The following is a 57,671-nucleotide window of genomic DNA, read 5'->3' as shown; positions in this document are numbered from 1 at the left end:
TTTATGACAGGCTCCCCGAAGGTGAATCAAGAATTAGTTGAGTTTTCTACGAAGGTTGAGAACCGTGCACGGGAGGAAGTCGTATTTCTAGGTGGGAGAGCTATGGTAGAAACGGTTCAAGGACCGTTGGGACCATCTATTGTTGATTATGCCGAGAAGAACCAGATCGACTTGATTGTAATAGGTAGCAGGGGACTAAGTGGACTAAAAGAGTTCGTACTTGGAAGCGTCAGCCATCATGTCGTTCAGAGTGCAAAGTGTCCTGTCCTTGTTATTAAAGAAAAAGAATAAAGAATGAGCCAGTTTCTCCATATGCTTAATGTCTTTAGGTTAGGGCATGCAGCGTGTGTGAGGGACTGGTTCTTTTTTTGCTGGGATCACTGGCCATGAAAATGTAGAGATGACGATATGTAAACTAACATGTTACGTATAAAAAAAGCTAAATGGCGAACATTGAATCTAATTAACTTTTTAATGTTCGTATTATTGGTTGACACATACAAATGGTGATTGATAAACTAAGACTATCCTAAGAGATTGTCGAATAATTCAAAAGTTGCAACAAAAGATTCTCGTATAATTTCGTAAATATGGACGGAAGTTTCTACCTGAGGACCGTAAATCTTCGGACTACGAGAATGGCAGACGTTGTAGGGTGCTTATGCTGTGCGTCCTCTCATGTATGCAGACGAAAGATGGGCATGAGATATGCGAAGGTACGGTTATAGGCTCGCTGTGAGGCAGTTGCTGTCATTTCTTCGATAGGCGAAGGTTCAACGGGAGGATGTCCGTTGGGCTTTTTTGTGTCTTAGTTGAGCTTACTTAAGTCCGTCTTCATGATAAGACACTTCGTAAACTGCGTATTTTGTATTGATATATCAGTACATTCTTATAGCAAGCATCTCAACGAAAGCGGGTTGAATCGATGAGTAACGTGTCACAGCAGGAAGCATTACAGCAGCAACAGAATGGACAACAACAAGGATTAGAACAGGATGTACAACAGAAACAACATCATAGTAATCAAGAGCAGGCTCAAGTTGGTGTCATTATGGGAAGTACAAGTGACTGGAACACGATGAAGAAGGCATGTGACATGTTGGAAGAGCTAAACATTCCTTATGAAGCACGTGTTGTATCTGCTCATCGGACACCTGATGAAATGTTTCGCTATGCAGAGCAAGCAGAAGAGCGCGGCATTCGCGTTATTATTGCGGGAGCAGGAGGAGCTGCGCATCTGCCAGGAATGGTGGCTGCGAAGACGGTAGTTCCCGTAATTGGTGTGCCTGTGAAGTCTTCTACACTTAGCGGATGGGATTCCTTACTGTCCATCGTACAAATGCCAGCGGGTGTTCCTGTTGCGACAGTAGCGATCGGAGAGGCTGGAGCTGCGAATGCAGGTTTACTGGCGGCACAAATACTTGGTATTACAGATAAGCGGATCAGTGAACAATTGAAGCAACTTCGTGAACAGAAACGTGAGCAGGTCGTGGCGTCGGGAGTGCTGGCGTGATGACAATGGGTACACTGGAGATGAATGATAAATTGGAATCGGCCTCACAGGCTAATATTGTGGGTATGAATACGGGTGCACAGAGACAGGATGCAGAAAATGTACTGTTGCCTGGCTCTAAAATAGGTGTTTTGGGCGGCGGGCAGCTTGGTCGAATGCTTGCTTTGGAAGGTTTGCGTATGGGCTATACGTTTGTTACGCTTGATCCGGCTGACTCTCCGCCGTGTGCGGAGGCTGCGCAGCATATTCGAGCCGAATATAACGATCACGAAGCGGCAAAGCAGCTAGCAGCTAAGGCAGATGTCGTGACGTATGAATTCGAAAATGTTTCGCTGGAGATTGCGGAGCAGCTGGAGCGGGATGCGTATTTGCCGCAGGGGAGCCGCTTGCTGCATTTAACGCAGCATCGTCTGCGCGAAAAAGATGCCCTTACGGCGGCAGGTATTCCGGTTGCACCTTATGCTCAGGTGCAATCGTTGGAAGAGCTGAAACACCATCTTGAAGCGTTTGGCGGTCAAGGGGTGTTGAAGACGGCAACAGGCGGATATGATGGCAAAGGCCAACAGATGATTCGTACGGCGGATGCAGCTGAAGGAGCATATGAGGCTTTGGCTTCGCTTGGAACGGAGCTTGTACTGGAAGCGTATATACCATTTGAGAGAGAGTTGTCCGTGATTGCAGCCCGTAATCCGCGAGGAGAAATTGCTATCTTCCCGATTGCTGAAAACATTCACGTTGATCATATTTTACACTTATCTATTGTACCTGCACGTGTACCAGATAAGGTTATAGAAGAAGCGGAACGAATTGCACGGCAAGTTGCATCGTCACTCGAAGTAGTGGGGCTTATCGCTGTTGAATTATTTATGACCGCAGACGGCACGCTGCTTGTGAATGAATTAGCACCGCGTCCGCACAATTCAGGGCATTACACAATGGATGCGTGCCGCACATCGCAATTTGAGCAGCATATTCGTGCAATCTGCAATTTACCGTTAGGTGATCCGTCACTCGTGACACCAGTCGTCATGGTGAATTTGCTCGGAGAGCATGCTCAGGACATGTTACAATGGTTCAAGGTAGAAGATGCAGCAGCGCAATCACTTGGTGTTACGCCGAAATTGCATTGGTATGGCAAGACAGAAGCAATTGCCAAGCGTAAGATGGGACATATCAACGTATTGGCAGATGATATAGATGCAGCGCTGAACTGGGTGCAGCACAACAAGATGTGGAGGAATCAACAAAGATGATCGAACGTTATTCACGTCCCGAAATGCGGGCTATTTGGACAGAAGAGAACAAATTTAAAGCATGGTTGGAAGTAGAATTGTGTGCTTGTGAAGCATGGGCAGAACTAGGTGTAATTCCGAAAGAAGATACAAAAGTACTTCGTGAAAAAGCCAGCTTTGATATGGATCGTATTTATGAGATTGAAGCGGAGACTCGTCATGACGTAATCGCATTCACTCGTGCTGTGTCTGAGACATTGGGGCCTGAACGTAAATGGGTTCATTACGGTTTGACTTCTACAGACGTTGTAGATACAGCGCTTGGCTATTTGTTGAAGCAAGCAAATGAAATACTAGAACGGGACATTGTGAACTTTATTGAGATTTTGAAAAATAAAGCTCTTGAATATAAAGATACACCGATGATGGGGCGTACACATGGTGTTCATGCTGAGCCGACAACTTTTGGCTTGAAAATGGCTCTTTGGTACACAGAGATGCAGCGTAACCTTGAGCGTTTCCGTCATGCGGCAGACAGCGTACAGTTCGGTAAAATGTCTGGTGCGGTAGGTACGTATGCGAACATTGATCCATTCGTAGAGAAGTTTGTATGTGAGAAGTTAGGCACGAAAGCTGCTCCAATCTCCACTCAGACGCTTCAGCGTGACCGCCATGCCGAATATATGGCGACGTTGGCGCTTATTGCGACTTCATTGGATAAGTTTGCAACGGAAATTCGTGCTTTGCAAAAGAGTGAGTTCCGTGAGGTAGAAGAGGCATTTGCTAAAGGTCAAAAAGGCTCTTCCGCTATGCCGCACAAGCGTAATCCAATCGGCTGTGAGAACATTTCTGGCTTGTCCCGTGTTATTCGTGGTCACATGGTGTCTGCTTATGAGAACGTTCCGCTCTGGCATGAGCGCGATATTTCGCACAGTTCAGTTGAGCGTGTTATTTTGCCAGACGCAACGATGCTGCTTAACTATATGTTGAACCGCTTTATGAATATCGTGAAGAACTTAACGGTGTTCCCTGACAACATGAAGCGCAATATGCAGCGTACGTTTGGAGTGCCATTCTCCGGCCGCGTGATGACAAAGCTGATCGATAAAGGTTGGAACCGCGAGCAAGCTTATGATACCGTGCAGCCGCGTGCCATGCAGGCGTGGGAGGAACAGCGCAGCTTCAAAGACATCATCGAACAAACTGCTGAGATTACAGAAGTATTGTCTGCTGAAGAGATCGAAGATGCATTCAATCCAGCTTGGCATTTGAAAAATGTAGATACAATCTTCCGTCAAGTAGGCTTGCTTAACGAATAGTGCTGGGTTAGAAATAGTGAATTGTGAATTTGTGAATTTCGCCTAGTTAAAATAGAACGTACGCTACTAATTGCTTGCTGTAATAGAGCAGAATCATATGGAAGAGATAAAGGTGTCTGCGATTGCAGTCAAGTTCTAACTATTGTTACTGAATGCAAAGTGCTTGACTGCAACAGCAATCAGAAATATGATGTGCTCAGATGACAAATTAGCAATTGCAATGTACAGCATTTTATAACATGCTGTTGTGCATGTAGGCGTAGGTTATTGTAACGGAGCAAGTCTATAGAAGCATACGCTCAGGGAGGATGTGTATTGTGCAAACGACCGCCGTAATATCTACCGCAGTGGATCTAGTGAAAGCCCCGCTTATTTACAAAGGCAAAGTACGTGAACTGTACGATTTGGGGGAGAACTTTCTCATCGTAGTGACAGACCGCATATCTGCATTTGACTATGTATTGGAGCCTGCTGTTCCTGAGAAAGGGAATGTGCTCAACCGGCTAAGTGCATTTTGGTTCGAGAAGACGAAGTCCATCATTGGCAATCATGTTGTTCATAGCGACGTAGATCGTCTAGGCGATATCCTTGTAGATAAGGAGCAATTGCGCGATCGAATCATGGTTACGAAAAAGGCAGATCGAATTGATATTGAGTGTGTCGTACGAGGATACATAACTGGCGGAGGATGGCGGCAGTACGCACAAACACAAGCGGTGAATGGTATCGGGCTTCCAGCTGGATTGCGGAAGAACGAACGTTTTCCGGACCCGATTTTTACACCAGCAGCCAAAAATGACATCGGTCACGATGAAGATATTTCGTATGAGGAAATGCAGCTGCGGGTTGGCGCAGAGCTGGCTGAAATGCTGCGGGACAAGAGTATCGCTCTTTACGAATATGCACGTGATTATTGCGAGGCTCGTGGCATTGTGCTGGTCGATTGCAAGTTTGAATTTGGCATCGTTGATGGTGAAGTCATCTTGATTGATGAAATATTTACACCGGATTGCTCACGCTTCTGGGCGCAAGATAAAGTGGAGCTGGATATTGAAATCGACAGTATGGATAAGGAGCCTGTACGCACGTACTTGGCTAATTCCGGCTGGGATCAAAACAGCCGACCTAATCCGCTGCCAGAAGAAGTTATTGCGGAAACGAGTCTTCGTTACGTAGACATCCGTACGAGATTGATGGGTGACAATAAGTAACGTAAACATCCTTTTAGGCAATCTATTTGTAGCAAATTATAATTTATGTTTATTAACTATAACCTGTAATTACAGATCTCCTTTCTTAGAATCGTATAGGTGAACAAGTTCATTTTTGGCTATGGCTATTCGTTATTTCGTTGGTGAAGACGATATCGAATAACAGCGGAATAGTTAGGTAAATGGACTTATTTATCTGATAGAGAGGAGGTCTGTTTTTTGTGTTTATGATCAAAATAGAGGATTGACAGAAAATAATGGTATCGTTATGCTAGTTATGCAATCGTTTTCATAAAGAGGATAGTCAGAATAGGATGATGTGAACTAGCATGATCATGCACCTATGATGGGGTACTAGTAATGCATTACTATGCATATATGATCATGTACTTTATTTTTGTGGACAGAAAGTATAAGGTCAGGATTCATGTGCTTATCGTATTTTTGTACTGCTTACACAACGGGCTGGATCGTGGATTATGATTCGTAGCAATCAATCACGCTCATTCATGCAAACGTTTGCAAAATTAAAGGGAAGAGGGTCGTGGCATGACGAGGACATGGAAAGCTAACATTTCTCGACTGCTTGTCTGCATGATGCTGTGGAGTACACTTTCAGGTGTATTCGTTACAAATACTCATGCTCAAGCAACTACTCAACAAACATCAACGAAGCCTAACATCAATTGGAGTATGGTTAAACCGCTTGGTCAATCACCCGAGTCAGGCTGGCAAGGTTACCAGCTTGGGCAGTTGAAGCTGACAAATGACGGCGACCATCTTCACTTCCAGTTGGAAGCTGCCAATGCAGAAGAATGGCAGCATATTAATATTGCATTGAATGTGAATGATATTGATTCGAAAGTATCTACGAATCCTTCCAATCATCGATATAACTATGAGGGAACGACAGCTAAGCCAAGCTACCATATCGCGATGGAAGCAAAGGCTGGAGGCAAAGCATCCCTCTATCGCAGCGGCTCTGCAAGCCCGTTGTTGTCCTCATCCGACTTGAAAGGTGCTTCGTTTGAGGTTGCACCAGATCGTAGTCGTTTCACAGGTTCTATTCCTTTGAAGCAGCTAGGCTTGCAAAATGGGGATAAAGTAAAAGCAATTGCTATATTGAGCGGTGATCGTGCGGATGAGCACGGGGTATTTGATGCTGTGCCTGAGACAGCTAAAAATACAGTGGCAAACGATTGGAATATGAAGGCCAATCCAAACCAGATGACCGATTATAGCGAAGCATATGTAATCAAGCATAAGCCGAAGATTGACGGCTCGAAAGATAGCCTATGGGATCAAGTACCCGATTTAGGGATATCGGTAACAAATACGGCGCATGGCATCCCCGGCAAGCTCGGCAGCATCAAGTTGACGAATGACGGCAACCAACTGTATGTATGGGTGGATGCAGAGCTGCCCAACTGGGGCGATCAAGGTCAATTTATTAATATCGCGTTGAATGTAAATGAAGCAGATTCTGCTGTGGAGGGCAATCCATGGAATGCTCAATTTAACTTCAGCGGTGCAGATAAGAAACCGCAGTATCATCTTACGATGCGTTTGAAGCAAGATCAGGGTATTGAGGGAGCAGCTTTGTATGATGCGAAGCGAATGTCCGATCCGATCTTAGCAACGTGGACAGATACGAAAGGCTCTCAATTTGCAGCTGACGGCAAAGCGGGCTTTGAGGCAGCGATTCCCCTACATCATTTGCAACTTAAAAATGGGGATCAAGTTCGTCCGCATGTTGTATTGAGCGGCAATAAGTCGGCCGAACACGGAGCCTTTCAAGTTATCCCGAATGCGGCAGGTAATGAACTTGCTGCTGGTTTGAATCAAGCTGGCACACAAAATGTTCAGCGTGTTTATGGTAACGCTTACGCGATCAATCAGATGAATGACAAATTGGAATTGATCAGCACAGTGCCTGCAGACTTTGCAAAGAAAATCGAAGTCGAGCAGCCGATTACGCTAACGTACAGCGAAGCTCTTACAGTTGTGAATAGCTCCGGTGTTACCCTTACGGATGAAAAGGGCAATGAAGTTGCGGCAGACGTGAAAAGTGACGGGCAGCAGTTGGTTATTAAGCCAGTTAAGCCGTTGGCCTACAAGACGCCCTATCAAGTAAAGATGTCCGCTCATATGCTGGAAGGTATGGATACCAAGACGCGAAATGAAGCCTACTCATTCTCCTTCACGACGAAGGAGCAGCCGGCGTTAGCTGCAGCTATCGCTGATCAGAACAACGTTGTGTCTGTAGCGCTGAAAGATATCGTTCCTGGGATCGACTATGGGGCGTTTGCTCTCTACAACGGAGGCACGAAGCTCAAAGGTACGTCCATGAAAGGCAGCGATGATCAATCGATCATCATTCAATTAAACGATCCTATTACGGATGTATCTCAACCTTACATCGTACGCTATGAGGGCGCACCGCAAGGCATTTATGCTGATCAGCCAGTTACGATGCGCGGCATATTGGATACGTATGTATATTCAGGTGATGATTTAGGGGTTACGTATACGAAAACAGGCAGTACGTTCAAAGTATGGGCACCTACTGCTGCTAACTTGACACTGTCTCTCTATGACACGGCGGATATGCCGAAGGAGACGCCTACGAGAGAGATTCCGATGCAGCGTGATGCAAGTACAGGCGTATGGTCTGGAGCTGCTGAAGGTGATTGGAACAACAAGTACTACATGTACAAAGTAACATTCCCAGATGGAAAAGTACTGTATGCGATCGATCCGTATGCGCGTGCTTCAGCGGTAAATAGTGCAAAGTCTGCGGTTGTCGACTTGGCAGCTACAAATCCAGTAGGCTGGGAAAATGACAGCAAGCCAGAAATGCTGGAATCAACCGATGCGATTATTTATGAGCTGCATACGCGTGATTTCTCCATTGATTCAAATTCTGGAGTTTCCGAGAAAAATCGCGGTAAATTCACTGCGTTTACGGAAGAAGGAACGAAGCTTAAGGGAGATGCAACTGTTAAGACGGGCATCGATCATTTGAAAGAACTCGGTATTACGCATGTACATTTGCTGCCAACATACGATTTCGGCTCAGTTAATGAGAAACAGGTAGACGATCCGAATGCAAAAGATCGCAAGTTCAACTGGGGCTATGATCCGGTAAATTACAATGTACCGGAAGGTTCTTATGCAACGGATTCTGCACAAGAGGACCCTGCGAAGCGGATTCGTGAGTTCAAGCAAATGGTGCAGGCGATGCACCAAAATGATTTGCGACTCGTGCTGGATGTGGTGTACAATCACACATTTGTAACAGGACAAGAATTGGACTTATCCGTGTTTGATAAATTGGTGCCAGGCTATTACTACCGTACAAACAATAAAGGCGAGCTTTCCAACGGTTCTGGGGTCGGCAATGAAGTAGCTACAGATCGACCGATGGTTAGCAAATATGTACGTGATTCCGTGAAATTCTGGGCAGAAGAGTATAAAGTGGACGGCTTCCGCTTTGACTTGATGAAGCTGATTGATTTGAACACAACTCGCGGTATTGTGAACGATTTAAAAGCAATTGATCCTAGTATTATCGTGTATGGGGAACCGTGGGCAGGTGGGAGCACACCATTACCAGCCGACCAACAGATTGAAAAAGGCACGCAGCGTGGTGAAGGTTTTGCTGTGTTCAATGACAACTTCCGTGGCGCGATTAAAGGCGGAAGTGATGATGGTTCGAAAGGGTTTGCTACAGGAGAAGGCTCCCGTGAAGCAGGAATTGTAAACGGTGTAATCGGCTCGACGAATGACTTTACAGCTGCTCCGACAGAGACAATTAACTATGTAACCGCCCATGATAACTTGAACATGTGGGATAAAATGCTGAAAGCTCAAGGCAAGGATAAAGATATTCAACGCGATCCATTCGCAACGCTGACGGAAGCAAATATTCTTGATAATCCAACGGTGAAAAGTTCACTGCTTGCAAACGGGATTGTCTTGACGTCACAAGGTATTCCATTTATCCATGCTGGAGATGAAATGCTGCGCAGCAAGTTTGGCGACCACAACAGCTATCAGAGTCCGGATACGATTAACCAGATGCTGTGGCAGCAGAAGAAAGAGTATAAGCCTGTGTTTGATTATACACAGGGACTTATCGAACTGCGCCGATCGCATCCTGCGTTCCGTATGACATCGAAGGAAGCGGTCGCTTCGAGCTTGGAAGTGTACCGCCAAGACAGCAATGTTGTTGCATTTAAACTCAAAGAGCATGCGAACGGTGATGAGTGGCGCAATATCGTCGTTATTTACAACGGGAATGCAGATACGAGTAATGTAGCGTTGCCGACGAGCGGAAAATGGAATGTTGTTGTTGATCATACGGCAGCTGGTGTGAAGACAATTCGTACCGTTGAAGGCGGCAAAGTCGATGTAGCAGGAACATCGATGATGGTTCTGTACGATGAAGCAAACACATACACAGCGACGCCGACTAAGATCGTAATAAATGAAAAGGATCTTGCGTTGGAACCGACTGCTTCTAAACAGGTTACTGCGAAAGTGATCGATCAGAAAGGCAATTTGATTCGTACGGCAAAACCGACATGGAAATCATCTGACGATTCCATTGTAACGGTTGATAGCAAAGGGAAAGTAATGGCTTTAAAGGAAGGCAAGGCAGTACTGACAGCTTCCTTCGGTTCCTTGCAAGCTCAAGTTAATGTGAACGTTGCGAAGCTAGTACCGACGAAAATGGATTTGAAAGGGAAGTCTACGGTATGGCTGAACAACACGGTTCCATTTACAGCTGAAGTGAAGGATCAATTCGATCAGTTAATACCGAATGCGGTTATAAAATGGACTTCATCCGACCCGGCTGTTGCACAAGTGGACCGTATGGGCAAGGTGACTGGCCTTAAAGAAGGAACGACAACGATTACAGCAACGATTGGCAGTATATCGGCAGATATGAAAGTTACAGTGAAGCCGCTGCTGAAGCGTTACATTGAGCTGAACTATGTGCGGCCAGACAAGAACTATAAGGACTGGAGCTTATGGGTATGGCAAACAGGGGTGAAGGATGACGAGCACCTGTTCAAGAAGTTCGATAATGGCATGGCTACAGCGATGATTGAGATTGGACCGGATACCGAAAAAATCGGATTCATTATTAAAAAAGGTAACTGGGAGCAAAAAGATACAGATTCCGATCGCTTTGTCGTTACGAATGTGAATGATGCGCTCACGAAAGTGTACGTATACAGCGGTAAAACGGAAATGCGCACGATTCCTTCGGTTGCAGGGCCTGTGCTGGAGAATGGAAGCATTAAGTTCTACTATCGGGATCAAGAAACGTTCCAGAGCGGAGAACAGAACCGTATCTCTGATGTGAAAATAAATATTAACGGCACGCTGCATCCGATGAGCTATGATGCTGAAAACGAACGCTATACGTATACGCTTAAAGACGCGGCTAGCGGCAAGTATGTGTACACGTTCCATGTGACGAAGGACGGTAAGACAGCGGAAGTTACAGATCCTTATAACACGGACAATGGTCAGTCTGTAGTGGAATATAAGAAACCGACAATCCAAATTACGAGTAAGGTTAAAGGGGATTCCATTTATGCTGGTCAGCAGCGTTTGCTGCAAGTTGCTTATCAATCCGGTGACAAATTTGCTGTAAGAGAGATTGCAGCAGACTTGTCTGAATTGGGCGGTCTTGCTCATACGAAGATTGATTTGGAGCTAATGGAGCAGTCCATTACGGTAGCTGAGCATGTGAAGCCTGGTAAGAAATCGATTCCGATCACGCTTATTGATGAGTATGGAAATAAACATACGTCAGCAGCTAGTGTAACGGTGAAATCGAAGCCGAAAGCAAACGGCAAGCTGGACTTTGATTGGGATGAAGCACGCATTTACTTTGTGCTGACAGACCGCTTCTCTGACGGCGATAAGAAGAACAATGGCACAGCCGCGGAAGGTTATGACAAGAACCATCTTGAAGCTTACCAAGGCGGTGACTTCCGTGGGTTGATCAATAAGCTGGACTACTTGGAGGATCTAGGTGTGAATACACTGTGGATTACACCAATTGTTGATAATATCGATTTCAACCAAGGAACGAGCTTTAATGGTAAGCAGTATGGATATCATGGCTACTGGGCGAAAGACTTCACGAAGATGGATGAGCATCTAGGCGATGTGGAAACGTTTAAGGAACTGATCAACAAGGCACATGATCGTGGCATCAAAATTATGGTCGATGTCGTGTTGAATCATACGGGCTACGGCTTGAAGCCGGGCGACACGCAGCCGGGTGTTACAGAGCAAGACAAGAAGCGTTTCGATGGAATGCTTCGTACAGACGCTGTAAGCGGTGATCCTGTTCGAGGTGAATTGGCAGGCTTGCCAGATTTCAAGACAGAAGACCCTAAAGTTAGGGAGCAAATTATTGCTTGGCAAACAGACTGGATCGAGCGCACTCGTACCAAACGCGGCGATACGATCGATTACTTCCGTGTTGATACGGTCAAACATGTGGACGATACGACATGGAAGGCGTTCCGTAATGAGCTTACTAAGATTGACCCTGAGTTCAAGTTGATCGGTGAATATTTTGGCGCATCGGTTGATAACACAGGTTCTTATTTGAAAACAGGACAGATGGATTCTTTGTTGGACTTTGACTTCAAGGGCAAAGCGAAGGACTTCGTGAATGGACAGCTGGATGCCGTTGAGAAAGCAATGCAGGAGCGGGAAGCTCGCATGGATGAAACGGCTACGATGGGACAATTTTTGAGCAGCCATGATGAGGACGGATTCCTAACTCATTATGTGAACGGGGACAAGGGCAAGTTAATGGTCGCTGCAGCTCTGCAAATTACAGCCAAAGGCCAGCCTGTTATTTATTACGGGGAAGAGCTTGGACGTTCTGGCGCAAATGCTCGCGATATGTCTAAGGGTGAGCTGAGTGAGAACCGTGGTGCTATGCCTTGGGATCAGCTGAAAAAAGAGAAAAAGCTGCACAACCATTACAGCAAGCTGCTGAACATTCGTGCAGACTACTCCAAAGTATTTTCTAAAGGAGATAGAACGAAGCTGGCGGGAAGTGACGCAGAAGGGTTCATGGTATTTGCGAAGAGCTATCAAGGGGAATCTGTTGTCGTTGGCTTGAACCCGAGCGCACAAGCGAAGAAGCAAGTTAAGATTAAGGTTCCTTATAAGCCTGGTACAAAAGTGAAAGACGTGTACAACAATAAGCAGTACAAGGTAGAGAAAAATAGAACAGTCACTGTAAATATTCCTGGTAAGGATGACGGCGGTACGATTATCCTTGCTAAGAAGTAAGAAGTAAGAAGTAAGAAGTAAGAAGTAAGAAGTAAGAAGTAAGAAGTAAGAAGTAATGGCGAGTAGTAGACGCTATGAGATGATGAAATAAAAATGAAGTAGAAGTAGAATTTGAAGTGGTGAAGTAGAAATAAAGTACAAGTAAAAGTACAAGTGAAGTGGCAGAAGTGCATATGTATAAAGCAGCTAAACGCCCTGCCGTAAAACAAGGGGGAAATGGCGCTAACGGTTGCCACAGAGATTATCCAGCGTAGATTGATGTGTTTTGAAATGTAACGGATGTCAGAGCGCTTATTTACCAGATAGAGTGGTCGAACCCGTCATTTTTACTAAAATAAGCTCGCCTACAACCGTTACATTTCTACGATGGATAATTTCATGGAAATAACGTCAATGGCGCACGTTAGAGGAAGCCAAGGTAGGCTACCTCACGTTGATTCGCAGCGTTAGAGTATATCCGAGAGCCGTTGGTATTCGGTTGGGTAATCAACAACTATGATACCTTGCAATCAACAGTTATGATTCTGCATCGAAGCTGAAAAGCTCCTGGACGGCTTGCGCTGTTCAGGAGCTTTTTTTTGTTATCGTATAAAGCTCCCGAATGGTTGGTGCTGTTCAGGAGGCTTTTTTGTTATATCGTATAAAAGCGTCTAAATGATTTACGCTTTTTAGAGCTTTTTAGCATTTATTTTGCATGAGCGGAATACAATTATCATTTATGCTTTAATGCATTAAAAGCGAACTATATTTTTATTTTATATTGGAATGTTCGTGTTTTGCGATTGACATGGGCGTTTCAAACTTGTTACACTATAGCCAAACTTAAATATGACGTATGATGATAGCTCTCGTATAATTCCGGGGATATGGCCCAAAGTTTCTACCCAAAGACCGTAAATTTTTGGACTACGAGAGAAAGCGTCTAAGTACGGTATGGCCAATTGCGATTACAGGCCATTTTGTACTCGCGTTTTCTTTCTTTTGTCCACTTGGTCTGCGGTTGAGCTTTCATAGCTATCTGCGGACTTTTTTATTTATTACCCAGTCAGTCATTTATCCCACCTATCTATTTGCTATACGTTGAGCTATCGAGCAATCTGCATAAGTCTAAACAAGAAAGATGCACAATCGTTCTGGGGAAACGATTGAAGCAAGATTCATAGTCTCGTTTGATTTTTAATTTCTATAGCAAACCTCTCATCACGACTTACATCAAGAGCACGTCCACGCGGCAATTAGTCGCTAATCAATCAACCATTTCTACACTCATTCTGGGGAGGATACCTACCGATGTTCAAAGCAAAGGTGTATGTCACTACGAAAGCAAATGTACTTGATCCGCAAGGAGCTGCTGTGCAGCAAGCACTTCATACGATGGGCTATGCAGCTGTGGATGATGTACGTATCGGCAAATATATGGAACTTTCTTTTGATACGGCAGACCGTGCACAAGCGGAAGCGGAATTGGAGCAAATGTGCAAGCAGCTGCTCGCGAATCCGGTGGTTGAAGATTATCGTTACGAGCTGGAGGATTGAGCGATGAAGGTAGCGGTACTTGTATTTCCAGGCTCGAACTGTGATTGGGACTGCGTGCATGCAGCAGAACAGACTATTGAGGGAGCCGTTGTCGATCGCGTATGGCATACGACAGATACATTGGAAGGCTATGATCTCATTATGATTCCAGGCGGATTTTCTTACGGAGATTACTTGCGCAGTGGGGCAATCGCTCGCTTTGCTCCTGTTATGCAGGCAGTTGCTAAAGCTGCGGCAGAAGGCGTGTACGTATTAGGCATTTGCAATGGATTCCAAATCCTTACCGAAGCGGGATTGCTGCCTGGGGCGTTGCGCCGCAATACAGGCTTGAAATTCCGTTGTCATTCGTCGCAATTACATGTAGCCAATGCTGATACTGCATTCACGTCAGGCTATGCAACTGGCGAAGTCATTGACATTCCGATTGCGCATGGTGAGGGCAATTACTACTGTGATGATGCTGTGCTGGAACAATTGAAAGCACGCAATCAAATTGTGTTTACGTATACCGATAATCCGAATGGATCGGTTGCAGATATAGCAGGCGTCATCAATGAGCAGGGCAATGTGCTTGGCATGATGCCGCACCCAGAACGAGCGGTGAACAGCTTACTTCGCCATGAAGATGGCATTCGTCTATTTACATCCATTATGAAGGCTTGGAGGGAACGTCATGCAATCGTTGGCTAAGACAAAAGCGGAGCAACAATCGATGGAGATGGCAAAGGCCGTCATAGCAAAAGAGCCAACCCCGGAGCAGATAGCAGAGGAACGCATCTATGCCACGATGGGTGTATCGGACAGTGAGTATGAGATTATTTGCAACTTGCTCGGCGGCCGCAAGCCGAACTATACCGAGATTGGTGTATTCAGCGTTATGTGGTCGGAGCATTGTGCATACAAGAACTCCAAACCTTTGTTAAGACGGTTTCCAACAACAGGTGAGCGCGTATTGGTTGGTCCAGGAGAAGGTGCAGGCATCGTTGATATCGGTGATGGGCAAGCGGTGTGCTTCAAAATAGAAAGCCACAACCATCCATCCGCTATCGAGCCTTTTCAAGGGGCTGCGACTGGTGTAGGCGGTATTTTGCGTGACATCTTCTCGATGGGGGCCCGCCCTGTTGCATTGTTGAACTCTTTGCGTTTCGGTCAGCTTAGCGATGATCGTGTTCGTTACTTGTTTGAGCATGTAGTGGAAGGTATCGCAGGCTATGGCAACTGTATGGGCATTCCAACGGTTGGCGGCGAAGTGATGTTTGATGCAAGTTACGAAGGCAATCCGCTGGTGAACGCAATGTGCGTTGGACTTATCGATCATAAAGACATTCAGAGCGGTGTAGCAAAAGGAATCGGCAACCCTGTTTATTATGTTGGCCCGCCAACAGGACGCGACGGTATTCACGGTGCTACTTTTGCTTCGGAAGAGCTGACAGAGGAGTCTGAGGCAAAGCGCCCTGCAGTTCAGGTTGGAGATCCATTCATGGAAAAGCTCGTGATGGAATCTTGTCTAGAGCTCATTAAGTCAGGAATCGTCATCGGTATTCAAGATATGGGTGCAGCGGGGCTTACTTGCTCCAGTGCGGAGATGGCGAGCAAGGCGGGCAATGGTCTTGAGTTGAACTTAGATGAAGTTCCGCAGCGCGAGCGCGGTATGACTCCATATGAGATGATGCTTTCTGAATCACAAGAACGGATGTTGTTTGTCATCGAAGAGGGAAATGAACCAATTGCGATGGAGATATTCAATCGTTGGGGTGTCATTTGCCGCAAAGTAGGCCGTGTAACGGATGATGGACGTTTGCGTCTTGTATTTGACGGAGAAGTTGTGGCGGATATGCCAGTTAAAGGCTTGGTCGATGATTGTCCTGTTTACGATAAGCCAGCAACAGAACCTGTTTATTATCAGGCTAATGCATTAGTAGATACAACGAGCTATCCAGCTGCTGCTGACTTGAATGATGCATTGCTTCGCGTACTTGGATCGCCAACGGTGGCGAGCAAGGAGTGGGTATACAGCCAGTACGATCATATGGTTGGTACAAATACATCGGTATCACCTGGTTCGGATGCAGCGGTTGTACTCGTTCGCGGCACGCGTAAAGCGCTAGCCATGACAACGGACTGCAACGGACGTTATGTATATCTTGATCCAAATGTAGGCGGAAAGATCGCAGTGGCAGAAGCAGCACGCAACATCGTTTGCTCGGGTGCAGAACCGCTTGCGATTACAGATAACTTGAACTTCGGAAGCCCGGAGAAGCCAGATAACTTCTGGCAAATGCAGCAATCTGTAGATGGTATGGCAGAAGCTTGCAGTCATCTGCAAACACCTGTTATCGGCGGTAATGTCAGCTTGTATAACGAAAATGCTAAAGGTGCTATCTATCCAACTCCTGTAGTTGGCATGGTTGGTCTCGTACATGATGTCGATCATATTACGACACAAGGTTTCAAGCAGGAAGGAGATATCGTCTTGCTGCTAGGCGCAACGAAAGCGGAGCTTGGCGGCAGCGAGTTCCAACTCGTTATGCATGGTGTGACAGAAGGTCGCCCTCCTGCTATCGACCTTGATGTAGAGAGCCGCTTGCAGCGTGCAGTGCTGGAATCTATTCAACAAGGATACATTCAATCGGCGCATGACTTGTCAGAGGGTGGCTTGGCAGCAGCTTATGCAGAATGTTGTATTAGTGGTCGTATTGGTGCTACTGGCGATGCAATGGTAGAAGGTTTACGTGCAGATATTGTCTTATTTAGCGAATCCCAATCGCGTGTATTGCTGTCGCTTCGTCCAGCACATGTTGAAACGGTTAGAGCTGTATGTGCGAAATACGAAGTGCCGGTTCAGCAGCTTGGTGTTGTTGGTGGAGAACGTATTCAATTGAAGGTAAACGGTGTATCTGCAATTGATGTAACGCGTGAAGAAGCGGAGCGTACATGGAAGGATGGAATCCCATGTCTGATGCGATAATTCGCCAGCAGTCAGACGGAAAGGAAGTCCGGATGGATGGGAGTCATATTCACAATCAGAGTCAGGTAAGCGAGCAGCAGCTTTTTGCTGCATCTGAGATAGAAAGCGCATATGGCTTTGCTCAAATGGAAGCGAACGGATCATACTTTAATGAAGGCGGCGGTCAGGATGGTCCATTTGATCGCCTGCGTGAAGAGTGTGGCGTATTCGGTGTATTTGGTTATGAGGATGCTGCTTCGCTTACGTATTACGGACTTCATACGCTGCAGCATCGAGGAGAAGAGAGCGCAGGGATCTGTACGTCTGATGGTCATACGTTCCGCTATCACCGCGGAATGGGGCTCGTAAAAGAAGTGTTCGATAAAGATCGCCTTGCTAGCTTGGAGGGTGATCGTGCTATCGGGCATGTGCGGTACTCCACATCTGGCGATAGCCGACTTGCCAATGCACAGCCACTCGTATTCAAGACACGTGACGGCGATCTGGCTGTGGCGACGAATGGGAATATTGTAAATGCCCCCATGCTTCGCCGTGAATTGGAGCAGAAGGGTTCGATCTTTCAGACGACAAGTGATACAGAGGTTATCGCACATCTTATCGCTCGCTCGGAGTCGGACTTCGTTACAGCGGCCAAAGATGCACTGCGTCAACTGGTAGGCGGATTTGCTTTCTTAATTTTGACGAATGATAAATTGCTCGTTGCTTCAGATACGTATGGGCTTCGCCCGATCGTGATGGGTCGTCTCGGAGATGCATGGGTTTTTTCATCCGAATCTTGCGCTTTGGATACGATCGGAGCGGACTTTGTTCGTGCAGTGGAGCCAGGCGAAATGCTCGTCTTCGATGCTATGGGCTATCGTTCGGAGCGGTTTGCACCTGTAGCGAAGCGGGCATTGTGCTCGATGGAATTCATTTATTTCTCTCGCCCTGACAGCCAGCTGTACGATGTTAACTTGCATACGGCACGGAAGCGTATGGGGATGCGATTGGCAGAGGAGTTTCCTGTCGAGGCTGATCTTGTATCTGGAGTACCGGATTCAAGCATATCTGCGGCTATCGGCTATGCGGAGAAGGCTGGAATTCCTTATGAGATGGGTATGATCAAAAATAAATATAGCGGTCGAACCTTCATTCAACCGAGTCAAGAGCTTCGTGAGCAAGGTGTGAAAATGAAGCTGAGCGCCGTGCGCAGCGTCGTAGAGGGCAAACGAGTCGTATTAATCGACGACTCGATCGTACGAGGGACGACATCTCGCCGCATTGTGAAAATGCTGCGGGATGCAGGCGCCAAAGAAGTTCATTTACGGATCGCATCGCCTCCGTTCAAAAATCCTTGCTTCTACGGTATAGATACACCGACAAGCGACGATCTTATCGCATCTACGCACACGGTGGAGCAAATATGCGAAATGACGGGGGCGGACTCGCTGGCATTTTTGTCCCAGCCGGGCATGATCGAAGCAATCGGTGGTGCATTTACTAAAGAGGCTAGTGGCGGATTGTGCCTTGCTTGCTTCGATAAGGAATATCCAACGCCAATTGGTGTATCAGCAAATATGACTAGTTGCGGGTGCTAACCATTGCGGTTGAGATGATTACGCAGCAAGTGGCGAGGCGCGGTGGGCCTTATTATGAAGTTAAAGCGTGTAAATCGTTAGCTATAAGGAACTGCAATCCAAGTAGATTTGAACGATTTCAAATAATTGAACTTGTAAGTTCAATTGCATAACGAAAAGGGGCAGAATCTTATCCAGAAACGTCAGTGGTCGCCTTTGTAGTCGAGTTCTAACCCTAGAACTTGTCATCGAAAAACTCGACTACAACAGCGCGGAAATAAGATCTGCCCCACAACGATGAGCAAATGAAAGGTTTATATCTTTGTACTTATATTTTTGTACTCATGAAGAGGAGAGAAACCATGTCTGAAGCATACAAGCAAGCAGGGGTTGATATAGCAGCTGGCAATGAAGCAGTTGAACGCATGAAGAAACATGTTCGCCGTACGTTCCGACCAGAAGTATTGACGGACGTGGGTGGTTTTGGTGCATTGTTTCAACTGAATGCGAAGCAATACGAAGAGCCAGTGCTCGTCTCTGGTACCGATGGAGTTGGGACGAAGCTGATGCTGGCATTTGCAGCAGATAAGCACGATACGATTGGAATTGATGCGGTCGCGATGTGTGTAAATGATATCGTCGTGCAGGGGGCAGAGCCGCTTTTCTTCCTTGATTATCTTGCTTGCGGCAAAGTAGAGCCAGCGAAGATCGAGAGTATTGTGAGCGGTATAGCGGAAGGCTGTGCGCAAGCAGGATGCTCGCTGATTGGCGGAGAGACAGCAGAGATGCCCGGGATGTACGGTGCTGAGGAGTATGACATTGCCGGTTTCAGTGTCGGAGTTGTAGACAAGAAAAATGTCATTACAGGCGCTAATATTCAAGCTGGTGATGTCGTGCTTGGACTCTCCTCCAGCGGATTGCACAGCAATGGGTACTCACTCGTGCGTAAACTGCTTTTGGAACAAGCAGGCTACTCGCTGAAGGCCGTTATGCTAGAGCTTGATACAGAGCAGACGTTGGGGGAAGTATTGCTGACACCGACTCGTATCTATGTAAAGCCGCTTTTGAAACTTATGGAGCATGTCAAAGTGAAAGGGTTGGCGCATATTACCGGGGGAGGTTTCTTGGAAAATATCCCGCGTGTACTGCCTGAACATGTTGATGTTGAGATCGAAGCAGGTTCATGGCCTATACATCCGATATTCCAGTTGTTAGAGCGTGAGGGCAGCTTAACAGCGGAAGAATTGTATATGACGTTCAATATGGGTATCGGCATGGTTGTTGTCGTAGCGGAGTCAGACGCTGCACAAGCAATGGAGCTGTTGGAAGCGAGCGGAGAAGCGGTGTATCGGATCGGCACAGTACGGGAAGGTGCACGAAAAGTTCGTATTCCTGAATTAGGACTATGAGTTTACAGGGGTTGCAAGGTGTGAATGGGGCGGATAAGAACGGTACGGGTCAAGTTGGAGTTGTAAACGGAACGGTACAAGATGAGAAACGTGGGGAACCGCGCGATCATCATGTTGAACAAGGGAAGAGCACGGAACGTCGTCCGAGAATTGCAGTGTTTGCATCTGGAACTGGTTCTAACTTTCAAGCTCTTGTTGATGCATTTCAAGCGGGGCCAGCTCAATATGAGGGCGATATTGTGCTGCTCGTATGCGATAAGCCGCAAGCTTATGTTGTGAAGCGTGCCGAGGCTGCGGGGGTACCTGTGGCATGCTTTACACCCAAGTCTTATTTGAGTCGAGAACAGTATGAGGAAGATGTATTACTGAAGCTGCGCGAAGAGCGGATTGATTGGATTGTGCTGGCTGGGTACATGCGTCTTGTAACACCTGTGCTGCTGAGTGCTTACGGCGGCCGAATGCTCAATATTCATCCTTCTCTGCTGCCTGCATTTCCAGGATTGAATGCGGTGAAGCAGGCGCTTGACTATGGGGTATGTGTGACAGGGGTTACCGTACATCTCGTCGATGAAGGGGTGGACACAGGGCAGGTTTTGGCGCAGCGGGTTGTCCTCGTGGAGAAGAATGATACGGAAGAGACGCTAGCTGCTCGCATTCATGCTGCTGAGCATGAACTTTATCCGGCTGCGGTAGCTGACGTAGTGGCGGGGAAATTGAGTCCTAGTAGATTGTAGTCGTTTAGCGGCGATGCAGCTTATAGATTTGGGGAATAGAAACCAGAAACTTAAAAGCTATCGAACTGCCGATTGCTATTTTCAAGAGAGAGATTCATATAGAAATAATTTTAGTTACTAGAAGTAGATATAGCATGTTAAGGGATATGACATGTAAAATGATAGAAAATCTCAATCTATATTTATCATGGAGGAGAGAAAGTAATGTCGATTAAGAGAGCGCTTATAAGTGTATCAGATAAATCTGGTGTGGTAGAGTTTGCGCGTGCGTTGGCAGATGCAGGTGTAGAAATTATTTCGACAGGCGGCACAAAAACGTTGCTGGAGCAGTCTCAAGTACCTGTTATCGGCATTTCAGAAGTGACAGGCTTCCCTGAAATTATGGATGGGCGAGTAAAGACGCTGCATCCTGCGGTACACAGTGGATTGCTTGCGGTGCGCGACAATGCTGAGCATCAGGCGCAAATGCAGGAACTGGGGCTTTCTTATATCGACCTTGTCGTCGTGAATTTGTATCCTTTTCAAGAAACGATTGAGAAACCAGATGTAACGTATGAAGATGCGATCGAGAACATCGATATTGGCGGTCCAACGATGCTTCGCTCTGCGGCAAAGAACCATGCCTTCGTAACGGTCGTGGTGGATGCGGCAGATTATGGCCAAGTCATTAGTGAGCTTCAAGCAGGCGGCGACACAACGCTTGAAACACGCAAGCGCTTGGCGGCGAAGGTATTCCGTCATACAGCTTCGTATGACGCGCTCATCGCGGGCTATTTAACAGAACAAGTAGGCGAGACATTCCCGGAACGTCTAACGGTAACTTATGAGAAATCTCAATCACTTCGCTATGGAGAGAACCCGCATCAGCAGGCAGCTTTTTATCGTGCCCCATTAGCAGAGCGTGGTACGCTGCCAACAGCTGAACAGCTTCATGGTAAAGAATTGTCCTACAATAATATTCAAGATGCGAACGCGGCGATTGCAATTGTGGGTGAATTTGAAGGCCCAGCTGTTGCGGCTGTTAAGCATATGAATCCGTGCGGAGTCGGCATCGGCACTAGCATTTATGAGGCTTATCGCAAAGCGTATGAGTCCGATTCTACTTCGATCTTCGGTGGCATTGTGGCAGCGAATCGCCCTATCGATAGTGATACGGCACAGATGCTTAATGAAATATTCCTTGAGATCGTAATTGCCCCTGATTTTACAACAGAGGCACTTGATATATTGAAGCAGAAAAAAAATCTACGCTTACTTCGTACGGGTGTACAACCATCGCCAGAGACGCGTCGTGCAGCTTGGCAGTATACTTCCATTGCAGGTGGGTTGCTTGTTCAAGAAACAGATGTTCATACGCTGCAAGCTGACAAGCTGCAAACCGTTTCGGGTCGTGAAGCAACAGAGTCTGAGCTGGAGCAGTTGCAATTTGGCTGGAATGTAGTTAAGCACGTGAAATCTAATGCAATTGTAATCGTGAAGGATGGTATGACGGTTGGAATTGGTGCAGGTCAAATGAACCGTGTTGGCGCTGCAAAAATTGCGATTGAACAGGCGGGAGAGAAGGCCCGCGGCGCAATCCTTGCTTCTGATGCCTTTTTCCCGATGGGAGACACACTTGAGTTGGCTGCGAAAGCAGGCATTACAGCGGTAATTCAACCTGGCGGCTCTATTCGTGATGAAGAGTCCATCCAAGTGGCGAATGACTACGGAGTGGCAATGGTATTTACGGGCGTACGTCATTTCAAACATTAATGGATCGAATAACGGTTCAATTAAAGGCTTAATTAAAGTCGGAGGTGTCGACGTGAGAGTATTGGTTATCGGCAGCGGGGGACGTGAACATACATTAGTATGGTCTTTGCTGCAAAGCGATCAAGTTAGAGAAGTTATCTGTGCGCCTGGCAATGCAGGCATCGCAGAGATGGCTGAGTGCGTGGACATTGCAGTGAGCGACTTTGATGGAATAGCGGAATATGCACTGGAAACCGGAGTCGAGCTAGTCGTTGTTGGGCCAGATGATCCGTTAGCTGCAGGAATAACGGACGTATTGGAAAGTCATGGCCTGCGCGTGTTCGGGCCGAATAAAGCAGCAGCAGAAATCGAGGGCAGCAAAGTGTTTATGAAGCATTTGCTTCGCAAATATGAGATCCCGACAGCCGCTTATGAAACGTTTGACGATGTAGATACCGCATTGGCTTATGTACGGCAACAAGCATTGCCGATTGTCATCAAAGCAGATGGGCTAGCTGCTGGTAAAGGGGTCATCATCGCACAAACGATGTCAGAGGCAGAGCAAACTTTGCAAGATATGATGATCGACGGAAAATTCGGTGCATCTGGCAGTCGAATCGTTATCGAGGAATTCATGCAGGGACAGGAAATGTCGATTTTGGCATTCGTTGATGGCGAAACGGTACGCGCTTGCGTGCCTGCGCAGGATCATAAACCGATATTCGATGGTGATCGTGGACCTAATACAGGTGGTATGGGGACGTACAGCCCTTTGCCACATATTTCAGACAGCATTGTAGAAGAAGCGATTCGTACGATTATTGAGCCAACCGCTAAGGCGATGGTTGCGGAAGGTCGTCCTTTCAAAGGAATATTATTCGCAGGTCTTATGATTACGCCGCAAGGCAAGCCGAAGGTTGTGGAGTTCAACGCTCGCTTCGGAGATCCAGAGACACAGGTTGTGCTGCCGCGCTTGAAAACGGACTTGTTGAGCGTGTTTAATGCGGTTGTCGATGGAACGTTAGAGCAAGTCGAGTTGGAATGGGATCAAGAAGCTGCTGTATGTGTAATTATAGCTGCAGAGGGCTATCCAAATACACCGCGCAAGGGCGACGTCATTACTGGATTAGAGGCAGCGGCTCAACATGCACTTGTCTTTCATGCTGGTACGAAACGTAATGGGGAAGGCCAAGTTGTGACGAATGGCGGCCGTGTACTTGGTATTGTAGGACGCGGTGGAGATGTCCGTGCAGCACAGCAAGCTGCTTATAAGGCAGTCCAAGCAGTATCATTCCAAGGTATGCAGTATCGGAAAGATATTGCCGAAAAATCGCTAAACGGTGTTGTTATTGGGTAAATTAAACGAGAAGTTGTTTCTCTCTATTGCCATTTTGGCATGAGGGAGACAGCTTCTTTTGCTTTGTGGCTTGTGGCGATTTTGTGTCAGTGCGCGAAAAACTTCTCCATTTCTTGAGCATAAAGACGAATAGCTGCAGCATAACCATCTCATACTAAGCCTAATCTAACGACGGGCACACGCATAACTTGGTTTAACATCATATCCTTGAACCATGTGATGTATTCGTGCAAAAGTGTAAAAATGGAGGGAACTTCGTATGATGAATGATGGACATGACAACTACGATCAAGATGGCTGGGCGTTAACTCAGCAATTTTTATCAGAAGAAAACTTGCGAGGTTCCGATGAGGCAGTTCATTATAAGTCCTTCTTGCAAAATGAACCTGGTCAGGCGTTGAGCATTGATACGGAAGGGGCAGCAGGATCTTCCATGCATGCTGCATCAACGGCCTCCAGTGGAGCGGCTGCGATAAGCTACGGTACAGGACTTAGCGGTTCGGAACAAGCTGGAGTCAGTCTTAACAGTAGTGCAGGTCAACAAGCTGCTTTATCCACTTCTGGTGAGCATGCGCCCCAGTTCGGTGCAGCTGAACCCGTATCATCTAACGTATCTTCGGAAGATGGCTGGCAGGCAGGGGCAAAGGAAACCCAGCATATGCTGAACTGGTTTTATGGGATGCATGACTAATAGGACAATAGGACATTCCAATTTATATTTTATATTCCTAGGTTGATACAATGAGATGCAAATTGGAATAGCATTGGAATGACAGATGTAGAGGAAGTTTGAAATAGTAATATAGAGAAGTCGTACTTTCTTTAAAAGAAAGTGCGGCTTTTTTAGTGACCTTTTGGGTGCTTAAATTCATGAAGTGGACGAGTTTCTTTGTTGTAGTAAAGGAGTTAACTTATGGAAATATGCTTGTTGACACCGTTCATTCGAAATGATAAGATGCTAATAACTTAAATACAAGTAAATTAATCGGAATTATATGATATAAGCGGAGGCTGGTGTGACGTATGGAGCGGGTAGTTGATTTGAAATGGAATCAGGAACGGATCGTCGCATCGATCCATTATCCAGAGAAGCGCGGACCTTATGAGGAGCGATCAGATGAAAGTTCAAGTCGTCGGATACCTTTGACAGTCATATGCCACGGCTTTATTGGCAGTCGGATCGGTGTCGATCGGTTGTTCGTGAATGCTGCGCGACGTTTGGCTAGTGAAGGGCATATTGTCGTACGCTTTGACTATGCAGGATGCGGAGAGAGTACAGGATCATACGGTGATCTCGGTATCGATGCGATGATCGAGCAGACTCAGGCCGTGCTTGATTATGCACTAAGCTGCGGCGATGTGGACCCACAGCGTGTGACGCTGCTCGGACATAGTCTGGGCGGAGCAGTTGCCCTGCTTACAGCGGTGCGCGACCAACGTGTAAAGCGCCTTGTCCTCTGGTCTCCTGTTGCCTACCCGTTCAATGATATTGTCAACATTATTGGTCGTGCACGGTACGATGAATCGATTAAACGCGGCGAGACCGATTATGCGGGCTATTCGTTTACACCTAGATATTTTGATACACTTGGCAAGCACCAGCCGTTTCAAGAAGCAGCTAGGTTTGCAGGTGATGTACTGTTAATTCACGGGACATCAGATGATGTCATTCCTGCGGACTACAGTTTCTTGTACCAGAAAATTTTCTGGATGCGCACGGATGGACAATGCGATAAGGAGATTGTGTTCCAAGCCGATCACACGTATTCGTCGGGAGAGCATCGGAGTGTGGTGTTTGAGCGTACGGTGGAATGGTTGAATCAATGGGAACAACGCCAGAAGCATTGGGCGCATTGGAGTATTTAAAGATGAGCGGTGCAAAGTGGTTCGACATGCAGTTCGCTAAGCTAATTAATGAAGATGAGCATATGTTGAGTACCTTGCATCCGAATTAACGGTACTACAGTGAGCAATTCTCTGACGAGGATTGCTCTTTTTGCTGTTCGTAGACAACGCCTTGTTTTTCCCCCATAATTAGGCGTGAATAGGCTGGAAATGTTCGACAGTATAAACATGGAGGTGTCACATTTGGCTGCACCATTGTCTTATTTGTCTCATTTTATGCAGCATAGAAAAGGGTTATTGTTCGTGTTGTTAGGTGTGTCTATCTTACTGACAGCGTGCAACAGCAAACCACAATCTCAGGAAACAACACCTGTCATTCCGCCGCAAGTTGTGGAACCTATACCAACACCAGACGAACCGCAAGATGAGGCGGTGCTTGCACCTTTAACTGGCTTGGCTTGGGAAGCGGGTGAGCCTACCAAGCGCCCTATCGCAGTGATGATAAACAACCAGAAGCGAGCACGTCCGCAATCTGGCCTGCAGCAGGCTGATCTATTAGTTGAGGTGCTGGCGGAAGGCGGCATAACAAGGCTGGTAGCTATTTATCACAGTAATAACTCTTATACAGGAGAGATTGGTCCGATTCGCAGTATTAGACCTTATTTGATCGATATTGGAGAGAGCTTCGGTGCTGCGCTCGTTCATGCAGGGGGAAGTCCAGATGGCTACCGTATTTTGCAGCGGGAAAATAAAGATTATTTAGACGAGATCAGCAACGCAGGACCTTATTTCTGGCGAGACAAGCAGCGTCGGGCTCCTCACAACTTATATACAAATGCTGAAAAGATCGCCCAAGGCATGACGAAGAAAAAGTATGAGATGACCGCGGACGTTCCTGCGTTCTCTTTCATGAAGAGTGAACATGCTGATAATTATACAACCGTGAATAGCGAGCCTGCAAAGCATTTGCGTGTCGCTTTTTCCAATCACTCTGAATTGGTTGAGTATCAATACGAGGAACATAGTGGACACTATATTCGATATATGGCAGGAGCCCCGCATACGGATAAAATTAGCGGCGAAGCAATAAGGACAGCAAACCTTGTTCTTATGTATGCGAAGCATCGAGTTCTAGATGATGTCGGACGGCTTGAGGTTGATGTGCGTGCAGGCGGTCGAGCTGTTATTATTCGTGATGGACAAGCGGTAAATGGTGAGTGGCTGCGATCAAATGGGGCTTTTGAATTCAAAGCTGATGGACAAGAAGCATTGCTCAAACCTGGTACGACTCATATGTTGATTATTCCTGATGATAAAACGAGTAAAGAACGTGCTGTGTGGAAAGCGCATTAAGAGGCGATTTAACACGATTTTCAGCCATTTTTCGTAATAATGTCGATAGAGTTGGCACTTAATTCGGGGCATTATCCGTTAATCTATAGAAAATCGTCAAATTTTGCAGAATTATGCGCATATAATTCTTTACAAAGAGGCTATAGTTTGTGATAAGATAACCTATGGTTTGACCAACAAAAACAACACATGCAATTTGATTGCAAAGGAGATTTCAGAAATGTTCAAGAAAAAGGACGTGTTTTTTGAAACGCTGCAAAATATGGCGGATACACTCGTACAGGCATCTGAGATGTTTGTAAAAGGTGTAGAAACGATGGACAATGTGTCTGAGTTTGCAAAAAACATGAAAGAACTTGAAAGCAAATGCGATGTATTTACTCATACGATTTTGAAAGAGTTGAACAAAACGTTCATTACTCCTATCGAACGTGACGACATTATGGCTTTAACTACTGCGCTTGATGATGTACTAGACGGAATGGAAGCTTGTGTTTCCCGTTTTGATATGTACCAGGTAACAGAGCGTGATGAAATCTTCATCCTTTTTGCAGATGTGTTGAAACGCAGCACATATGAAATCCAAAAGGCGATTCGTTTGATGTCTCAGAAGAAGCTATTGGCTATTCGTGAGCACAGCATCAAACTGAACGATTTGGAAAATGAAGGGGACGAGCTTCTTCGTCGCAGCATTAAGCAATTGTTCGCTACAATTACAGATCCTATTACTTTGATTAAGTATAAAGAAATCTACGAGCGTCTTGAAGAAACAACAGACAGCTGTGAAGACGTTGCACATATTCTTGAATCGATCGTAATGCGTAATTCCTAAGCAGCCCTTAGCAGGTATTTTAAGGATTGAAGGAGGTCCTGGGATTGCGCGGGCAGCAGCTCATTAGGGCGTTGCTAAGCAATCGTTTAATATGACAATAGATATGGGTTTAATCGTGATTTCGTTCGTCATCTTCTTGGCTTTGGCGTTCGACTTCATCAACGGTTTCCACGATACAGCTAATGCAATCGCAACTTCTGTATCGACACGAGCGTTGACACCGCGTCGAGCAATTATTTTGGCTTCGGTGATGAACTTTGTTGGTGCACTTGCGTTTACAGGTGTTGCGAAGACGATCGGCGGTAGTATCGCTGACCCTGCTAAGCTTGAGTTTGGGGTAGAAATCGTAGCTGCTGCACTTATTGCAGCGATTATTTGGAACTTGGTTACATGGTGGTTCGGTATTCCATCATCCTCTTCCCACGCACTTATCGGTGCATTGGCAGGTGGCGTATATGCCGGAGCAGGTATGGATGCACTAAATATGGCCGGGTTCAAAAACATCGTAATTGCGCTAATTGTTTCTCCAATTCTTGCATTTGCCATCGGATACACTGTTATGACGATTTTGAAATGGATCTTTGGCAGACGTAGTCCACACTCTGTGAATAAAGGTTTCCGTTCGATGCAAATCATTACAGCTGGATTCCAGGCGTTCACGCATGGTACGAATGATGCGCAGAAAGCGATGGGTATCATTACATTTGCACTTATCGCTGGCGGATTCCAATCTAGTGGTGATATGGAAATCCAAACGTGGGTTAAACTTTCTGCGGCGACTGCGATGGCATTAGGTACAGCTGTCGGTGGTTGGAAGATTATCAAGACGATGGGTACGAAGATCTTTAAAATTGAACCGATTAACGGCTTTGCGGCTGACTTCTCCGCTGCGTCCGTCATTATGGGTGCAACGTTTATAGGACTTCCAGTAAGTACAACGCATGCGATCACATCTTCCATTCTCGGTGTAGGTTCTGCAAAGCGCTTCTCTGCTGTTAAATGGGGCGTGGCAGGACGAATCATCATTACATGGTTCATTACGATTCCGATCTGTGCGGGACTAGCGATAGTTACCTTTAAATTGATTGATCTTATATTCCTACGCTAATCTCATTAGAGTGCGGTAGGTATTGAAATAGATTGTAAAAAGAACCTTCGAACCACTATTTGTGGAGCAGAAGGTTCTTTTTGTACGTATAGATGAGATGATAGGCCCTGCGAATGAATTGGAATTGTGTATCTTCTATTAGAAGATTTGAGGTTGCCCCGGTGCGGACTTTGGCCGGCTGGATGCTTTAGCAGTCCCTTTTCTTGGTCGCTGCGTATTCGGACTGGATGCGGGCTTTTTATTCGGACGACGCTTGTTTGCTGGAGGCCTTTTTTTCGGACGTTTCTTGGTCGGTGTGTAGAACATTTCCTCGTTGTCTTCATCCTTGTTCTTAGATTTGCCTGATGCAAATGACCCAACCAGTAGTTTGGCTACAGGGGCAATTTGTTGGAAGCCCTGCACGACTTTCTGGACTTTTTGCATTGTGCTGACGAGACCATCAATACCACCCATTCGATCGATAAAGCCTTTAATATCCCCAATATTGAAATTACTTGATTTCTTAGACGGTGTGGTTGTCTCGGCAGTTGCTGCAGGCGTTACCGCTGTTTCCGGTTCTTGATACGGGACGACCTCGGTTGTAGGTGGTGTGATGGGGGCTGGATTGTTGTTCGGATGTGGTGTAAAGCTTCTCGCTGATTGAACAGGTGCTGCAGGAGGGTAATTGTATGTCGACGGAGCAGGTTGGTTCCGTATGTTAGTTGGCGCCGGCGAGTAGTTAAATGAAGGGATCGTGTAGGCTGGCTGCGGCACTGCGGTAGGATGGGAAGACTGCATCGTCGGAATATGGGGAATACCCGGGATAGATGGCGATGCATACGGGGGCCGCGACTGATTCATTGTATCACCCTTTTCAATTAGAATTAGGGGTTGGCAAATGCCCCTGTTTGCTATACTGTATGTCGTAGGCGAACAACTCGTGTGGACGTTCGCCCGTGGGTGAACGCCCAACGTAATTAGTACGGTCAAAACTGGCCTGAATGGGTACGGTAGTTCACTAACGCATAAAAACTTTACCGCTTGAAAAGGAATTCTAAAGGACGTACAATATTGGTAATGAAGTACATATTTTGTACACTAGGAGTGAACGATGTGCAACTGAAAAAGTTGAATGATAAATCGATTGAACAATTATTTGAAGCGGTGCTTACACTTAAATCTGTAGAAGAATGCTATATTTTCTTTGATGATCTGTGCACGGTGAACGAGATTCAATCTCTTTCGCAGCGTCTTGAAGTTGCACGTATGCTCGGTAAAGGCAGCACGTATAACCAGATCGAAGCAGAGACAGGTGCGAGTACAGCGACGATTTCTCGCGTGAAACGCTGCCTGAACTATGGCAATGATGGATATAAGATGGCATTAGATCGTTTGGGTAGATAAGGGATGCGAATCGGCTTATTAATTGTCAGCCACGGTTCGAAAGACAGTTCATGGGTTACACTGGTTGATGAAGCGATTGCAGGGGCACGATGGCCGGAAGGCTTGCCAGTCGCTTCTTCTTTTTTGGAGGGCGTTCCTGATCGGAGCATTCAAGATGGCATTGATCAGTTGGAGGCTCAAGGTGTGGATCACATTGGAGTCGTCCCTTTATTTGTTTCATCTGGCAGCACACATGTAGATGAGATCGCATATGCCCTTGGCGCTAAGTCCGAGCCTTTGTGTGAGACAGACTTGGAGCCGTTTCATACAAAGGCGCATATCATATATGGTCAACCTATTGACGATGATGACACGATGATCGCTATGGTGAGTGACCGATTACAGAGTTTAGGTGTAGTGGCAAAGCGTGATACGGTGCTGCTGGTAGCGCACGGGAGTCCTCATATGCCATTTCAGAATTGGTGGCGACAGGGCTTGGATAGCATTGCAGCTAGACTTATAGAGGAAGAGAGATGCATAAGTGCCGCTCATGCTCTGCTATGCTGTGATTCGCTGCCTGATGCTGTGCAGCAGCTATTGAGCAAGCTGGATTCTTCAAAGCGGAATATGCAAGGAGAACAGCAGGGGGCAAACGATGAGGGGCATGATCAGTTTGGAAGTGCTGTGGTAGCGGTGGTTCCTATCTTCCTTAGTAAAGGTTATTTTACGACTAAGGCGATACCTGAGCGTCTTCAATTTCAGCCTAACTCTGTTCGTGTAAGTGCGTCTGCTGGTAGTGGTGATATTCTGCCACACTCATTGGTTACAGAATGGGAAGGGCGAATCCTTTATGACGGTGAGCCGTTGCTTCCGCATCCGGCATTGTCGGTGTGGCTGGAACAGGAGAGCCAGCGTGTATTAAGCAGGCTAAAAGAGTCGCTATCTAATGGATAAATGAGCATTAGAGGTTGTGGAACCTATAGGTTCTGAATAGATTGTAAATGGGTGACGTAGGATGGTTAAAAGAGCGAGGCTTATCTATAACCCAACGTCGGGACGCGAAGAAGGAAAGCGGCGATTGGCTGATATTTTGCAGCGGTTGGACGCAGGCGGCATTGAGACGACAACGCGTGCGACTGAAGGAGAAGGCGATGCTATTACTAGTGCCGGTGAAGCGATAGATAACGGTTACGATATCATTATTGCTGCCGGTGGGGACGGAACGTTGAACGAAGTAATCAATGGCATGGCTGCCAAGGCGCATCGTCCTCCGCTTGGTATTATACCGCTCGGCACGACGAATGACTTTGCACGGGCATTAGGCATTCCTCGCCAATGGGAGGAAGCTTGTGATCTGATTGTGCGTCAGCAGACGATGCCGATTGACGTTGGTCAGGCGAATGATAAGTATTTTATTAATATTGCCGGGGGAGGCTCCCTTACTGAGCTCACGTATGAAGTACCCAGCAAGCTGAAGACGTTAATGGGGCAGTTAGCTTATTATGTGAAGGGGCTAGAGAAGGTAGCTCGATTAGCTCCGACAGAGCTTCATTTTAATATCGAAGGGCACGGACAGTTCAGCGGTGAGTTCATGCTGTTCTTGATTACGAATAGTAATTCGGTTGGCGGCTTCGAGAAGCTGGCTCCCGATGCGCAGATTAACGACGGGCTGTTGGACATTTTGATGATGAAGAAATGTAACCTAGCGGAATTTTTGCGTATTGCAACGCTGGCATTGCGCGGGGAGCATTTGAATGATCCGCATATTATCCATCTGCAGTCGAAGCGTATTGAAGTAACGTCCCCTGACTATGTCCAGTTGAATCTGGATGGCGAGCTAGGCGGAACGCTGCCTGCTGTATTCCAGGTGCTGCCGAGTCATTTGCATATTTTCGCGGATCCGACAGGTACTTCTTCGTATCGCTAGTTGAGGATAGTGAAGTGGGGCAGTTTGCCATCTGCTGCATTGGGGCATTGGCTTACTTGTGGATCTTCATACAATCTGCCACTGCCGGTGGGCAGAACATATGCGCATGTGGTGAATGTAATGAACCTGAGATGATGACACGTCTACTTTTTGTGAAGTAGGCGTGTTTTTTTGTGGGTAGCTTTTTTAGGTGAGAGAATTTGATGCTGCTTATGCGACTGCTTTTTAATGGTGGTGTTGTTATCGGTACTCTATATGGTAATTGTTAAAGACGAGCGCGACTATAGTATGGTTTGTTGATTGTAATGCTGCTAATGCTAATGCTAATGCTAATGCTAATGCTAATGCTAATGCTAATGCTAATGCTAATGCTAATGCTAATGCTAATGCTAATGCTAATGCTAATTGATGTTATCGATATCGTTTTTGATTTATTTGACTAACGATGGTTAGCATCGAATAAAAGTCAGCTAGTATACGAAGGAAGCAAGTTAAGGTATGATAGAAAGAACGGAACATGGCGGTCGATCTTATGAAATCCTATGCTGATACAGCGCAGGATGAAGGAGATGGCCGCTTCTTGATGTTCATAGTCGCAATCGCTGTCTATACTTTAGTTAAACAGAGCGTATGGACAAAAATGCATCTATTTTAGCTAGAAATCATCATTTTTAGCTAAATAAGGACAAAAGTGCAGTTATTTTTCTCAGTATGGGCTTAAAATAGGAAATGGTACTAAAATAACTGTATTTTTGCCGATAATATCTCAAATGAGGGTACTTTCAGATTAAATAACTGCAAATTTGTCACTAATTAAACTAAGAGCCATAATCGAACTTCGGAAAAGGATTGCTGACGAACGGTCGGAGTCTTATGGAACGCACAGACACAGATGTCTATTGCGCCTTAGTGGGGTGTGAAATACCATAGGGAAGTTAAAAACGGTTAATTATATGAAGACACAAGCCAGATAGGTTTTGAAAATGACAGAAATCGAAGTGTAGTAGCATACACTTTTTTAGTTGATACATCATGAATTTGATTCTAGTTACCATGTTTGTTTACAAATAGAACTAATGAAGCAGCAGCTTGGAGGACGGTATGAATAATCAAGGCGAGAAACGTGGCCAGTCAGGCAGACGAGGTCAAGAGCAGGCAAAAGGAAGAGTGCGTAATAACGGTGGTAGAGGAAGAGGCAGTTCGAGTGCAGCTTCAAAGGCGGTATCAACAGCTCCAGTGCAAAAAAATGATGAAGTTACACTGGATATTATCGGTTTGACTCATGAGGGCGACGGTGTAGGGCGTGTTGAAGGATTTACGCTGTTTGTAGAGGATGCATTACCAGGTGAGCGTATTGTTGCGCATGTACTGAAAGTGAAGAAGCAGTATGGATATGCGAAATTGAAGCAGCGTCTTACAGATAGTGTGGACCGGGTAGAAGTGACCGGGCGTCCTGAACACTATGGCGGTTGCCAGTTGGAGTATATGTCCTACGATGCGCAGCTGCGCTGGAAGCAGCAGCATGTGGTAGATGTGCTGGAGCGGATCGGGAAGTTTGAAGTGAGCAAGTTGACAGAGGCAGAGGTGGGCACGTCGGTAGGAAGTGCAGCTAAACTTGGATCTATGGAAAAGAGCGAAGCTGGATCCGGAGTGGAAGCGCTAGAAGCGAACAGTGTGATTGATGCAGAGGGAACGGAAACTTCTGTAAAAGCTTCTACAAAATCTGTTCAAGTTTTGCCTACACTCGGGATGGACAACCCATGGCGCTATCGGAACAAGGCACAGATTCCGATTGGAAAAGATGTGCGTACAGGTGAGTTGATTGGTGGTTACTTCGCGCGTGCCAGTCATCGCATTATTGATACAGATGCATCTTTGATTCAGCATGAAGCTATGGATGCAGCGATGAAGACAGTGAAGGAAGTAGCGAGACAATATGGTGTAGAGCCGTATAATGAAGAAACGCACACAGGATTGCTACGTCATGTCGTTATCCGTTACGGATTCCATACGAATGAAATGATGATCGTGCTTGTGACAAATGGCGAGCGTTTGCCGCAAAAAGAAGTGATCGTTGATGCGCTGGTGGAACGTTTGCCGCAGTTGAAGAGTATTTGCCAAAATATCAATACAAAGCAGACGAACGTTATTATGGGTGATAAAACAAAAGTACTGTGGGGAAGTGAGACGATTACCGATTATATCGGAGACTTGCAGTTTGCGATCTCGGCTCGTTCATTCTATCAGGTGAACCCGGTACAGACCGAAGTGCTGTATGAGGAAGCAGTGAAGTTGGCGGGCTTGACCGGTCAGGAGACGGTCATCGACGCCTACTGCGGCATCGGCACGATCTCACTCTTCCTCGCCCAGCGCGCGAAGCGCGTGCTAGGCGTCGAAATCGTCGAGGAAGCCATCGCCGATGCGCGCCGCAACGCGGCGCTGAACGGGATCACCAATGCCGAGTTCGCCGTTGGCGCCTCGGAAGTGGTAATCCCGCAATGGAAGTCGGCTGGCATTACCGCCGACGTGATTGTGGTCGATCCGCCCCGTAAGGGCTGCGACCCGGCATTGCTGGACACGATGCTTGAGATGCGCCCAGAGCGCATCGTCTACGTATCGTGCAACCCGTCCACGCTTGCACGCGATTTGCGTGTGCTAGCGGACGGCGGCTACATGGTCAAGTCCGTGCAGCCGGTAGATATGTTCCCTCATACACCACATGTGGAGTGTGTAGTGTCAATCTATCGAATAGACAAGTAATGGGTCACCTAAACCGCAATTGATGCTTATAAGATGAACCGTTTACTAAATTAATATAGATAGCACATTTGAATCGCACTTATGAGTTGCAAGGACTGCCAATCAGTCAGGATTGCGACTTATAAGTGCGATTTTATTTTTACAATGCCAATTTTCACTGGATACAACAGGCAGGCTATGCTTTTTTAGAAAGAGCATTTATGAAACAGATTCATTCAGGCAAGTCTAAGTTCGCTACAACGTTAAAATGCAGGGAAATCGTTCTTGAGATTAATTTTTTGTTATGGAGTCAGACAAAAAATTGCTAACCTTCGCGGCATATGCATCTTTATTCGCATATCCGTGATACAACCGATTAGCCACCTTAATGGCATCGCCGAAAAAGAACCGTTCGTATAAGCATTGTCGTCCGGCGAACGAGCTCGTACTTAGTTCCCAGACGAGCCGGAATAGGCCTACATTCTGCTTGGCATCCAGATTGATACCCCTCAAATAACGGTTAATATCTCCGGCCGCTTCGGATGCGAAATCTTGCTCGTTCGGAATCATAATGATGCTGCTCGCGCCTAACAGTTGTACGATTTCCATCATCTGAGGAAACAACTTCGGAAATAAGTAGTTAGCGGCATACAGTGGTCTGGAATCTGGCAGCATTGAACCCCACTGATCCAGCCGTGCGTTTGCTTCGCAAGCGATCAGCAGCCCCTTTAGCGACTCTAGCGTAGCGATCACCTCCGCTACTTTTTCAATAACCTGATTGTACGTTCGCAAGCCTAACGTATCTATCATTAATTCAATCGTCCCGAGCAAAAATTCGGTCTTCGCAATAACGCGGCACAATACCTGGTGTCCTGCATGCGTATGAAAATGGCTTTTTTCGAAAAAATGCGCCATTATCCGCGCATCGCCATACATAAATACCCGATCATGCGGTATAAGCACATGATCAAGCACAACCAGCGTATCCATTTCCTCAAAGCGTGAGCTTAACGGATAATCGTACCGCGATGTTCCGGAGACGAAGCTTTCCCGACAAATAAATTTGACGCCAGGCAAATTATTCGGAATGGCGAAACCGAAGGCATATGGATTTTCTATATGAGGCGAAGGCAGCGGTGTCGGGTACACCAATATTTCCTCAGCCGTAACCCCTTGTGTTGCGAGCAAAAACGCGCCATTCACGATCAAGCCTTCTTTCGTCTTTTCGACAACCGTCGGAGCATCTGGCAGCTCATGCGTTTTCAGCAAAGTTCTCAACCTTGCCTTATGAGGCAAGATGAAAGCGTGAGACAATGTAATGTCGTTTTCGCGGCAATATTCATAGTAAGCTTTCATGTTTGCGGTATACGATGGATTATGCTCGGACAACAGCTCCGCCGCTGCGCCGAACGCCATCATCGTCGTATTCATATAATCCGGGGAACGACCGAGGAACCCATGATGAATGTCGGCCCAACGTCCGAACATTATTCTTCGTTTCTTTAGGTCTGCCTTCGATTTAGGAATGAGAAATGACATTCCTACCGGATCTCCTGTTGTCGGTGATTTATATGTCATACTCTGTTGGAATGTTGATTGACCTTGCATATCGTACAATTCAGCCTGAGTAGAGATGAGTCCGGCAAACGCAGGATGGCTCGATACGGGAACGGTAACTTTATTTCCTTGAATCCAGACGCTGGCTTTCGATGCATCGAGACGCTCGACATACTGCTTGCCGTCTTTTATTGGCATACAACCATCTCCTAAAAGTTTTATGTATAGTGTACGCAGCTCAGAAAAATTGGATATGGGCAAGAGTAATAGCTAGTGTTGGTAATATGGGGTCAAAACGTTATTCCAGATTCATGTTATCTATATCTTGCAGTGAAATTATATGAAAAAATTGATCGTGTCGAATATATAGCATAGTAGTCTTCCTCGGTTATTTTCTTTTTATCATTCGTAACGGAAGCGTACAAACGGGCTTAACAAAACTACTATTGCTAGGTTGTTGACTTGTTCATTTTCTTGCATGAGGCATATGATGCATTACTTTGTATGCCGTAAAACGATCTATCACTGTCTGTATGCATGATTGCTTGTACAAGATGTTGTCACCGTTTTTCGCCATAAAGGAGCGCGTCGTAATCCTGTAGAAACTCGCGAGAAATTCAATATGATTTTGCCACGGTTACAGAAGACGAACTATCACATACACTTGACCTCATAAAATCATCGACCAAGAAAATGCCTTGGATGGAGAACAGCTTACGAATCGTTCAGAATCATTCATGAATGAGCTGTCGCAGTTGGCTTGACAATTCGTCTCACTAAAAAAGGAGGGAGCCATTAATGTCGCAGGCTAACTTACCTAATATTACTCCAGGGATCACTGTAAATCGTGATGACGCTATCAACTTACTGCTCGCGTCTATCGCACTAGAAGAACTAGGACTAAGCCACGTAATTAACGCGGAAGCGGAGAAACTCCAGTATGTTATAGGTACACTTCCTGGATTAACCACTCCTGCCACTATCAGCGATATTCTTGCTGTTAACGAAAGTGTCAGAGACATGATGAATGTGCTGACGAAGAAAGAACTTTTGTTGGAAACGATGCTCTCCAGCGTACTTAATTCCGAAGTGACAATCGGAGCGACGGGCGCAACCGGGGCTACTGGAGCTACAGGTACGGGACCGACAGGAGCCACAGGAGCGACAGGGCCAGCCGGAGCGACAGGGCCTATCGGAGCTACAGGAACAGCCGGGGTAACCGGAGCTACTGGGGTGCCGGGACCGGCAGGAACGACGGGTCCAACGGGTGCGACAGGTACGACTGGAGCTGCGGGAGCTGTGGGTACAACGGGTGCTACTGGGGTTACAGGACCCTGTCCAACTTGTCCGCCAGGACCGACAGGCCCAACAGGAGCCACTGGAGTTGGAGCGACGGGGGCAACGGGAGCTGCAGGAGCAACAGGCGCAACAGGGGTGACGGGTGCTACCGGAGCAACTGGGGGAGTCGGTGTTACAGGTGCAACAACCCCACTTGCAGCTGGTAACTTCATCACCCTCAATAGTCAACCCCAAGTCGTAGCGAATGGAGCTCCTCTTATTCTACAAGGAAATAATGCCATTTTTGGTACATTAATTTCAAACACTTCTGGTACCGGGACGATTAATCTTGCTGCCAACCACACGTATTTTGTCTTTTATGCTGCCCAAGGGACCCTTACAACGACATTGTCTACGGCTCTTTTTTTGGACGGAGTTATTGTGCCGGGAACGACGAGCTCATTTACGCTCACTACGGGGGCACCAATTAATAGACAGTTGCAAAACCAAACCATTATTCAGACTGGAGGCACACCTTCAACGCTGCAAATTATAAACACATCCGGAGTTTCGGCTCAGTTCTCCACTATTTCTATATCTATTTATTCACTTCAGTAAATTTAGAAAGGAGTAGTGCCATATGTCACAGGCTAATTTGCCTAATATTACGCCTACAATTACACTGAGCCGGGATCAGGTTATCCCATTGCTGCTAGCTTCTATAGCCAGTGAGGAACTGGGACTCAGTCATATTCTTAATGCCGAAGGAGAGAAAATTCAATATGCGGTCGGTACACTGCCTGGATTAACACCAGGGGCTACAATAAGTGACCTTCTGTTAGTAAATGATTCTGTTCAAGATACGATACTTGCTTTAGCCAAGCAGGCTATTATGTTGGAATTCAAGTTAGACAACATTTTGCAGCAGGATGTGTCTACAGGCGCTACTGGAGCAACCGGAGCAACCGGCACGATAGGACCTACTGGCCCAGATGGAACAACTGGAGGGGTAGGAGCGACAGGAGCGACAGGAGCTACGGGTGCAGTCGGCACTGCCGGGGCAACAGGAGCAACTGGTGTGACAGGCACGGTGGGTGCTGCGGGTACTACTGGCGCGACGGGAATTACCGGGGCATCCGGCGCGACCGGTACTGTTGGTCCGACGGGACCAACGGGTACTTGTCCAACAAACTGTCCACCTGGACCGACAGGAGTAACAGGGGTACCAGGACCGGCAGGCTCGACAGGCTCGACAGGTGTTGCTGGCACTGCTGGTACTACTGGCGCTACAGGCTCGACAGGCGCAGTCGGAGCAACAGGAGCAACAGCCCCTGTAATTACGAATTTCCTAAGTGCTTTTTCAACGGGGCTATCTGTAACTGGTTCTAATGCACCTATACCAATTAACACAATCAGACTACAACAAGGGTCATTGATTTCACTTGTTCCAGGCAGCAATTCAATAAATTTAACTGTTGGACACACCTATTATTTTGCAGTTACATTTGCATTTACCACGGTTGTTAATCTTGAAGCTAGCGCTATTGCAACTATTAATTCTGCGTTGCTCCTTAGATTTTTTGCGGCTGGGGCGACGGGAGATACTACGGGTGCGGGAGGTAGCGCTATCATAAATGCTACTTTTCCTACAACCTTGGCATTTTCAACGAATACGGGTTCAATCGGATCGATTAACGCTATAAATGTCTCTGTCATTGCCTTAAGTTGAACTGACAAACTCGACGCTTAAGAGATTGGAGTGATTATGGTGTCACAAGCGAATATTCCCAATATCACGCCCACGATAACGATTGGTTTAAATGATGCTTTAAATTTGTTGTTAATATCTGTTGCCCTTGAAGAGCTAGGGTTAAGTCATATTATTAATGCTGAGGCAGAAAAGATTCAATATGCGCTTGGAACCCTTCCAGGACTAACTCCGCCTGCATCTGTTAGCGATCTGCTGAATATTAACAGCAGTGTAAGGGATACGATTACGCAAGCTGTAAAATATGAAATGCTGTTATCCGACAAATTATTGTCCGTTATAAATACACCGTTAAAGGGACCTACTGGGGCAACTGGGGCTGGCGGGGCAGCCGGCACGACCGGTCCTGCGGGAGCGACAGGGCCGAGTGGTGCAACCGGCATTACAGGCAGTACTGGAGCTAATGGCGCGGCAGGTGCGGCAGGCGTGACAGGCACAACAGGTTCTGCTGGAGCTACGGGTAGTCCAGGGAATGCGGGAGCTGCTGGTAGCCCAGGAGCTACGGGAGCTACTGGTGCAATTGGAGCTACAGGAGTCTGTCCGTGTGTAACTGGACCTACAGGTGCCACTGGAGCAAGTATTGCCGGAGCGACCGGAGCAACAGGGGCTACAGGAACAGCAGGAGCAACAGGAGCTACAGGAGCAACAGGAGCAACAGGGGCTACGGGAGTAACAGGTGTGCAGGAAGTAGTGAATAATTTATATTCGGATAGTATTTTCGGTCTTGGTCCATTTCCACCAGGCGCTGCACTTACATTTCCAAATAACGTTGCGGTTAATGGTACTGCGATATCTCATGTACCAGGTTCAACGGATTTCGTACTCGCGCCTAATCAAACCTACTACATCGACTATCATGCGAAACCATTTTTATTTACTTCGCAACTTTACACTGGGAACCTGGCATTACAGTTGAATGGAGTTACGATTCCTGGCTCGGATACAACGGATACGTCATCGTCTGTGTCCGCTGAAGCGGATAGTGTGTTGGTATCGACCACAATCATCAACACACCTGGCGGGGGTCCAAGTATACTAACCGTAATAAATAACTCTGCTATAGCTCAAGCGTACGATAGCTATGGCATAAGTATTATTAAACTCGCATGAGACCGCAAGGAAAGGAGGAGGATCTGAACAATGAGCAGTAGTGCAGACTTTTCTTGCTCGGGAGGATGCGGAGCCATCTCTGCCAATGGATCGCCAGCTATCTTGTCTACGGTTGTTCAAAACGGCTCTTCTATTCAATTGCAAGGATTGTCTAACATTTTGCTGGCCCCAGGCAAAGCTTATTTGGCTGAATACAACGTTCAGTTTAGTACGCCAACTGCGGGGTTTGTTTTATCATCTCAGTTAACTCTTAACGGCACGCTCGTACCCGGATCGCAAACCCTTTCCTTCCCGTCGACAATCCCTCGGGGATTAACTGCACCGGTTTCAAGCGTATCGGGAGGAGTTGTATTTAATACGCCACCCACGCCGAATCCAAGCGTATTGCAATTGATCGGCTATCCCCCTTCCGGCGTGGCGGGATCAAATTTTAACACCGTTAACCTCAGGATTGTGGAAGTCAGTCCTTCTGGGAATTCCACAACCAACAATAATGCTGGAATCTACGGATTTGGGTATGCAGATATCGGCTCTCAAGAGCCATTTCATTTCCTGGAGGCAAAACCGGTTAACGGTACTGGCATCATTCTTTCGCCAAGCGAGCGAACGTCTATTTTGTTAGAGCCCAATGCCACCTATTTTGCTTCCTATAATTTCGTTGCTGTCCCCGGAATCACAGGGGTATCTGTCAGCATGGTATTAACCTTGAATAACGATGTTTTAGTACAGAGTTATTCGGTGGCCCCAGCACTTGCAAACGAATTATCCATGTACACTAGCGCAGCGGGTTCAGCCGTCTTTAATACAGGGCCAGAACCCAGTCAAATTCTGCGATTAGTCAATAATACAAATAGAACCACAAAGTTTTATTCAGCCGTTATAAACATGATGCAAATTGGATGATGAACCATCTTCCTTGTTTGTAAGTAGTAATAACATTAAGGGCTGTTACCTGTTACCAAAGCAAGCAGGCGGGGCTTATTTGTTGCAAGCAGTTGACGGCTTGAAAGCCCAAACGAAAAATCACTAACGTTCTATAACTGCTAAAAATCTGTAAAATGTGCAATTAACATGCTAAGATGACATCATTCGATAAAATTGAATTTGAAGGGAAAGTGCTCTTATAGACAGGATGTTACAGCATATAATAACTATTGGTTGCAAAAAAATTGAGGTGATTAGTTGCCCCTTGGTATTAAGACCCAAAGGGGCAATGCATTTATAAATTATTGTTGTGACTTGTGATGGGGAGACTGGTAGATAGAGGTTAGTTTGGAGAGGGACCTAAATTGGAGATGTATCGGCGAGATAACATAGCTATAGGCCTAATTATCGAAAATACTGGCAGTAGGCCTTGAGAACATAGGAGGATATATGTCCTGGAGCAAATTAAAGCAACATTTAGAGAGTTTTCTCTGTCCTGCGTTAGTTGGGAGAGTCGAATACCGCGCAACTAGCTATTTTTATTTACCTGGGAAGTCTGGAATTTGTTATATTGCCGTAGATAAAAAGAATGTATTCAATATGAGTGATATAACTACTTCGATCAGATGGTATCAGACGGAGCAAGAAATTAAGAATGATCCAGATATCCAAGTTCCTATCAACGATGAAGAAATTGAAGCGGTGAGGAAAGATACGAAGGGGACCGTTCCGGAGGATCGTCTAAAAGTAATTGCAAGAAATAGAAAAATAACGGAATGTGCTAAGGGAATTTTGTCAGCACAAGCAGCATTAAGTAAATCAAATTTTATCGTTGTGGCTAATAAGTTTTTATCTACTTCTATAGAGGAAAGCTTAGAGAGTGATGATATCATGTTGAATATTCTAGCTTTGGTGGACAGAAGGGTAGGGAAAAAGCGGATTCTAAACATGGCCGAGAAGATGAAGTTAAAGCATCCCATTGTGCAGTATTTTTATGAACTACGGCGTAATACATAATAAAAATAAATAACTTCCATTGAAAAATATTCAAGGCTAGATAAACCGTCTGGAATTGTCTTGACTCTTCTTAAAGTGGATTTTTGTAAAATGCGATCCGTGAAAGCCCCTCTTTCCTCACTGCTGAATGCTGTGGGAAGGAGGGGCTTTGTTGCAACGTCGACCTTTAGGCTAATTATCAGCCTTCCATCGAACCGAAAAAAGCACACCCTCCTCGATATTGGACAGGCTGTATTCCGACTGATGGATATTCAGTATCGTATTGACGATATACAGCCCCAGGCCGCTGCCTCCGGTCGTGCGGCTCCGGGATTTCTCAATGCGGTAGAACGGCTTGAACAGCTTGGGAATTTCGCTTGGCTCTATATATGCCCCGGTGTTTAGCACGCTTAAGTGCACAAGTCCTGCCTCAGCATGCAGGGTGATCCGGATTTGCTCACCGCTCCGCGTATAGTAGACTGCATTGCTCAGCACGTTGGAGACAGCTTTGGACAGCAGACGAGTGTCTCCTGTCACCCATAGGTCGGGTGCGAGGTCAACCTCCAGCTTAATGCCGTTCAGCTCGCATATGTACTGAATCTGCTCGGCTGCATCCCGAATGAGCGCAGACATATTCACAGCGGCCATGCTAGGCTGGAAGCGATGGTTCTCCAGCCGCGAGATATCGAGAATTTCGTAGACCAGTTTCTCCATCTCTTTCAGAATGTGATGGGATTGCGCCAAATATTTGTCCCGATTCCTATAAGGCCCCACATTGTGCAGCATCGCTTCAAGCTGTCCAGATACGGCCATAATAGGCGTTTTCAACTCATGGGAAATCATGTCCATAAATTCTCGCCTTAATGCCTCATCTTCCTCTTTCCGCTGAATATCATCTTTCAACTGTACATTGGCCTCAGTAAGATCCTGCATGGCATACTGCAAATTCATGGAAAGCTCGTTCAGAGAGCGGGAAATATCGCCAATCTCATCACGGGAATCATGGCGGGAGCGCTCCGAGAAATCCAGTTGAGCCAGTCGCTTGGCTACTTGGCTGATGCCGATCAGCGGCCGGGCGATCAGGCGTGTGTAGACAAGTGCTCCCAGTATGGCAATCACCAGAATGATAAGTGCCATATACGGGAGGAGCCGCAGTAGCATTTGCATCGCTTCATTAATCGGCTGCAGAGAAGCTAGTACAGATAACGTATAACCGCTAGATTCGTATCCGGGCAAGGGTAGATTCGAATGGGAAATGATCTCCATGCCTTTAGCCGACTGTGTACCCAGATTCTCCTCAGTAGAAATGAGTATAGTGGAAGCAACGTCCTTCTTTTGCGTGGTCGCTTCCCATACCTGACTTCGAAAGAAAGGAACTTTGGTGAAATGGACAGGGTACACCCATTTGCCCTCGCTGTCTTGTACGGACAACGAGGCGTTGTAACGCAAGGAGAAGTTATCCAGCCGTTTGACAGCTTCTGTCCAGTCTTTTTGCGGGAAGGTTTCTAGCAAGCGAGTGATGCCCTCATTTAAGTCAGCAGATTTGTTCTGCAGATAAAAGGACGGCAAAATAAAATACAAAGTTATATACAACAATAGCGCGAAAGCAATAAGGACGAGATTGGTTAACACAAAAATTTTAAAAGCAATGCTTCTATACTTGCTCATGTCAGCCGCCCTTCCATTAAATAGCCGATGCCTTTAATCGTTTCAATGCATGAGATTTTCATTTTTTTTCGAATGTTTTTGATATGGGCATCGACTAGACGCGTATCGCCAAAAAAGTCGTATCCCCATACGCGATCCAGAATCATCTCGCGGGTAATGGTTCTCCCTGCATTTTCAATTAGGTAGGCAACGATTGAGAACTCACGGACGGTCAATTCAACCAACGCGTCATCGACAAAAGCCTTATAGCTGTCGCAATCCAGACGAATGCGGCCGTATAACAATTCCCTCGGTTTCGATTCCGAGCGCGATCTTCGTAAGACTGCTTCGACCCTCTTGACAAGCACATTGAAGGAGAAAGGCTTGGCAATATAATCATCGGCCAGAAGTTCGAAGGCCTGCAATTGATCCTTCTCCTCGCTTAAGGCAGTCATCATAATAATCGGTGTCTGGCTCTGGTTGCGAATCATTCGGCAGATCGAGTATCCATCCATATTCGGCAGCATAACATCCAACAGCACAAGATCGAATGTCCCCTCTGTAAACTTTCGGTATCCCTCGGCTCCGTCGCTGACAACATCCACATCGTACCCCTGCGCTTTCAGATATTCCGCGATCAACTCCTGAATATAGCGGTCGTCTTCAACGATTAATATGGCTTCAGACATAAGGCACCTTCTTTAATGGGTGATTTTATTTCCTGATCATACCATGTTGATATGAATTTTATATGAAAAAAGAGCCTTCCAACCATCTTCTTGTGAATTTCAAACGGTTTTCATACGGATTTCACAAGGCCGCCGTAAGATGGGTTCCGAGGAGGGATGCCCATGAGGAACATAGTGAAAAAGATATTTTATCGCGAGACGAACATCGCCTTGTTATTTCTGGCGCCCAGTCTGGTGGGATTTGCCCTGTTCTATTTGCTGCCGTTTGTCGCCGGATTTTATTATTCCTTGATGGATAGTCCTATACAAGGTTCGTTTGTCGGCTTGGCCAACTACAGGGAACTGCTGCAGAGCGACTCCTTCCGCCTTGCCGCACAGAACACCGGACTGTTCACCGTAATGGGTGTACCTCTCGTGATGGCGATCTCGCTAGCGCTGGCGCTGATGCTCAATCGCGCCCTGCCCTTGCGCAATTGGCTCAGGGCCACGTATGTGATGCCGCTTGTAGTGCCGGTGGCTTCGATTGTTCTGGTATGGCAGCTGTTGTTCGATCGCTCTGGCGCAGTCAATGCGCTCTGGACGCTATGGGGAGGCGAATCTGCAGACTGGATGAACTCGCCTTGGGCTCGCGTCGTTGTGCTGTTGGTTTATCTGTGGAAGACGATTGGCTATAACATGATCCTGTTTCTGGCTGGATTGCAGAACATTCCGAAGGACTATTACGAGGCGGCCGCTCTGGATGGTGCCGGGCCGTTCCGGCAATTGTGGTCCATTACACTGGTTTATTTGACGCCAACGACGTTTTTTGTGGCGATCATGTCGATCATTAGTTCATTCAAAGTGTTTCGGGAGACGTATTTGATCGCGGGAGATTATCCGCATGAAAGCATCTATTTTCTCCAGCATTACATGAATAACATGTTTCAGGCGCTGGATTACCAGAAGCTTACCTCTGCGTCCTTTCTGATGGCTGTGGCAATTATCCTTGTGGTCGTGATCCTGTTCCGTTTCGAACGGAAATTTCACGGAAGCGTGTCGTAATGGAGGGACGTATGAAGGAGTCGTTGAAAACAGGTGCGCGCTTCTCCGTTCTGCTCATCCTTGCGTTGATCATGCTTTTTCCGCTTGTGTTTACGGTCAGTAATTCCTTTATGACAGAAGCAGAAATCCGGTTTAATTACAGCATGGAAAAAAAAGATACCGGCTATGTCAACCTAAAATGGATTCCCGACTGGGTCAGTCTGGAGCAGTACAAGGTGCTGTTATTTGATCGCATGCAGTTCTTAATCATGTTCTGGAATTCCTTGCTGTTGGTCGTGCCTATTGTGGTGGGGCAAGTCGTCGTGGCGACCATGGCGTCATTCGGGCTATCGCAATTCCAATTTCGTGGCAGAGAAACGTTGTTTTTCCTTTACATAATAACGATGTTGATGCCTTTTCAAGTGACCTTAGTGCCGAATTATTTGGCCATGGACTGGCTTGGTTTACTGGACAGCCGCGCGGCGATTATTCTTCCAGGCATCTTCTCTGCTTTCGGTGTCTTCCTGCTTCGGCAGTTCATGATCGGAATCCCACGCTCCTATGTGGAGGCCGCGAAAATCGACGGCGCCGGTTACGTGACCATCTTCGTGCATATCATTGTCCCCATGTCGCGTCCCGGCATTGCCGCGCTGGTCATTCTGATGTTCGTTGATTATTGGAATATGGTGGAGCAGCCGCTGATCTTCCTGCATGACGCGTTCAAGCAGCCGTTGTCCATTTATTTGTCCCGAATTAATGAAGGGGAGCTTGGGCTGGCCTTTGCCGCAGCCGTGTTGTATATGCTCCCGATGGTGTTCGTCTTCTTGTACGCAGAGAATGATCTGATTGAAGGCATTCAGTTATCGGGTGTGAAAGGGTAGAAAGGCAGGTTGAATGATGGAAATCGGGAATGTACTTCGTACCAAGCGTAAACGAAACATCCGCATCGCTGCAGCTCTGTTTTTCGGGCTGATGCTGCTGACAACCTTCTTCTCCAACACCATCCAGCAGTTAACGTATCCGAAAGTGCGAACCGAGAAGGCGGTGCATCAGCAGTTGAGCTATGTGATCAAAGGCGAAGGAACGCTGACGCCGCGAAAGATCGAATCGGTATATGACAACTCCGGTTGGAAAGTGGCGCTAATCGAAGTGAAGGTGGGGGATAAGGTGAAGAAAGGGCAAAGGCTGCTGACGCTTGATACAACCGAGGCTCGCAACGCGTTACTCGATGGAGAGGCGGAATACAAGCAGAACCAGCTGAAACTGGAGGGGTTGCAGAACGAATTTAAAGCCGCCGTCTATGCTCAGTCGTCGGAAGAGGAACTGCGTAAGGCGCGAGTGGCCTTAGAAGATCTGAAGCTGGGGATGCAAATTAAGGAGCGAAAGTTGAGCGGGATGCGGGAAGCCTTAAGCAAGCAACAATTTGTTGTTGCACCGCTCGACGGAATCGTGACCGAAGTGAATGCCGACCTTGGAGTGCCCGCTGCTGTGGGGAGGCCTGTCATCCAAATTGCGGATCTTAGCCAAGGCCTTGGCTGGAAGCTGACGGTTGCGAACGAACAGGTTCGCGGACTAAAGGTTGGCGAAGAGGTTGAGCTCTATATGAACGGGGACCAGCGAGATTTGATACCAGCCATCGTGACTGACATCAAGGATGCGGAAGCCACCGAGAATGCTGCAGCCGGGAAACAGCTTTCCTTTCGGGTTACCGTTGCGAAGCTGAAAGGGGGTGAAGCTGTAGGCATTCATTGGGAGCGAAAGTCCGAACTAGCGATGGCGACGGTGCCGAAAAAAGTCGTGCATAGCGATGCGCAAGGCCATTTTGTATACATCGTGGAAGAACGGAAGGGACCGCTTGGCAATAAATTTATGACCCGGAAACGTTATGTCAAGCTTGGAGATATGGATGAGCGGAACCAGGTGATACTGGACGGATTGATTGGGGAAGAGAAGATTGTGGCGGAAAGCAGTGAGCCTGTGAATGATGGCGATCTAGTCAGAATGTAGGTGGAAGAATAGGAGAGGAGTTTGTGAGATGAGAAGATGGACTTGGGGAATTGGCTTGCTTGTGCTGGCTGTCGCTGTAACGGCTTGCTCGAGCTCGAATGATAATAATGAGATCAATGGGAATAAGACATCGAACGAATCAACCGGAGGGAAAACGGTTGTGACGATGGCCGTTGTGCAGAAAGACCCGGGAGGGTGGCTGGAGCAAGCTGAGAAGGCTTATGAAAGCAAGTATCCGAATGTGGATATCGTCATCAAGGAGTATGTGGCGCTGCCTGAGCGCTCCCCCAGCAAGGTTATAAACGTACTGGGCGAGGTCAGTCCGGCTGACCTAGAGAAATATAGGAACGCGATAAACACCGATCTCATGTCTGGCAAGGGAGCCGACATTATCTCTGTTAGTGAGCTGAATATTGAGAAATATGCGGACAAGGGAGTGCTTGCCGACCTTGGAGCTCTGATGGAGAAGGATCAGGATTTTGACTCCGCGAACGTGTTCGGCAATGTCATGGACGCGGCCAACGGAGGGGGCAAGAAGGTGGTCGCACCGATCTGGTATGACATTCACTTCGTGAGCAGTGCGCTGGAGCCGAAGCAATTGAAGGTGGAGGACGCAAGCTGGAAGTGGAGTGATCTGCTGCTTCAGGGGGCGGAGCTGGCGAAGGATCTGCCGGGCGATCTGGAAATTATGGGGGGCGTTGCGCCCACAGCGCTGCTGCGGAAGATCGTGATGTCCGACTATGACCATTACATCAACCAGGAGGAGAAAACGGCCAGCTTTGATACCGAGGAGTTTGTCGGGCTATTGAATCAGTTGAAGGAACTGTATGGCAAGGGAATGCTGTCCGACAACTTTGACAAGGCCATCGAAAACCGGGATATTTTTCGCGATCAGTCGCTTGCCAGTCCCCTGATTGCTCTGGAGACGCTGCAGTCCAAGCGGCAAATTTGGAATCCGCCCGGGAACGGCAAGCATTCGGGATTACGCTTCTCATCCAACATGATGCTGGCGATCAATTCCAAATCCGGAGTGACCGAAGAAGCATGGAAATTTATAAGCTACTTGCTATCGGAAAAGGCGCAGTCGAATCCCGGCATGTGGGCGGGGTTACCGATGAATAAAGCTGCCGTCGCCAGTAAGCTGAAGAGGAACGGATCAGGAATGATGGTGTTTGGAACCACGGATAAATCGAGCGTGAAAACGAAGGAACCGGCAGAAGTCACGGCACAAGAGAGGGAACGACTGATGGCCTATATCGGGCAGCCCGGGTATTTCCATGGCAGCGATCCCCGATTGATGGACATCGTAGAAACCGAAACGGCCGCATTCTTTGCCGGAGAGAAGACAGCGGATACTGTCGCAAAGCTGATTCAGAATCGGATCAAAACCTATTTGAACGAGTAACGGCAACCGGACATCAGACAAGGTCTGTTCGATAGTTTATCTGCAGACCAGGCTTTGTCTCTGGACTACGGAGGAGGATGCGAAAGTGGGAATCGTGTGCGTCTACTAGAGTTTGATTGTTGTGTGGGCCTAATGGTTAAAAGAACGGCAAAATGAATGTTGTAACCTGCACACGAAATAGTGTACAGGTTATTTTGTTATATGCGTAGTTAAAAGATATTCAATGCTTGTCTACCCCTTGTTAATTTGGCGCAATGGTGAATAGTATTCTTCCTTTTGCAAAATATTAGTTAACAAAAAGGGGGCATTGGTAGTGTGGAATCAATTGTATGACCCATTCGATCATATATGGATATCTGCGTTAGTAGCTGCTATTCCAATCGCGGGATTTATTATTCTGTTAACGGTAGTAAAAATGAAAGGGCATATTGCTGGGGTGATAAGTGCACTTGTTGCTGCTGTCATTGCTTTCTTCGTTTATGGCATGCCTGCTTCAAAAGTTGCCTGGGTTGGTGTATATGGCATTCTGGCAGGACTGTACCCCGTTGCTACCATTGTTCTGGCTGCTATTTTCTTGTATAAGCTGACAGAGAAAACCGGGAAGTTTGATATTATTAAGAAAAGTATTACTTCACTAAGCCCGGACAAACGAATTCAGGTGATACTTGTTGCTTATTGCTTTGGAGCGTTTCTTGAAGGAGCAGCGGGCTTTGGTGCGCCTGTGGCCATTACAGCAGTTATCCTAACAGGATTAGGCTTTAATCCAATAAAGGCAGCGGGATTGTGCCTAGTGGCAAATATCGCGGGGGGCAGTTATGGCGCAATGGGAATTCCAGTGACAACACCTGCTTTGCTAACGGACTTGTCAGCATTGGAAGTTGCAGCACGGACATCATACATAATACCGTTAATTAGCTTTATATTACCGTTTCTGTTGGTGTTCTTGATGGATGGATGGAAAGGAATAAAAGAAACGCTGCCAACGATTGTAGTTGCTGCAGCTTCCTATTCAATAACTCAATGGATTGTATTAAATACGATAGGCGCACCGCTGGTAGACATTCTGTCTGCCTCAGTCAGCCTAATTACCTTGTACATTTTTTTGAAGCCGACCCAGCAGGCGAGTGTGAAGACATTGGTGAACGCATGGATGCCTTTCATTCTGCTTACGGTGCTTGTTATTCTTTTTTCCAAAGTGAAATTTGAAAATATGATGGTCAGCTTCCCTATTCCAAGTGTGCATGAACTGATTAACAAATTACCGCCTGTTGTAAATGCACCCGTTCCATTCAGTGCTATTTTTAGTGTGGATCTGCTGTCTTCGACTACAAGCGCAATCGTCTACGCATCGATACTTACCATTATTATTTACAAGATCAGGTGGAAGACAATAAAAGAAACGATAATCGAAACGGTCAAGGAACTGGCAATTCCGATCGCAACCATTTGTTCCGTGTTGGCATTTGCTTATATTTGCAACTATTCAGGGATGTCTTCAACCCTTGGGCTTGCGTTTGCTTCAACAGGGGGAGTGTTTCCACTGTTCGCTCCGGTGCTAGGATGGATAGGGGTATTTTTGACCGGCTCCGTTGTAAACAGCGGTTCATTATTTGCTCCGCTTCAGACTATAACGGCCAATCAAATCGGCATTAACCCTGCTGCGATGGTGGCCGCTAACGTCATAGGGGGAGATATGGCAAAAATGATTTCCCCACAGTCCATAGCCGTTGCTGCTGCCGCTGTTGGTATGGTGGGACAGGAAAACAAAATATTTTCATTTACGATAAAGATAAGCCTAATCTTATTAGTTTTTGTAGGTGTAGTGAACCTGATTATATATTGAAATTAAACTAAGAGCCGTTCATGTGTAAGATGGAATGGCTCTTAACTGTTTCTTCGGGTTACAATAGAAGCAGCATAGATAGAGTAAGGAGTTGAGAGAGATGAAATTGGTAGTAGAAACAATGGCGGCACGTTGGTACAGAGAGCAAATGGAATTAGTAGATGGTGACAACTTGCGGATTTTCGTAAAGATGGGTGGCTGCGGAAGTGTGTGCCCTGGATTATCACTCGGTATTACGAAGGATGAGCCTAACAGTCCAGGACTTACCCATACGGTAGAGGGCATTCATTTTTATATGGAAGAAGATAATCTCTGGTATCTTGACAGCAAAGATCTAACCATTTCTTTCGATGAAAAGTTGGAAGAGATCAATATGATCGTTGGGTAAATGTTGACCGTGTCTGGGGTATGATATATTCATTTGAGTGTCTGTGATATAACATATACTGCCGTTTGAACTACATTGCTGAAACATGCTATAAGTGAAGAAGAAGCAAAGATATGAACAGGTTACCTTCACCATGTAGGGATGAAGAGATGTCCTGGTATGTATAGAGAGGTATTTGATATAATGGATAATTTTTGGCGTAATTTACCACGACCTTTTTTTGTACTGGCCCCGATGGAAGATGTGACGGATGTTGTGTTTCGCCATGTTGTAAGTGAAGCAGCCAGACCGGATGTGTTTTTTACGGAGTTTGCAAATACAGAGAGCTATTGTCACCCGGAGGGGCACCATAGTGTGCGCGGACGGTTGACTTTTACAGAGGATGAACAGCCCATTGTAGCCCATATTTGGGGAGATAAGCCGGAATTCTTTCGTCAAATGAGTATCGGCATGGCGAAAGAAGGGTTTAAAGGTATCGATATCAATATGGGTTGTCCTGTAGCGAATGTAGCTGAGAATGGGAAGGGAAGCGGTCTAATCTGCCGTCCCCAAGTTGCAGCGGATATTATTCAGGCCGCCAAAGCCGGAGGATTGCCCGTCAGCGTAAAAACAAGGCTCGGCTTCACTGAAGTAGACGAATGGCGCGACTGGTTAACCCATATTCTGAAACAGGACATTGTTAATTTGTCCATCCATTTGCGGACAAGAGAGGAAATGAGCAAAGTAGACGCTCACTGGGAGCTGATTCCGGAGATCAAGAAACTTCGTGATGAGGTGGCACCAGATACACTTCTTACTATTAACGGGGATATTCCTGACCGTCAGACCGGATTAAAGCTCGTTGAACAATACGGTGTTGATGGAGTTATGATTGGACGCGGTATTTTCCAGAATCCGTTTGCTTTTGAGAAGGAGCCAAAGGAACACAGCAGTGAGGAATTGCTTGGTCTGCTTCGGCTGCATCTGGATCTCCATGATCACTATTCAGCACAGGAGTCACGTTCGTTCAGCGCTCTTACGCGCTTCTTCAAAATCTATGTTCGTGGCTTCCGAGGAGCAGGTGAATTAAGAAATAGCTTAATGAACGCCAAGTCAACAAGTCAAGTGCGTGCGTTGCTCGATGAATTTGTGGTGGAGGAACTGTAAAGGTTCAGTTAATGGGCCGGTTTCCGCATTGGGTACATGATGGAGAGTGAGTGTGAGGCCGAAGGGTAACAACTAGAGCTACCGCTACCATTGGGACTTACATCATTTTGCAAACTTTTATGATTACGATTAGTTCGATGTGAAAGCCGCCAATGTTACGTTGGCGGCTTGTTTTGTTTCACAACGTATCTTTTTATTTGTTTTAACCCAACTAGCATACAGTCATTTTTCAGTAACTCTACCATTGACTCAGTGGATGCCTTGTTTTAATGTAATGCTTTCATCATTTTTATCGATCCATCAATGATCTAATTTCTTAAAAAGACCGGGCTCAACTTTGTCTGAGATTGCAACTTAATTACAATCGATGTCAATATTTATCGTGCTGTTGTAGCAATTCTTCATATGCAGTAAAATGATTTCAAAGCCATTTTTTTACTGAAGGTGATCATATGAATTCAAATGAAGAGTTAAAAAATCTATTGGATTTCGATTTATTGAGTAAATTAGTTGTCGGGATTGGTGAAGTATCTGAAATTACAGGTGTTCCAACCAGACAAATCAGGTACTGGGAAGAGAAAGGGATTATACATTCATCCCAAGAAGCCGAAGGAACAACCCGAAAGTATGATTATTTGAACGTTAAAAAAATAATCTTAGTCAAGGAACTCCTAGATGATGGATATACGTTAGACGCGGCGGCGAAAAAAGTGGGAGATCGAATGAAGCTTATAAACGAAGCGTTTGCGAAGTTGGCACAACGTTCAGAATAACCGTCAGCACTCATCCTATGTAGAATCATTGGCTTTGTTAGTAAGAGAGGTTGTCACCAATAAATAAGTTCTACTAAAATGGAATAAAGACATGATGATGTCGGGGGACGAATGAATGGAGAACGGGGAAAACCTAGCTCCATCAAGCTGTTCCCTATTTTCATATCAAGAATGTTGCTGTTCGGTACTACATCAGCTTTTGTATTGGTGTACATAGGAAGGAGAGAGGGTTAGCCTCTCTCTTTTTATTTTTTGGCGAAGGGGGTATTAAAGGTTTAGGGGCACGTTTTAGAAAAAATGAGAACAAGTATAATAGAATGAAAAGCAATCATACAACAGGAGCTGACTTAGCATGAACAAACTGGTTATACTATTATTTGGGGCAGCAACTATACTGACTGCTTGCAGTGGTGATCAAACAGATATCAGTAATAACGTTGAAGGAAATCAGCAATCCGTACAGACAGAAGCTTTGCAAGAAAACAAACAACTTGCAAAAGAAAGTACGAGCCATGATAAATGGTCTTCATTACCTGAATATGACACTATTATTCAAAATATCTATAAGCAAGACTATACTATCAAAACGGTAACCGATAACGAGAGAGAACGAATTCTTCTGCTTATGAACCAAGACGGTAAAGAGCAATACAAGACCATATTTATTAAAAACACGAATCGCTTTAAAATTATTAATATGGATGGGGAAGGGCTAATTTTCAATGAAATTTTGGAAAGTAAATAAAGGGGGAAATGAATATGACAACGGGTCCAAGCAGCAGTAAAAAGGAGTTATCGCTAGAACAACATGAGGAACTACTCACATTATTAAAAGCACGTTTCGAGAAAAATATGGACCGCCATTCAGACCTTGAATGGGCTAACGTTCAAGCGAAGCTCGAAGCGAATCCTGACAAACTGTGGTCACTCCATGAAATGGAGAAGACCGAAGGCGAACCGGATGTTGTTGGTTATGATGCACAGTTGGGCGAATACATTTTCTATGATTGTTCCAAAGAAAGTCCTAAAGGTCGCAGAAGTATTTGTTACGATCTTGAAGCACTGGAGTCAAGGAAACAACATAAGCCAGAAAATAACGCGATTGATATGGCTGCTGCCATGGGCATTGAGCTGCTAACGGAAGAGCAATACCGAGAGCTACAGAAGCTTGGAAATTTCGATTTGAAAACATCGAGCTGGGTGCAAACACCTGCTAATATTCGAAAGCTTGGTGGGGCTATCTTCTGTGATCGACGTTATGACATGGTCTTTGTGTACCATAATGGAGCAGAATCGTATTATGCGGCTAGGGGATTCCGTGGCTCGCTAAGGGTTTAAATACAATTGAAAGCTGCTTTTGGCGAGTTCAAGGTGCAGCAACGTTAACGTCAAAGTAGCTACAAGCGGGGGAGTGATTTCCCTCGCTTATTTTTATTCCTAAAGGGTAAGGCTGGGAGTTTGTAGGGAAGCGGGTACCCATTGTTTGGACACTTCAAAAGGGTGTGGGGTATGGGTGCCTTTTTGTATAATAGAGAGAGCAATGAGGATAACATGATAATAGAATTAATGATTATCATTTTAATAATTTTAGTGGAAAACTATCCAAAGAAAGAAGTTGATATACGATGAATCTAGAAACGGTCATGCAAGAGCTTGAAGCGCTCGGTAAGGAACGAACAAAGAAAATATATATGTCCAATGGCGCTCACGAACCGCTTTTTGGTGTGGCTACAGGTCAAATGAAGCCAATCGCAAAAAAAATCAAAATCAATCAAGAGTTGGCTGAGCAACTTTATGCTACAGGCAACTATGACGCTATGTACTTTGCGGGTGTTATTGCAGACCCAAAAGCAATGACGACGGCGGATTTTGATCGTTGGATGGATACGGCGTATTTTTATATGCTGTCTGACTATGTGGTTGCTGTTACGTTAGCAGAAGCAGATATTGCACAAGAAGTTGCAGATGATTGGATCACAAGCGGTGAAGAGTTGAAAATGTCAGCAGGTTGGAGCTGTTATTGCTGGCTTTTGGGCAATCGTAAAGATCATGAGTTTTCCGAAATCAAACTCGCCAACATGCTTGAGATGGTGAAAAATACGATTCATGAAGCTCCTGATAGAACGAAGTACTCGATGAATAATTTTATATACACCGTAGCAACTTCCTATACGCCGCTTCACGATCTGGCGGTTGAAACTGCAAAGGCAGTAGGTCCAGTTGAAGTTCAAAAAGATAAAGCAAAAAGCAAGTTCATTAACGCGTCTGAAAATATTCAAAAGGCTGTTGATAAAGGGCAGGTTGGATTTAAACGCAAGCATGTAAGGTGTTAATCTCGTTGGCTACTAGATGAAGTAAAAGAGTTACCTGGAGTGCGTGCGTGGTATCCATGGTTCGTAAATGGTTATATCGTGCTGTCGATAGCAATTAAATACTTGTACGATACTTGCAAAATATATAAGGTCCCATCAATAATAATTAAACCTCTCGGCATAGTTCGAGAGGTTTTTCATGTTCGCACGGAAGAACGTGTTATGGGATATCCAGTTATTTCATGGAAACATGATAACTTCTACCTTTATGATTAGGAGTATGTACAACAATGACGAGATAATTGCTGCATACGGATGGTGAAAATATGTCAACAAGATGGCATGGACTCGAACCTGGTGACGTCCTAGATAATGATCAATTACGAAAAATATTTAAATGTTCTCCCCAAGGTGGGATGAGAAGATCGAAGGAGACCAATTCCTTAGTAATTGTATCGAATCACGTAGAATCGCTATATGATGACCGATGGATTGATAATGTACTGCATTATACGGGTATGGGTAAACGCGATGATCAAAGCTATACCTTTATGCAAAATAGAACATTGTTTGAATCAAATCAAAACGGTGTCGAGGTACACCTATTTGAAGTATTTAAACTTCGGGAATACATATATAGAGGAAGAGTTGAGCTTGCAGATGATCCTTATCAGGAACAACAAGCTGATGAAAAGGAGAATATGAGAAACGTCTGGGTATTCCCCGTGAAATTGAAAGACGAGGGATTTGTCTATGAACCATCGAAAACCTTAATTTATGAAGCATTAGTTGTGCGAGAGAAAAAAGCAAAACGTATGACTGATCAGAACTTGAAGATCCGAGCAGGAGCTTCTAGGAGAAAGGTTAGGAGAAAGCAAGTTGTCACTACAACTTTTGAACGTGATATCTATGTTGCTGAATATGTGAAACGATGTGCCAAGGGAGTTTGTCAATTATGTGATAAGCCAGCTCCGTTTGAAAATAAACAGGGAGAGCCATACTTGGAGACACATCATATTGTTTGGTTGGCAAGAGGCGGAGATGATTCTATAGATAATACCGTAGCTTTATGTCCTAACTGTCATCGAAAAATGCATATTCTTGACTCGCCAGATGATATTTCCAAACTTATAAGTGCTGCTAAAGGAAGGAATACAGAATGAAACAAGTCGACGTTGTAGGGGCTGTCATCATTAATGATCGTGATGAAATTCTTTGTGCACTTCGGTCTATGAAAATGTCTCTTCCAGGTTACTGGGAGTTTCCAGGAGGGAAAATTGAACCAGGTGAAGACCATCAGGCCGCACTGGTAAGGGAAATTAAAGAAGAACTACTGTGTGAGATAGAGGTTGGGGAATTTATCACTGATATAGTGCATGAGTACCCAACGATTAAAGTTAGATTGATTACATATGAAGCAAAAATTATTTCTGGATCACCCGTAGCAACTGAACATGAGAAGCTTGAGTGGACTGCACGAAAAGATATTAGAAATCTACACTGGGCTCCAGCAGATATTCCAACTATTGATATTCTTTGTTGCGAGAGTAACGGTTGGGAACGGTCGATTCTCCTTTAGGTTCCACTAAATACAAAAAACACGCCATTTGTTGGCGTGTTTTTGTGTTTAGTGGCTGAACAGGATGGATACAACAGCCTACAAAGCTGTAGATCATATAAGAAAACATGGCTCGTATCATTTATGCATTTATGTCAGCTCATAATCAGCTCTTTGGCTTGC

The 57,671-nt window shown here is 46.0% G+C and carries 46 protein-coding genes, 1 pseudogene and 2 riboswitches (2 of these 49 cut by a window edge); of the genes and pseudogenes, 42 read left to right on the top strand and 5 right to left on the bottom strand.

The genetic code is table 11. From position 1 onward, the window contains the following. From FPZ44_RS23625 to FPZ44_RS23535, 19 genes are all read left to right on the top strand, one after another. Window positions 1–291 carry the 3' portion of a universal stress protein gene (locus FPZ44_RS23625; protein WP_144994574.1) on the top strand. Its footprint begins 153 nt before the window's first position, so only the last 291 of its 444 coding nucleotides appear in the window; its start codon lies off the left edge, out of view; its stop codon occupies window positions 289–291. 261 nt (window positions 292–552) lie between these two features. Beyond that, window positions 553–653, top strand: a riboswitch (purine riboswitch). Window positions 654–1,051: 398 nt separating this feature from the next. Further along, the gene (gene purE, locus FPZ44_RS23620) at window positions 1,052–1,513 is read left to right on the top strand and encodes a 5-(carboxyamino)imidazole ribonucleotide mutase (RefSeq protein ID WP_144994642.1); all 462 of its coding nucleotides are present in this window, start codon (window positions 1,052–1,054) and stop codon (window positions 1,511–1,513) included. A 65-nt stretch (window positions 1,514–1,578) separates the two neighbouring features. Then, complete coding sequence (gene purK / locus FPZ44_RS23615; protein ID WP_144994640.1) at window positions 1,579–2,766, top strand: 5-(carboxyamino)imidazole ribonucleotide synthase; 1,188 nt, start codon at window positions 1,579–1,581, stop codon at window positions 2,764–2,766. Continuing rightward, window positions 2,763–4,064: an adenylosuccinate lyase gene (gene purB, locus FPZ44_RS23610; RefSeq protein ID WP_144994572.1), complete on the top strand. Its 1,302-nt coding sequence runs from the start codon at window positions 2,763–2,765 to the stop codon at window positions 4,062–4,064. Before purK ends, purB begins: the two co-directional genes overlap by 4 nt. Window positions 4,065–4,381: 317 nt before the next feature. Continuing rightward, a complete protein-coding gene (locus FPZ44_RS23605; RefSeq protein ID WP_261378512.1) occupies window positions 4,382–5,275 on the top strand; it encodes a phosphoribosylaminoimidazolesuccinocarboxamide synthase in 894 nt (297 codons plus the stop codon). 549 nt (window positions 5,276–5,824) lie between these two features. Beyond that, the gene (gene pulA / locus FPZ44_RS23600) at window positions 5,825–12,610 is read left to right on the top strand and encodes a type I pullulanase (protein ID WP_144994568.1); all 6,786 of its coding nucleotides are present in this window, start codon (window positions 5,825–5,827) and stop codon (window positions 12,608–12,610) included. A gap of 828 nt (window positions 12,611–13,438) precedes the next feature. Next, window positions 13,439–13,539: riboswitch (purine riboswitch) on the top strand. 361 nt (window positions 13,540–13,900) lie between these two features. Continuing rightward, window positions 13,901–14,146 (top strand): phosphoribosylformylglycinamidine synthase subunit PurS, encoded by a 246-nt coding sequence (gene purS / locus FPZ44_RS23595; protein ID WP_144994567.1) that lies wholly within the window; start codon window positions 13,901–13,903, stop codon window positions 14,144–14,146. Window positions 14,147–14,149: 3 nt separating this feature from the next. After that, window positions 14,150–14,836 carry a phosphoribosylformylglycinamidine synthase subunit PurQ gene (purQ, locus tag FPZ44_RS23590; RefSeq protein WP_144994564.1) on the top strand — a complete coding sequence of 229 codons (687 nt, stop codon included), beginning with the start codon at window positions 14,150–14,152 and terminating at the stop codon, window positions 14,834–14,836. Window positions 14,837–14,864: 28 nt separating this feature from the next. Beyond that, window positions 14,865–17,114 (top strand): phosphoribosylformylglycinamidine synthase subunit PurL, encoded by a 2,250-nt coding sequence (gene purL, locus FPZ44_RS23585; RefSeq protein WP_144994638.1) that lies wholly within the window; start codon window positions 14,865–14,867, stop codon window positions 17,112–17,114. A gap of 125 nt (window positions 17,115–17,239) precedes the next feature. Next, window positions 17,240–18,691 carry an amidophosphoribosyltransferase gene (purF, locus tag FPZ44_RS23580; protein ID WP_144994636.1) on the top strand — a complete coding sequence of 484 codons (1,452 nt, stop codon included), beginning with the start codon at window positions 17,240–17,242 and terminating at the stop codon, window positions 18,689–18,691. A 341-nt stretch (window positions 18,692–19,032) separates the two neighbouring features. Continuing rightward, window positions 19,033–20,079, top strand: coding sequence for a phosphoribosylformylglycinamidine cyclo-ligase (gene purM, locus FPZ44_RS23575; RefSeq protein WP_144994562.1), 1,047 nt, complete (start codon window positions 19,033–19,035; stop codon window positions 20,077–20,079). Between the two features lie 149 nt (window positions 20,080–20,228). After that, complete coding sequence (gene purN / locus FPZ44_RS23570) at window positions 20,229–20,813, top strand: phosphoribosylglycinamide formyltransferase (protein ID WP_261378515.1); 585 nt, start codon at window positions 20,229–20,231, stop codon at window positions 20,811–20,813. Window positions 20,814–21,017: 204 nt separating this feature from the next. Further along, a complete protein-coding gene (purH, locus tag FPZ44_RS23565) occupies window positions 21,018–22,565 on the top strand; it encodes a bifunctional phosphoribosylaminoimidazolecarboxamide formyltransferase/IMP cyclohydrolase (protein WP_144994558.1) in 1,548 nt (515 codons plus the stop codon). A gap of 52 nt (window positions 22,566–22,617) precedes the next feature. Then, entirely contained in the window at window positions 22,618–23,901 is a 1,284-nt protein-coding gene (gene purD / locus FPZ44_RS23560; protein WP_144994634.1) for a phosphoribosylamine--glycine ligase, read from the top strand. Between the two features lie 259 nt (window positions 23,902–24,160). Further along, window positions 24,161–24,592 carry a hypothetical protein gene (locus FPZ44_RS23555; protein ID WP_144994556.1) on the top strand — a complete coding sequence of 144 codons (432 nt, stop codon included), beginning with the start codon at window positions 24,161–24,163 and terminating at the stop codon, window positions 24,590–24,592. 332 nt (window positions 24,593–24,924) lie between these two features. Then, window positions 24,925–25,767 (top strand): alpha/beta hydrolase family protein, encoded by an 843-nt coding sequence (locus tag FPZ44_RS23550; protein WP_144994554.1) that lies wholly within the window; start codon window positions 24,925–24,927, stop codon window positions 25,765–25,767. A 222-nt stretch (window positions 25,768–25,989) separates the two neighbouring features. Continuing rightward, on the top strand, window positions 25,990–27,099 hold the full coding sequence (locus FPZ44_RS23545) for a DUF3048 domain-containing protein (protein ID WP_261378511.1): 1,110 nt from the start codon (window positions 25,990–25,992) through the stop codon (window positions 27,097–27,099). A 220-nt stretch (window positions 27,100–27,319) separates the two neighbouring features. After that, the gene (locus tag FPZ44_RS23540) at window positions 27,320–27,931 is read left to right on the top strand and encodes a DUF47 domain-containing protein (protein ID WP_144994552.1); all 612 of its coding nucleotides are present in this window, start codon (window positions 27,320–27,322) and stop codon (window positions 27,929–27,931) included. Between the two features lie 97 nt (window positions 27,932–28,028). Further along, the gene (locus tag FPZ44_RS23535) at window positions 28,029–29,039 is read left to right on the top strand and encodes an inorganic phosphate transporter (protein WP_144994630.1); all 1,011 of its coding nucleotides are present in this window, start codon (window positions 28,029–28,031) and stop codon (window positions 29,037–29,039) included. 138 nt (window positions 29,040–29,177) lie between these two features. Here the strand turns inward: FPZ44_RS23535 and FPZ44_RS23530 are convergent, their stop codons facing one another. Then, window positions 29,178–29,879 (bottom strand): hypothetical protein, encoded by a 702-nt coding sequence (locus tag FPZ44_RS23530; RefSeq protein WP_144994550.1) that lies wholly within the window; start codon window positions 29,877–29,879, stop codon window positions 29,178–29,180. Between the two features lie 252 nt (window positions 29,880–30,131). Between FPZ44_RS23530 and FPZ44_RS23525 the strand changes: the two genes are divergently transcribed. The 4 genes from FPZ44_RS23525 to rlmD all read left to right on the top strand — a co-directional run bounded on the left by FPZ44_RS23525 (window position 30,132) and on the right by rlmD (window position 35,088). Continuing rightward, window positions 30,132–30,422, top strand: coding sequence for a YerC/YecD family TrpR-related protein (locus FPZ44_RS23525; RefSeq protein WP_144994548.1), 291 nt, complete (start codon window positions 30,132–30,134; stop codon window positions 30,420–30,422). A gap of 3 nt (window positions 30,423–30,425) precedes the next feature. Next, the gene (locus FPZ44_RS23520) at window positions 30,426–31,355 is read left to right on the top strand and encodes a sirohydrochlorin chelatase (protein ID WP_144994546.1); all 930 of its coding nucleotides are present in this window, start codon (window positions 30,426–30,428) and stop codon (window positions 31,353–31,355) included. A 61-nt stretch (window positions 31,356–31,416) separates the two neighbouring features. Continuing rightward, window positions 31,417–32,328 carry a diacylglycerol kinase gene (locus FPZ44_RS23515; RefSeq protein WP_144994544.1) on the top strand — a complete coding sequence of 304 codons (912 nt, stop codon included), beginning with the start codon at window positions 31,417–31,419 and terminating at the stop codon, window positions 32,326–32,328. A 1,101-nt stretch (window positions 32,329–33,429) separates the two neighbouring features. Then, the gene (rlmD, locus tag FPZ44_RS23510) at window positions 33,430–35,088 is read left to right on the top strand and encodes a 23S rRNA (uracil(1939)-C(5))-methyltransferase RlmD (protein ID WP_144994543.1); all 1,659 of its coding nucleotides are present in this window, start codon (window positions 33,430–33,432) and stop codon (window positions 35,086–35,088) included. 270 nt (window positions 35,089–35,358) lie between these two features. Here the strand turns inward: rlmD and hpaB are convergent, their stop codons facing one another. Continuing rightward, window positions 35,359–36,822: a 4-hydroxyphenylacetate 3-monooxygenase, oxygenase component gene (gene hpaB, locus FPZ44_RS23505; protein WP_144994541.1), complete on the bottom strand. Its 1,464-nt coding sequence runs from the start codon at window positions 36,820–36,822 to the stop codon at window positions 35,359–35,361. A gap of 426 nt (window positions 36,823–37,248) precedes the next feature. Here hpaB and FPZ44_RS27180 point away from each other — a divergent pair. From FPZ44_RS27180 to FPZ44_RS23480, 6 genes and pseudogenes are all read left to right on the top strand, one after another. Further along, window positions 37,249–37,369, top strand: a pseudogene (locus FPZ44_RS27180) (IS30 family transposase); the annotation flags it as partial. Window positions 37,370–37,422: 53 nt separating this feature from the next. Beyond that, a complete protein-coding gene (locus FPZ44_RS23500; protein WP_144994539.1) occupies window positions 37,423–38,520 on the top strand; it encodes an alpha-helical endospore appendage domain-containing protein in 1,098 nt (365 codons plus the stop codon). A gap of 22 nt (window positions 38,521–38,542) precedes the next feature. Then, the gene (locus FPZ44_RS23495; protein WP_144994537.1) at window positions 38,543–39,631 is read left to right on the top strand and encodes an alpha-helical endospore appendage domain-containing protein; all 1,089 of its coding nucleotides are present in this window, start codon (window positions 38,543–38,545) and stop codon (window positions 39,629–39,631) included. 36 nt (window positions 39,632–39,667) lie between these two features. Next, window positions 39,668–40,780 carry a collagen-like triple helix repeat-containing protein gene (locus FPZ44_RS23490; protein ID WP_144994628.1) on the top strand — a complete coding sequence of 371 codons (1,113 nt, stop codon included), beginning with the start codon at window positions 39,668–39,670 and terminating at the stop codon, window positions 40,778–40,780. 30 nt (window positions 40,781–40,810) lie between these two features. Then, complete coding sequence (locus FPZ44_RS23485) at window positions 40,811–41,683, top strand: hypothetical protein (RefSeq protein ID WP_144994536.1); 873 nt, start codon at window positions 40,811–40,813, stop codon at window positions 41,681–41,683. Window positions 41,684–42,154: 471 nt separating this feature from the next. Then, window positions 42,155–42,721: an SF0329 family protein gene (locus tag FPZ44_RS23480; protein WP_144994534.1), complete on the top strand. Its 567-nt coding sequence runs from the start codon at window positions 42,155–42,157 to the stop codon at window positions 42,719–42,721. 171 nt (window positions 42,722–42,892) lie between these two features. Here the strand turns inward: FPZ44_RS23480 and FPZ44_RS23475 are convergent, their stop codons facing one another. Both FPZ44_RS23475 and FPZ44_RS23470 read right to left on the bottom strand, forming a co-directional pair. Beyond that, the gene (locus FPZ44_RS23475) at window positions 42,893–44,368 is read right to left on the bottom strand and encodes a sensor histidine kinase (RefSeq protein WP_144994532.1); all 1,476 of its coding nucleotides are present in this window, start codon (window positions 44,366–44,368) and stop codon (window positions 42,893–42,895) included. Continuing rightward, window positions 44,365–45,036 (bottom strand): response regulator transcription factor, encoded by a 672-nt coding sequence (locus FPZ44_RS23470; protein ID WP_144994530.1) that lies wholly within the window; start codon window positions 45,034–45,036, stop codon window positions 44,365–44,367. The genes FPZ44_RS23475 and FPZ44_RS23470 overlap by 4 nt, the downstream gene beginning before the upstream one ends. A gap of 162 nt (window positions 45,037–45,198) precedes the next feature. Here FPZ44_RS23470 and FPZ44_RS23465 point away from each other — a divergent pair, with 162 nt between their 5' ends. The 13 genes from FPZ44_RS23465 (at window position 45,199) to FPZ44_RS23405 (ending at window position 57,509) form a co-directional block, all read left to right on the top strand. Next, window positions 45,199–46,077, top strand: coding sequence for a carbohydrate ABC transporter permease (locus tag FPZ44_RS23465; RefSeq protein ID WP_144994528.1), 879 nt, complete (start codon window positions 45,199–45,201; stop codon window positions 46,075–46,077). A gap of 11 nt (window positions 46,078–46,088) precedes the next feature. Next, the gene (locus FPZ44_RS23460; protein ID WP_144994526.1) at window positions 46,089–46,937 is read left to right on the top strand and encodes a carbohydrate ABC transporter permease; all 849 of its coding nucleotides are present in this window, start codon (window positions 46,089–46,091) and stop codon (window positions 46,935–46,937) included. Window positions 46,938–46,950: 13 nt separating this feature from the next. Then, complete coding sequence (locus tag FPZ44_RS23455; RefSeq protein ID WP_144994525.1) at window positions 46,951–48,063, top strand: efflux RND transporter periplasmic adaptor subunit; 1,113 nt, start codon at window positions 46,951–46,953, stop codon at window positions 48,061–48,063. Between the two features lie 28 nt (window positions 48,064–48,091). Then, window positions 48,092–49,468 carry an ABC transporter substrate-binding protein gene (locus tag FPZ44_RS23450; protein ID WP_144994523.1) on the top strand — a complete coding sequence of 459 codons (1,377 nt, stop codon included), beginning with the start codon at window positions 48,092–48,094 and terminating at the stop codon, window positions 49,466–49,468. Window positions 49,469–49,775: 307 nt separating this feature from the next. Continuing rightward, window positions 49,776–51,311: an L-lactate permease gene (locus FPZ44_RS23445; protein WP_144994521.1), complete on the top strand. Its 1,536-nt coding sequence runs from the start codon at window positions 49,776–49,778 to the stop codon at window positions 51,309–51,311. A 100-nt stretch (window positions 51,312–51,411) separates the two neighbouring features. Further along, window positions 51,412–51,699: a HesB/YadR/YfhF family protein gene (locus FPZ44_RS23440; RefSeq protein ID WP_144994519.1), complete on the top strand. Its 288-nt coding sequence runs from the start codon at window positions 51,412–51,414 to the stop codon at window positions 51,697–51,699. A 180-nt stretch (window positions 51,700–51,879) separates the two neighbouring features. Then, window positions 51,880–52,845 carry a tRNA dihydrouridine synthase gene (locus tag FPZ44_RS23435; RefSeq protein ID WP_144994626.1) on the top strand — a complete coding sequence of 322 codons (966 nt, stop codon included), beginning with the start codon at window positions 51,880–51,882 and terminating at the stop codon, window positions 52,843–52,845. Window positions 52,846–53,297: 452 nt separating this feature from the next. After that, the gene (locus FPZ44_RS23430; RefSeq protein WP_144994517.1) at window positions 53,298–53,618 is read left to right on the top strand and encodes a MerR family transcriptional regulator; all 321 of its coding nucleotides are present in this window, start codon (window positions 53,298–53,300) and stop codon (window positions 53,616–53,618) included. A gap of 352 nt (window positions 53,619–53,970) precedes the next feature. Further along, a complete protein-coding gene (locus FPZ44_RS23425; protein WP_144994515.1) occupies window positions 53,971–54,363 on the top strand; it encodes a hypothetical protein in 393 nt (130 codons plus the stop codon). A 14-nt stretch (window positions 54,364–54,377) separates the two neighbouring features. Further along, complete coding sequence (locus tag FPZ44_RS23420) at window positions 54,378–54,956, top strand: DUF4256 domain-containing protein (protein WP_144994513.1); 579 nt, start codon at window positions 54,378–54,380, stop codon at window positions 54,954–54,956. 287 nt (window positions 54,957–55,243) lie between these two features. After that, window positions 55,244–55,951 carry a DNA alkylation repair protein gene (locus FPZ44_RS23415; protein WP_144994511.1) on the top strand — a complete coding sequence of 236 codons (708 nt, stop codon included), beginning with the start codon at window positions 55,244–55,246 and terminating at the stop codon, window positions 55,949–55,951. A 305-nt stretch (window positions 55,952–56,256) separates the two neighbouring features. Then, a complete protein-coding gene (locus tag FPZ44_RS23410) occupies window positions 56,257–57,093 on the top strand; it encodes an HNH endonuclease (protein WP_144994509.1) in 837 nt (278 codons plus the stop codon). Then, a complete protein-coding gene (locus tag FPZ44_RS23405) occupies window positions 57,090–57,509 on the top strand; it encodes a (deoxy)nucleoside triphosphate pyrophosphohydrolase (RefSeq protein WP_144994507.1) in 420 nt (139 codons plus the stop codon). Before FPZ44_RS23410 ends, FPZ44_RS23405 begins: the two co-directional genes overlap by 4 nt. 134 nt (window positions 57,510–57,643) lie before the next feature. Here the strand turns inward: FPZ44_RS23405 and FPZ44_RS23400 are convergent, their stop codons facing one another. After that, a protein-coding gene (locus tag FPZ44_RS23400; RefSeq protein ID WP_144994624.1) for a TetR/AcrR family transcriptional regulator crosses the window boundary here: on the bottom strand, window positions 57,644–57,671 show its 3' portion. Its footprint extends 545 nt past the window's final position; the window shows 28 of its 573 coding nt (coding positions 546–573); its start codon lies beyond the right edge, outside the window; it ends in the stop codon at window positions 57,644–57,646.

Origin of the sequence: Paenibacillus agilis (genome assembly GCF_007786455.1) — a bacterium.
Classification (GTDB): Bacteria; Bacillota; Bacilli; order Paenibacillales; family Paenibacillaceae; genus Paenibacillus_B; species Paenibacillus_B agilis.
This window is presented reverse-complemented; position numbering and strand designations above follow the sequence as displayed.

What these genes read in the sequence shown, in the direction of transcription:
- FPZ44_RS23550 (WP_144994554.1), top strand. Translation starts at nt 24,925, where the DNA reads ATGGAGCGGGTAGTTGATTTGAAATGGAATCAGGAACGGATCGTCGCA.
- FPZ44_RS23405 (WP_144994507.1), top strand. Translation starts at nt 57,090, where the DNA reads ATGAAACAAGTCGACGTTGTAGGGGCTGTCATCATTAATGATCGTGAT.
- FPZ44_RS23520 (WP_144994546.1), top strand. Translation starts at nt 30,426, where the DNA reads ATGCGAATCGGCTTATTAATTGTCAGCCACGGTTCGAAAGACAGTTCA.
- FPZ44_RS23500 (WP_144994539.1), top strand. Translation starts at nt 37,423, where the DNA reads ATGTCGCAGGCTAACTTACCTAATATTACTCCAGGGATCACTGTAAAT.
- purH (WP_144994558.1), top strand. Translation starts at nt 21,018, where the DNA reads ATGTCGATTAAGAGAGCGCTTATAAGTGTATCAGATAAATCTGGTGTG.
- purQ (WP_144994564.1), top strand. Translation starts at nt 14,150, where the DNA reads ATGAAGGTAGCGGTACTTGTATTTCCAGGCTCGAACTGTGATTGGGAC.
- FPZ44_RS23485 (WP_144994536.1), top strand. Translation starts at nt 40,811, where the DNA reads ATGAGCAGTAGTGCAGACTTTTCTTGCTCGGGAGGATGCGGAGCCATC.
- FPZ44_RS23490 (WP_144994628.1), top strand. Translation starts at nt 39,668, where the DNA reads ATGGTGTCACAAGCGAATATTCCCAATATCACGCCCACGATAACGATT.
- purL (WP_144994638.1), top strand. Translation starts at nt 14,865, where the DNA reads ATGGCAAAGGCCGTCATAGCAAAAGAGCCAACCCCGGAGCAGATAGCA.
- FPZ44_RS23475 (WP_144994532.1), bottom strand. Translation starts at nt 44,368, where the DNA reads ATGAGCAAGTATAGAAGCATTGCTTTTAAAATTTTTGTGTTAACCAAT.
- FPZ44_RS23430 (WP_144994517.1), top strand. Translation starts at nt 53,298, where the DNA reads ATGAATTCAAATGAAGAGTTAAAAAATCTATTGGATTTCGATTTATTG.
- FPZ44_RS23465 (WP_144994528.1), top strand. Translation starts at nt 45,199, where the DNA reads ATGAGGAACATAGTGAAAAAGATATTTTATCGCGAGACGAACATCGCC.
- purM (WP_144994562.1), top strand. Translation starts at nt 19,033, where the DNA reads ATGTCTGAAGCATACAAGCAAGCAGGGGTTGATATAGCAGCTGGCAAT.
- hpaB (WP_144994541.1), bottom strand. Translation starts at nt 36,822, where the DNA reads ATGCCAATAAAAGACGGCAAGCAGTATGTCGAGCGTCTCGATGCATCG.
- purF (WP_144994636.1), top strand. Translation starts at nt 17,240, where the DNA reads ATGGAAGCGAACGGATCATACTTTAATGAAGGCGGCGGTCAGGATGGT.
- FPZ44_RS23495 (WP_144994537.1), top strand. Translation starts at nt 38,543, where the DNA reads ATGTCACAGGCTAATTTGCCTAATATTACGCCTACAATTACACTGAGC.
- rlmD (WP_144994543.1), top strand. Translation starts at nt 33,430, where the DNA reads ATGAATAATCAAGGCGAGAAACGTGGCCAGTCAGGCAGACGAGGTCAA.
- FPZ44_RS23415 (WP_144994511.1), top strand. Translation starts at nt 55,244, where the DNA reads ATGAATCTAGAAACGGTCATGCAAGAGCTTGAAGCGCTCGGTAAGGAA.
- FPZ44_RS23455 (WP_144994525.1), top strand. Translation starts at nt 46,951, where the DNA reads ATGATGGAAATCGGGAATGTACTTCGTACCAAGCGTAAACGAAACATC.
- FPZ44_RS23425 (WP_144994515.1), top strand. Translation starts at nt 53,971, where the DNA reads ATGAACAAACTGGTTATACTATTATTTGGGGCAGCAACTATACTGACT.
- purK (WP_144994640.1), top strand. Translation starts at nt 1,579, where the DNA reads ATGAATACGGGTGCACAGAGACAGGATGCAGAAAATGTACTGTTGCCT.
- FPZ44_RS23555 (WP_144994556.1), top strand. Translation starts at nt 24,161, where the DNA reads ATGATGAATGATGGACATGACAACTACGATCAAGATGGCTGGGCGTTA.
- purS (WP_144994567.1), top strand. Translation starts at nt 13,901, where the DNA reads ATGTTCAAAGCAAAGGTGTATGTCACTACGAAAGCAAATGTACTTGAT.
- FPZ44_RS23440 (WP_144994519.1), top strand. Translation starts at nt 51,412, where the DNA reads ATGAAATTGGTAGTAGAAACAATGGCGGCACGTTGGTACAGAGAGCAA.
- FPZ44_RS23530 (WP_144994550.1), bottom strand. Translation starts at nt 29,879, where the DNA reads ATGAATCAGTCGCGGCCCCCGTATGCATCGCCATCTATCCCGGGTATT.
- purB (WP_144994572.1), top strand. Translation starts at nt 2,763, where the DNA reads ATGATCGAACGTTATTCACGTCCCGAAATGCGGGCTATTTGGACAGAA.
- FPZ44_RS23420 (WP_144994513.1), top strand. Translation starts at nt 54,378, where the DNA reads ATGACAACGGGTCCAAGCAGCAGTAAAAAGGAGTTATCGCTAGAACAA.
- FPZ44_RS23515 (WP_144994544.1), top strand. Translation starts at nt 31,417, where the DNA reads ATGGTTAAAAGAGCGAGGCTTATCTATAACCCAACGTCGGGACGCGAA.
- FPZ44_RS23450 (WP_144994523.1), top strand. Translation starts at nt 48,092, where the DNA reads ATGAGAAGATGGACTTGGGGAATTGGCTTGCTTGTGCTGGCTGTCGCT.
- pulA (WP_144994568.1), top strand. Translation starts at nt 5,825, where the DNA reads ATGACGAGGACATGGAAAGCTAACATTTCTCGACTGCTTGTCTGCATG.
- FPZ44_RS23460 (WP_144994526.1), top strand. Translation starts at nt 46,089, where the DNA reads ATGAAGGAGTCGTTGAAAACAGGTGCGCGCTTCTCCGTTCTGCTCATC.
- FPZ44_RS23540 (WP_144994552.1), top strand. Translation starts at nt 27,320, where the DNA reads ATGTTCAAGAAAAAGGACGTGTTTTTTGAAACGCTGCAAAATATGGCG.
- FPZ44_RS23410 (WP_144994509.1), top strand. Translation starts at nt 56,257, where the DNA reads ATGTCAACAAGATGGCATGGACTCGAACCTGGTGACGTCCTAGATAAT.
- FPZ44_RS23470 (WP_144994530.1), bottom strand. Translation starts at nt 45,036, where the DNA reads ATGTCTGAAGCCATATTAATCGTTGAAGACGACCGCTATATTCAGGAG.
- FPZ44_RS23480 (WP_144994534.1), top strand. Translation starts at nt 42,155, where the DNA reads ATGTCCTGGAGCAAATTAAAGCAACATTTAGAGAGTTTTCTCTGTCCT.
- purE (WP_144994642.1), top strand. Translation starts at nt 1,052, where the DNA reads ATGGGAAGTACAAGTGACTGGAACACGATGAAGAAGGCATGTGACATG.